The sequence below is a fragment of the Corallococcus terminator genome (assembly GCF_049194865.1).
Taxonomy (GTDB): Bacteria; Myxococcota; Myxococcia; order Myxococcales; family Myxococcaceae; genus Myxococcus; species Myxococcus terminator_A.
On sequence record NZ_JBLZWL010000071.1, the window covers coordinates 113920 to 171590 of the forward strand.

At 69.3% G+C, this 57671-nt stretch carries 45 protein-coding genes and 1 pseudogene (1 of these 46 running past the window's edge); 17 read left to right on the forward strand and 29 right to left on the reverse strand.

Going from position 1 to position 57671, the window contains the following annotated elements; translation table 11 throughout:
- Window positions 1-176: 176 nt before the first annotated feature.
- Entirely contained in the window at window positions 177-3032 is a 2856-nt protein-coding gene (locus ACN469_RS22305; protein WP_498770760.1) for an Ig-like domain-containing protein, read from the reverse strand.
- Window positions 3033-3385: 353 nt separating this feature from the next.
- On the reverse strand, window positions 3386-4345 hold the full coding sequence (locus tag ACN469_RS22310; RefSeq protein ID WP_498770761.1) for an ornithine cyclodeaminase family protein: 960 nt from the start codon (window positions 4343-4345) through the stop codon (window positions 3386-3388).
- A gap of 200 nt (window positions 4346-4545) precedes the next feature.
- On the opposite strand from ACN469_RS22310, the gene ACN469_RS22315 reads away from it, so the two are divergent.
- Window positions 4546-9567, forward strand: a complete 5022-nt coding sequence (locus tag ACN469_RS22315) for a tetratricopeptide repeat protein (RefSeq protein ID WP_498770762.1) — start codon at window positions 4546-4548, stop codon at window positions 9565-9567.
- A 7-nt stretch (window positions 9568-9574) separates the two neighbouring features.
- On the opposite strand, the gene ACN469_RS22320 is transcribed toward ACN469_RS22315, so the two are convergent.
- From ACN469_RS22320 to ACN469_RS22330, 3 genes are all read right to left on the reverse strand, one after another.
- Window positions 9575-9997: a DUF4326 domain-containing protein gene (locus ACN469_RS22320; RefSeq protein ID WP_498770953.1), complete on the reverse strand. Its 423-nt coding sequence runs from the start codon at window positions 9995-9997 to the stop codon at window positions 9575-9577.
- Between the two features lie 10 nt (window positions 9998-10007).
- On the reverse strand, window positions 10008-10292 hold the full coding sequence (locus ACN469_RS22325; protein WP_498770763.1) for a hypothetical protein: 285 nt from the start codon (window positions 10290-10292) through the stop codon (window positions 10008-10010).
- Window positions 10293-10418: 126 nt separating this feature from the next.
- Window positions 10419-11228, reverse strand: a complete 810-nt coding sequence (locus tag ACN469_RS22330) for a class I SAM-dependent methyltransferase (protein WP_498770764.1) — start codon at window positions 11226-11228, stop codon at window positions 10419-10421.
- A gap of 135 nt (window positions 11229-11363) precedes the next feature.
- Between ACN469_RS22330 and ACN469_RS22335 the strand changes: the two genes are divergently transcribed.
- Window positions 11364-11678, forward strand: a complete 315-nt coding sequence (locus ACN469_RS22335; protein ID WP_498770765.1) for a hypothetical protein — start codon at window positions 11364-11366, stop codon at window positions 11676-11678.
- Between the two features lie 21 nt (window positions 11679-11699).
- Here ACN469_RS22335 and ACN469_RS22340 read toward each other — a convergent pair whose 3' ends face one another.
- The 8 genes from ACN469_RS22340 to ACN469_RS22375 all read right to left on the reverse strand — a co-directional run bounded on the left by ACN469_RS22340 (window position 11700) and on the right by ACN469_RS22375 (window position 18487).
- Entirely contained in the window at window positions 11700-12476 is a 777-nt protein-coding gene (locus tag ACN469_RS22340) for an Imm49 family immunity protein (protein ID WP_498770766.1), read from the reverse strand.
- A 20-nt stretch (window positions 12477-12496) separates the two neighbouring features.
- Window positions 12497-13585 carry a hypothetical protein gene (locus tag ACN469_RS22345; RefSeq protein ID WP_498770767.1) on the reverse strand — a complete coding sequence of 363 codons (1089 nt, stop codon included), beginning with the start codon at window positions 13583-13585 and terminating at the stop codon, window positions 12497-12499.
- Between the two features lie 41 nt (window positions 13586-13626).
- On the reverse strand, window positions 13627-14982 hold the full coding sequence (locus ACN469_RS22350) for a TIGR02270 family protein (protein WP_498770768.1): 1356 nt from the start codon (window positions 14980-14982) through the stop codon (window positions 13627-13629).
- Between the two features lie 8 nt (window positions 14983-14990).
- Complete coding sequence (locus tag ACN469_RS22355; protein WP_498770769.1) at window positions 14991-15575, reverse strand: imm11 family protein; 585 nt, start codon at window positions 15573-15575, stop codon at window positions 14991-14993.
- 47 nt (window positions 15576-15622) lie between these two features.
- Complete coding sequence (locus ACN469_RS22360; RefSeq protein WP_498770770.1) at window positions 15623-16663, reverse strand: AHH domain-containing protein; 1041 nt, start codon at window positions 16661-16663, stop codon at window positions 15623-15625.
- A 70-nt stretch (window positions 16664-16733) separates the two neighbouring features.
- Entirely contained in the window at window positions 16734-17252 is a 519-nt protein-coding gene (locus ACN469_RS22365; protein WP_498770771.1) for a DUF6484 domain-containing protein, read from the reverse strand.
- 29 nt (window positions 17253-17281) lie between these two features.
- Window positions 17282-17749, reverse strand: a complete 468-nt coding sequence (locus ACN469_RS22370; protein ID WP_498770772.1) for a DUF4150 domain-containing protein — start codon at window positions 17747-17749, stop codon at window positions 17282-17284.
- A 174-nt stretch (window positions 17750-17923) separates the two neighbouring features.
- Window positions 17924-18487, reverse strand: coding sequence for a DJ-1/PfpI family protein (locus tag ACN469_RS22375; protein ID WP_498770773.1), 564 nt, complete (start codon window positions 18485-18487; stop codon window positions 17924-17926).
- Window positions 18488-18576: 89 nt separating this feature from the next.
- On the opposite strand from ACN469_RS22375, the gene ACN469_RS22380 reads away from it, so the two are divergent.
- The 6 genes from ACN469_RS22380 to ACN469_RS22405 all read left to right on the forward strand — a co-directional run bounded on the left by ACN469_RS22380 (window position 18577) and on the right by ACN469_RS22405 (window position 24846).
- Window positions 18577-19296, forward strand: coding sequence for a FadR/GntR family transcriptional regulator (locus tag ACN469_RS22380; RefSeq protein WP_498770774.1), 720 nt, complete (start codon window positions 18577-18579; stop codon window positions 19294-19296).
- Window positions 19297-19426: 130 nt separating this feature from the next.
- The gene (locus ACN469_RS22385) at window positions 19427-20803 is read left to right on the forward strand and encodes an FAD-binding oxidoreductase (protein ID WP_498770775.1); all 1377 of its coding nucleotides are present in this window, start codon (window positions 19427-19429) and stop codon (window positions 20801-20803) included.
- 199 nt (window positions 20804-21002) lie between these two features.
- Window positions 21003-21398, forward strand: coding sequence for a YciI family protein (locus ACN469_RS22390; RefSeq protein ID WP_498770776.1), 396 nt, complete (start codon window positions 21003-21005; stop codon window positions 21396-21398).
- A 2-nt stretch (window positions 21399-21400) separates the two neighbouring features.
- A complete protein-coding gene (locus tag ACN469_RS22395) occupies window positions 21401-22657 on the forward strand; it encodes an RNA polymerase sigma factor (RefSeq protein ID WP_498770777.1) in 1257 nt (418 codons plus the stop codon).
- Between the two features lie 131 nt (window positions 22658-22788).
- Window positions 22789-23433 (forward strand): peptidoglycan-binding domain-containing protein, encoded by a 645-nt coding sequence (locus tag ACN469_RS22400; RefSeq protein ID WP_498770778.1) that lies wholly within the window; start codon window positions 22789-22791, stop codon window positions 23431-23433.
- 3 nt (window positions 23434-23436) lie between these two features.
- The gene (locus ACN469_RS22405; RefSeq protein WP_498770779.1) at window positions 23437-24846 is read left to right on the forward strand and encodes a hypothetical protein; all 1410 of its coding nucleotides are present in this window, start codon (window positions 23437-23439) and stop codon (window positions 24844-24846) included.
- On the opposite strand, the gene ACN469_RS22410 is transcribed toward ACN469_RS22405, so the two are convergent.
- Both ACN469_RS22410 and ACN469_RS22415 read right to left on the reverse strand, forming a co-directional pair.
- Entirely contained in the window at window positions 24843-25667 is an 825-nt protein-coding gene (locus ACN469_RS22410; protein ID WP_498770780.1) for an alpha/beta hydrolase, read from the reverse strand. The genes ACN469_RS22405 and ACN469_RS22410 overlap by 4 nt on opposite strands.
- Window positions 25668-25814: 147 nt before the next feature.
- Window positions 25815-27392 carry a serine hydrolase gene (locus tag ACN469_RS22415; protein WP_498770781.1) on the reverse strand — a complete coding sequence of 526 codons (1578 nt, stop codon included), beginning with the start codon at window positions 27390-27392 and terminating at the stop codon, window positions 25815-25817.
- A 255-nt stretch (window positions 27393-27647) separates the two neighbouring features.
- On the opposite strand from ACN469_RS22415, the gene ACN469_RS22420 reads away from it, so the two are divergent.
- Complete coding sequence (locus ACN469_RS22420) at window positions 27648-29861, forward strand: phosphodiester glycosidase family protein (protein ID WP_498770782.1); 2214 nt, start codon at window positions 27648-27650, stop codon at window positions 29859-29861.
- Window positions 29862-29984: 123 nt separating this feature from the next.
- A complete protein-coding gene (locus ACN469_RS22425; protein WP_498770783.1) occupies window positions 29985-30608 on the forward strand; it encodes a hypothetical protein in 624 nt (207 codons plus the stop codon).
- Window positions 30609-30620: 12 nt separating this feature from the next.
- Here ACN469_RS22425 and ACN469_RS22430 read toward each other — a convergent pair whose 3' ends face one another.
- The 9 genes from ACN469_RS22430 to ACN469_RS22470 all read right to left on the reverse strand — a co-directional run bounded on the left by ACN469_RS22430 (window position 30621) and on the right by ACN469_RS22470 (window position 41643).
- Window positions 30621-32693 (reverse strand): serine/threonine-protein kinase, encoded by a 2073-nt coding sequence (locus tag ACN469_RS22430; RefSeq protein ID WP_498770784.1) that lies wholly within the window; start codon window positions 32691-32693, stop codon window positions 30621-30623.
- A gap of 219 nt (window positions 32694-32912) precedes the next feature.
- On the reverse strand, window positions 32913-33632 hold the full coding sequence (sitI6, locus tag ACN469_RS22435; protein WP_498770785.1) for a SitI6 family double-CXXCG motif immunity protein: 720 nt from the start codon (window positions 33630-33632) through the stop codon (window positions 32913-32915).
- A 6-nt stretch (window positions 33633-33638) separates the two neighbouring features.
- Window positions 33639-34310: a SitA6 family polymorphic toxin lipoprotein gene (gene sitA6 / locus ACN469_RS22440; protein ID WP_498770786.1), complete on the reverse strand. Its 672-nt coding sequence runs from the start codon at window positions 34308-34310 to the stop codon at window positions 33639-33641.
- Between the two features lie 119 nt (window positions 34311-34429).
- Entirely contained in the window at window positions 34430-36241 is a 1812-nt protein-coding gene (locus tag ACN469_RS22445) for a serine/threonine-protein kinase (protein ID WP_498770787.1), read from the reverse strand.
- A gap of 124 nt (window positions 36242-36365) precedes the next feature.
- Window positions 36366-37178 carry an exopolysaccharide biosynthesis glycosyltransferase EpsA gene (epsA, locus tag ACN469_RS22450; protein ID WP_498770788.1) on the reverse strand — a complete coding sequence of 271 codons (813 nt, stop codon included), beginning with the start codon at window positions 37176-37178 and terminating at the stop codon, window positions 36366-36368.
- Complete coding sequence (epsB, locus tag ACN469_RS22455; protein ID WP_498770789.1) at window positions 37175-39496, reverse strand: GH44 family glycoside hydrolase EpsB; 2322 nt, start codon at window positions 39494-39496, stop codon at window positions 37175-37177. The genes epsA and epsB overlap by 4 nt, the downstream gene beginning before the upstream one ends.
- A gap of 37 nt (window positions 39497-39533) precedes the next feature.
- A complete protein-coding gene (gene epsC, locus ACN469_RS22460; protein ID WP_498770954.1) occupies window positions 39534-40091 on the reverse strand; it encodes a serine O-acetyltransferase EpsC in 558 nt (185 codons plus the stop codon).
- A gap of 5 nt (window positions 40092-40096) precedes the next feature.
- Window positions 40097-41125, reverse strand: coding sequence for an exopolysaccharide biosynthesis glycosyltransferase EpsD (epsD, locus tag ACN469_RS22465; protein WP_498770790.1), 1029 nt, complete (start codon window positions 41123-41125; stop codon window positions 40097-40099).
- Window positions 41122-41643, reverse strand: a complete 522-nt coding sequence (locus ACN469_RS22470; RefSeq protein WP_498770791.1) for a hypothetical protein — start codon at window positions 41641-41643, stop codon at window positions 41122-41124. Before ACN469_RS22470 ends, epsD begins: the two co-directional genes overlap by 4 nt.
- A gap of 155 nt (window positions 41644-41798) precedes the next feature.
- Here ACN469_RS22470 and epsE point away from each other — a divergent pair, with 155 nt between their 5' ends.
- From epsE to mgtE, 5 genes and pseudogenes are all read left to right on the forward strand, one after another.
- Window positions 41799-43025, forward strand: a complete 1227-nt coding sequence (gene epsE, locus ACN469_RS22475; protein WP_498770792.1) for an exopolysaccharide biosynthesis GT4 family glycosyltransferase EpsE — start codon at window positions 41799-41801, stop codon at window positions 43023-43025.
- A gap of 354 nt (window positions 43026-43379) precedes the next feature.
- On the forward strand, window positions 43380-44942 hold the full coding sequence (epsF, locus tag ACN469_RS22480; protein WP_498770793.1) for a response regulator EpsF: 1563 nt from the start codon (window positions 43380-43382) through the stop codon (window positions 44940-44942).
- Between the two features lie 112 nt (window positions 44943-45054).
- A pseudogene (gene sitA5 / locus ACN469_RS22485) lies at window positions 45055-46026 on the forward strand (SitA5 family polymorphic toxin); the annotation flags it as partial.
- A gap of 260 nt (window positions 46027-46286) precedes the next feature.
- Window positions 46287-47354 carry a cation diffusion facilitator family transporter gene (locus ACN469_RS22490; RefSeq protein WP_498770794.1) on the forward strand — a complete coding sequence of 356 codons (1068 nt, stop codon included), beginning with the start codon at window positions 46287-46289 and terminating at the stop codon, window positions 47352-47354.
- Between the two features lie 163 nt (window positions 47355-47517).
- Window positions 47518-48837, forward strand: coding sequence for a magnesium transporter (gene mgtE / locus ACN469_RS22495; protein WP_498770795.1), 1320 nt, complete (start codon window positions 47518-47520; stop codon window positions 48835-48837).
- A gap of 8 nt (window positions 48838-48845) precedes the next feature.
- On the opposite strand, the gene wzy is transcribed toward mgtE, so the two are convergent.
- Complete coding sequence (gene wzy / locus ACN469_RS22500) at window positions 48846-50435, reverse strand: exopolysaccharide repeat unit polymerase (protein WP_498770955.1); 1590 nt, start codon at window positions 50433-50435, stop codon at window positions 48846-48848.
- 57 nt (window positions 50436-50492) lie between these two features.
- On the opposite strand from wzy, the gene epsH reads away from it, so the two are divergent.
- Window positions 50493-51800, forward strand: a complete 1308-nt coding sequence (epsH, locus tag ACN469_RS22505) for an exopolysaccharide biosynthesis glycosyltransferase EpsH (RefSeq protein WP_498770796.1) — start codon at window positions 50493-50495, stop codon at window positions 51798-51800.
- An 8-nt stretch (window positions 51801-51808) separates the two neighbouring features.
- On the opposite strand, the gene ACN469_RS22510 is transcribed toward epsH, so the two are convergent.
- From ACN469_RS22510 to ACN469_RS22520, 3 genes are all read right to left on the reverse strand, one after another.
- Entirely contained in the window at window positions 51809-52399 is a 591-nt protein-coding gene (locus ACN469_RS22510; RefSeq protein ID WP_498770797.1) for a nucleotidyl transferase AbiEii/AbiGii toxin family protein, read from the reverse strand.
- Window positions 52396-52980: a type IV toxin-antitoxin system AbiEi family antitoxin domain-containing protein gene (locus ACN469_RS22515; protein WP_498770798.1), complete on the reverse strand. Its 585-nt coding sequence runs from the start codon at window positions 52978-52980 to the stop codon at window positions 52396-52398. Before ACN469_RS22515 ends, ACN469_RS22510 begins: the two co-directional genes overlap by 4 nt.
- A gap of 188 nt (window positions 52981-53168) precedes the next feature.
- Window positions 53169-53813, reverse strand: coding sequence for a hypothetical protein (locus ACN469_RS22520; RefSeq protein WP_498770799.1), 645 nt, complete (start codon window positions 53811-53813; stop codon window positions 53169-53171).
- Between the two features lie 227 nt (window positions 53814-54040).
- On the opposite strand from ACN469_RS22520, the gene ACN469_RS22525 reads away from it, so the two are divergent.
- Window positions 54041-55735, forward strand: a complete 1695-nt coding sequence (locus ACN469_RS22525) for a DUF4091 domain-containing protein (protein ID WP_498770800.1) — start codon at window positions 54041-54043, stop codon at window positions 55733-55735.
- Here ACN469_RS22525 and ACN469_RS22530 read toward each other — a convergent pair whose 3' ends face one another.
- A protein-coding gene (locus ACN469_RS22530) for a YfbK domain-containing protein (RefSeq protein WP_498770801.1) crosses the window boundary here: on the reverse strand, window positions 55736-57671 show its 3' portion. It continues 272 nt past the right edge of the window; the window shows 1936 of its 2208 coding nt (coding positions 273-2208); the start codon falls outside the window, past its right edge; its stop codon occupies window positions 55736-55738.

Below are 57671 nucleotides of genomic sequence, written 5' to 3' on the forward strand. Positions count from 1 at the left end.
GGCGGGCGAGAGGGCGGCGGACCGGGCCCGCGGGCTCGCGGGCTCGCAGGCTCGCTAGGAGGGCCACACGGCGCTGGCCGAGCTGCCAGGCGGGGAGCTTGAAGTCCCGGGTGCGACGACCCCGTCGCCCGGGATGACCTCTGTCCTTCGAGGCCACCCCGAGCGCGGGGAGTGCATCAGTTGTCGACGAAGAAGTTGAAGCGCTGGACGGTGGAGTTACCCACGCCGTCGCTCATCCACACGTCGATGGTGTGCGCGCCGTCGAGCAGCTCCGTCGTGTCGAGCAGCGCCGTCCAGTTGCCGTCGGGCTGGAGCGTGCCCTGGCGGATGCCGGACATGTCGCGGCTGAAGCCGATGTTGGACACCGGGCCGAAGTTGTCGGTGACGCGGGCGCGCAGGGTGATGGTGCCGCCGACGGTGCTGCCCACGGCGGGCGCGAGCAGCGTGGCGACGGGGGCCTGCACGTCGTAGTTCACCCGACGGGTGAGGGTGGAGGAGACGCCCGTCTCGCTCAGGGTGACGATGGAGAGGTTGTTGACGCCCGGGGTGAGGGTGAGCGTCGTCTGCACCGCGCCGCCGCCGCGGTTCACCGCCATGGGCGCGCCGCCGTTGATGCGCACCGTCGTCGCCGACAGCGACTGGACGTTGACGGTGTACGTCAGCTGGTTGTTCGCCAGCGGGCCGTAGAGCTGGTTGTCCGCCGGGTTGGTGCTCACCACGGGCGAGCCCGGGTCCACCCAGATGAACACCAGCTTCTCCGTCACGTTGAAGGCGCTGTCCGTGGCGCGGACGAGGATGACCTGGTCGCCGTAGTTCATGGGCACCGTGTGCTCCACCGTGCCGTTGCCGAACTCCAGGAGCGACGTGGCCACCCACTGCGTCTCCACGCGCACCGGCGTCTGGTCCTGCACCGACGACGTCACCGTGACGTTGATTCCGTTGAGCGCCGCGCCGTTGAGGGGCGACTGGATGGTGAGGATGGGCGGCACGCGGTCCACCGTGAGGTTGACCTGCTTGGTGGTGACGCCACCGAAGCTGTCACGCGCGGTGAGCTGGATGATGTTGGGGCCTTCGGTCAGGGTGATGGTGGTGTAGATGAGGCCACCGTTGCCGGGCGTCAGGGGGATGACCGTGGCGCCATTGATGGTGAAGGCCGCGTAGGTGATGACGGCGCCGGGCGCGCGCGGCGTGGCATAGCCCCAGATGTCCAGCGTCGTCTCCCGCGTGAAGGCCGGCGGGTTGCCGATGGTGACGGACGGCGTGTTGTGGGGGAACGCGTCGATGATGACGGTGCGCGAGTCGGTGCTGCCCAGCAGGTTGACCTGGGGCGACGTCCGCTCCACGCCCGAGTACACCGCGCGGAAGTCCTGCGAGCCCGTCACCGTCCACGTGTCCGTGGGCGGCACCCAGTTGAAGGTGAAGAGGCCGTCTCCATCCAGGTCCGCGTCCGCGCCCACCGGCACGCCCGCGACGTAGAAGGTGACGACACCCTGGTTGATGGGGCCGACGACGGGCACGTTGTTCGCGTCACGCACGCGCGCGGACAGCACGTTGCCGGTGCCGATGGTGATGTGCGCGTTGACGGCGGGCGCCTGGATGGTGGTGACGGTGGCCAGGCCCGTGACGGGCGGCAGCGGCGGGGTGTACGCGTTGACGCGCGCGGAGCCGGACACGCCCGGCGCGCCACCCGAGGCGGCCACCAGGGTGAACTCCGACGTGAGCGCGGGAATCAGCCCCGGCGGCGCGTTGACGGTGACGGTGACGTTGCTGTCACCACCCGCGGGCAGGAAGAGGCTGATGGGGGTGGGGAACGAAACCCAGCCGGGCAGGCCGCCCGTGGTGCTCAGCGTATAGGTGTCCGCCTGGTAGCCGTGGTTCTTCACGTTGAAGGTGAAGGTGACCTGCTGCGCCTGCGAAGAGGCGATGGCCAGCTCCTTGCGGGCCGCGCCCACCACGGTGACGTGCACGCTGAAGTCGCCGTAGCAGGACAGGCCCAGCGACGCGAACGTGGTTGGGATGTCGAACGTCGCGGAGCCGGTGCGCCAGCTGCCGTCGGGGGACTGGCGCGTCTTCAGCCACTCGATGCTGCTGCGCACGCGCGGGTCCGTGGCGGGCTCGCGGCCGGCGAGGCACAGCGCGTAGATGGCGCTGCCGGTGGCCACGTCGTTGGCGGCGCCGTTGGGCAAGTCACCCCAGCCGGGGTTGCCGGGCGAGGCGCGGGTGAGCAGCCGGTTGGCCAGGGTGTCGATGGCGGTGAGGTTCGCGTTGCCGGGGCCGGGGCCCGCGGCCTTCAGGCCCACCACGGCCCAGGCGACCTGGAAGGTGTAGGGCATGCCGTTGCCGGTGGCGGACGTGTCGCCGTTGTCCAGGTTGGTCCGGATGTAGGCGGCGGCGCGGTCCAGCGCGGTCTGGTACGCGGCGGCGCGCGCGGGGTCCACGCGCTGCTTCGCCTGCGCGATGCCCGTCATGATGCGCGCGGTGGTGGGCAGGCTGCCGTGGTCCACCGGGAAGCTGGCGTGGTCAGACGCCCACCGGCCGCTGGCCTCCTGCGTGGCGAGCGCCCAGTTGGCGGCGGCCACCAGCGAGGAGCTGTACTGCGTGGAGACGTTCTGGTCATACCCGGCCAGGCCGAACGTGGCGTAGGACGTCTTCTCGTTGCGGAACGACACGCTCTCGTGAATCCACGAGCCGTTGGCGAGCTGCTCGTTCTTGATGCGCTGGCCGAGGAACTCCAGGTTGAACTGGTTGGTCCGGCCGTTGGAGGCGACGACGTTCATGTCGTAGCCGTTGGCGCGCGCCGCGGCGATGCCGAACGTGGTGGCGCCCACGCGGTGACAGGCCGCGCAGCCGTTGGCGGTGACCCAGTTGGACACGTCCGCGCTCAGGAAGTTGATGGCGCGCTGGGTGGCTTGGGAGTTGGTCTGCGTCTGCGCCGACGCGGGCGCGGACAGGAAGGCGACGACGAGCGTCAGCAGGCCGATGAGGGCCGGCCGCCGCGCGGTACGCCGCGACGAGGTAGCAAGGAGAGACATGGTGCTCCGAAGAGGTGGATGGCTGGCGCCAGTCGATTGGCACCCTGCGCGACACCTTTCGGGGCTCTGGGACGTGGCCGTGCCGTTCCCGAGCCGGAATCCCTCCCAGGTTTCCGGTCCGAACGGGTGTGTCCAAAGAGTGAGTGGCCCCCCCACAGGCAGCGCGTATTTGTGAAATACTCCACAAATGCTGAAACTGTCCAGTAGCCGAAATTCGGACAGGCTCAGTGATAACAGGGTTTTGAGTGACACCCACCCTCTTTGAGAGGGCGGCGTACCTGAGTGAGGTCCGGGAAGACCTGGAGGCCCGACTTCCGCGTCACGTGGGGTTCGAGGCGCCGCGCACCCGCCGTTCAGCCGCCGACGATGTCGAGTGTCTGGCCGACGCCCCGGGTGCGCGCGACGTCGTAGAGGGCGCGGGCGAGGGCGACGTCCTGGAGCGCGAGGCCGGTGGAGTCGAAGACGGTGACTTCGTCTCCGGTGCGGCCGGGCTTCTTGCCGGCGATGACCTCGCCGAGGGTGCCGGCGATCTGCTCGGCGCGCAGCAGGCCGTCGTGCAGGGGGACGTTGACCTCGCCGGAGTGGAGGGCCTGGTCGGTGTCGTCGATGAAGACGCGGCCCTCGGTGAGGATGCGCGCGTCCAGCTCCTGCTTGCCGGGGGCGTCCGCGCCCATGGCGTTGATGTGCGCGCCGGGCTTGAGCCACTCGCGCTTCACCACGGGGGTGCGCGAGGGCGTGGAGGTGCAGACGATGTCCGCGCCGGAGGCTTCCTGGAGGCTGACGACTCGGCCACCCTTCTCGGCCTGGAGGGCCTTGGCGGAGGCCTCCGAGACGTCGGCGAGGAGCAGCTCCAGCTCTCCGAAGATGGCGCGGTGCGCGTCGATGAGGACGCGGGCCTGCACACCACAGCCGACGAGGCCGAGCGTCCTGGGCTTGGGCTTCGCGAGGAACTTGGAGGCGACTCCGCCGGCGGCGCCGGTGCGCCAGGCGGTGAGCAGCGTGCCGTCGAGGATGGCGAGGGGGGACGCGGTGTCCGGGTCGCTGAGGATGTAGAGGGCGCGCACGGTGGGCAGGCCGTGCTTCTTGGGGTTCTGGGGATGGGCGTTGACCCACTTCACGCCCGCGGCGCCGTCGAGGAACGCGGGCATGGCCCGGAAGTCGCCGTCGTACTGCGGCAGGGAGAGGTACACCTTGGGCGGCATGAGCGACTCGCCACGACCGTGGGCTCGGAAGGCCCGCTCGACGGCTTCCAGGCCGAGCTCGACGGTGTAGAGGCCGCGCAGCTCTTTCGCGCTGAGGATGAGGGTGGACATGGCGGCGCTATATACTGGAGCGGCCGGGAAGGCGCCGCAGGCGCGGTGTCCGTGACGGCTCGGGAATGGGCTCCCCGTCATGGACTTGTTCACTTCGCCCCTGTTGGAGCGGCTCGCGTCGGCCCGTCACGTGCTCCTCGCGGTGTGACGGGCAGTAGGTCGCTGTCAGGCGCTCTTCCTCGTAGCGTCCTGGACCGCTGATGCGCCCTGATCCGACACCGTCCTCCGTGCTCTCTCCAGCCCCCCTGTTCCTGTCGACTTCGACCACCGGCTCGGTCACGCCCGAGCTGTATGCCCAGGTGCGGGGGCTCTATGACCAGGGCCTCTATCTCCAGGCGTACCGGCTGACCGAAGCGGGCGTGCCCCTGGAGCAGTGGACCGGGCCCGGGGCGCGGGTGCTGGCGGGGCGGATGCTGCAGCAGCTCGGCGGCTCGCGCGCGGCCCGTCTCCAGTGGGCCCGGGCCTTCCGCGAGTCCCCGCGTGACGCGGAGGCCCGCTACTACTTCACGGAGTTGCTCCAGCGTCGCAAGGGGCCGCTGGCCGTGCTGGACTTCCTGGAGGGCGCGGTCGACCTGGAGGCCGCGTCGTTGGAGCAGCGCGCGGACCTGCTGCTCGCGCGGGCCGAGGCGCTCGTCGTGCTGCGCGACTTCGAGGACGCCGAGCGCTGGGTGAAGGAGGCGCTCACCCTGGTCCCCGAGCACCCCTGGGTGCACGTGATTCGCGCGTCGCTGCTGGAGGAGCAGGACCGGCGCGAAGAGGCGCTCGACGCGGTGAAGTATTCGCTCTCGCTGCAGCCCCTCTACCGCCCGGCGGTGAACATGGCGGGGAGCCTGCTCACGCACCTGGGGCAGGACGCGGAGGCGCTGGAGCTGCTGTCCACCGCGTCGGCGCGGCTGGAGTGCTCGGCGGTGTCGGGACAGCTCGCGCGGCTCCAGGAGGAGCTGGGCCTTTACGACGACGCGTGGGCGAGCTGGGAGCGGGCGCTGCTCCTGGCGCCGAGGCTGGAGTCGAAGAACTTCGGCCTGCTGCTGTCGATGTGCTCCGACACGGCGTACCTGCGCGGGGACGTGGCGCGGTCCATCGAGCTGGCCGAGCTGAGCTGCTCGCCCTTCCAGATGCAGGTGGCGGCGCGGATGGCGGCGAGCACCCAGGGGCGTCGGCGCCTGTTGCCCGTGCGCTTCGTGCGCCAGCACCACAAGACGTGCGCGCCCGCGACGCTGGCCTCGGTGGCGGCGCTGTGGGACGTGCCGGTGGAGCACCTGCAGGTGGCGGAGTCCATCTGCTACGACGGGACGCCCGCATACCAGGAGCGCCACTGGGCGGCGACCACGGGCTGGCACGTGCGCGAGTTCCGCGTCACGTGGGACAGCGCCCGCGCGCTGCTGGACGAGGGCATCGCCTTCACGCTCACCACGCAGGAGCCGGGCCGCAGCCACCTCCAGGCGGTGGTGGGCTACGACGAGCGCCGGGGCACGCTGCTGGTGAGGGACCCGTCCACGCGCCACCTCGTGGAGTTCGACACGGAGAAGGCGCTGGAGCACTTCGCCTCGTGTGGCCCGCGCGGCATGGCGCTGGTGCCCGTGGCGCGGGCCGCGCGGCTGGACGCGGTGGAGCTGCCCGAGGCCTCGCTGTACGACGCGCTCCACCAGGTGGACGCGGCGCTGGTGGCCAATGACCGGGCCACCGCGACGGGCGCGCTGGAGTCGATGGAGCGCGACGCCCCCGGCCACCGGCTGACGTGTCAGGCGAAGCGCGCGCTGGCGGCCTATGACGACAGCACGCCGGACGCGCTGGCGGCGCTGGGCGCGCTGCGCGAGGCGTACCCCGACAACGTCAACTACCTGATGGCGTGGCTGGGCTGTCTGAACGAGCTGGGCCGCCGTGAGGAGCTGCTCGCCGTGCTGCGTGAGCGCGCCCGGGACAAGACGTCGCATCCGATGTTGTGGCACGCGCTGGCCTCCGAGCTGCTGACGGACGCGCGCGAGGAGGCCCAGGCGGAGCGACTGCTGGCGCGCACCCTGCGGATGCACCCCACCTTCGCGCCCGCATATCGCTCGCTGGCGCAGTTGCGGGACTCCCAGCTGCGTCGTGACGAGGCGCTGCGGCTGTACCGCGCGGCGGCGTGCCTGGAGTCGCTGAGCGAAAGCCATGCCTGGAACTACTTCCAGGCGGCGCAGTCGCGCGGCGAGACAGTACGCGCGCTGGCCTTCGTGAAGGACCGCTTCGAGCGCTTCGGGGCTCGCAACGCGGCGCCCGCGCGCACGCTGTGCCGCGCGCTGGAGGCGCTGAGCCGGCCCGAGGACGCGCTCGAGGTGCTGGAGCAGGCGTGCGCGCTGCGGCCCGAGGATGGCGAGCTGTCCCTCTTCGCCGCGGAGATGCACTCGCGCCTGGGCAACGCGGAGGCGGCGGCGCGCCACCTGGGCTCGGCGGAGGGCCGGGTGCGCGACGTGGCCTGGCACCGCGCCGCGGCCCTGCTGGCGTCCGCGCGGGGAGAGCACGAGGTGTCACTGGGGCACTGGGAGCAGGTGCTCGCCCGGGAGCCGCTGCCGGCGGATGCGCATGGGGAGCGGGTGCGGCTGCTCACGGACCTGGGCCGCGCGCCGGAGGCCCGCGCGCACCTGGATGCGGCGTGCACGCGCTTCCCGCACCACGAGGGACTGCTGCACCTGCGCGTCGACTGGACGCGGGAGCACGAGCCGTCCGCGGCCTTCGACGCGCTGGAGGCGCTGCTGGCCGCGCACCCGGGGGACGCGCGGGCCCGGCGTGAGCGCGCGAGCTTGCTGTCGGAGCAGGGCCGGCGCGAGGAGGCGCTGGAGGAGCTGGCGCGCGCGGAGGTGCTGGAGCCTCGCCACCCGGCGCTGCACTTCGGACGAGGACAGGTGCTGGAGGCGTGTGGACGCAACGCCGAGGCGGAGGTCGCCTATCGCGAGTGTCTGCGGCTCCACCCCTCGCGGGCGGGGCTGCGCGCGCTGATGGGACTGGCGACGACGCCCGAGGCGCGCCGTGCCTCGCTGGGCTTCGCGCGCGACGCGCTGGAGGGCATGGCCCTGCTCGATGACACGGTGCTGACCTTCGAGCAGGTGTCGCGCGACGTGCTGTCGACGGAGGAGCTGGGGGCCTGCCTGGAGGCCCTGCTCCAGCGTCACCCCGACTGTTGGGAGGCGTGGGTGGCGCGGCTGCGTCACCTGCTCCGCGCGCGAGAGCTGGACGACGCGCTGCGGGTCGCGGAGCAGGCCACCACGCGGTTCTCCCTGCTGGCCCCGGTGTGGGTGGAGCGCGCGCTGGTGCACCGGGCGCGCGAGGACGTCGCTGGAGAGCGCGCGGCGCTGGAGGCGGCGTGTCGGCACTCTCCGGGCTGGACGCGTCCGGCGTGCGAGCTGTCGGAGCTGCTGGAGCGCCTGGACGAGCCGGCGCGGGCGCGCGAGGTGCTGGAGCGGGTGTGCCGCGCGAATCCGCGCGACGGCCTGGCGCGGGGCTACCTGGCGGATTTGCTGTGGCGCTCGGAGGAGCATGACCTGGCGCTGGAGCGACTCTTCGAGGCGCTGCGGTTGGACCCCTCCTACGGGTGGGGCTGGGGGCGGCTGCAGGAGTGGGCGGAGGAGCGGGAGCGCAAGGCGGACGCGGTGGCCTTCGCGCGGGAACTCTGCGCACAGCCCTTGCCGGACTCCCTGGCGCGGCTGTCGCTCGTGGAGCTGCTGGAGTCGGAAGGAGAGCCCACGCGCGAGGAGCGGCTGGCGCTGCTGGACGGGGCGCTGGAGTCCTCGCCTCGCATGGATGACGCGCATGACGCCCGGGCGCGGACGCTGGTGGAGGCGGGGCGCTTCGACGAGGCGCTGGCGGCCTGCGCCCCCGAGGCCTATGGCGGCGCGCTCCCCATGTCGCTGCGCGGCCGGGCCGCGTGGGTGCTCTTCGAGAAGGGCGCGCAGCGCGACGCGGTGAAGGCGATGGAGGCCGTGCTCGAGGAGGAGCCTCTCTACGGCTGGGGCTGGCAGACGCTGGGCGAGTGGGCGGAGTCGCTCCAGGACGACGCGCTCCTCCGGCGGGCCCGTGAGGCCCTGGTGCGGGTGAGCCCCGAGGCCCCCTCGCCGCACGTGGAGCTGGCCGAGGTGCTCGCGAAGGCGGGAGACATGGAGGGCGCCATCGCCGGGTGGCGGCGTGCGCTGGAGCTGGCGCCGGACTACGCCTACGCGGCGACGCACCTCTTCGACGCGCTGCTGCGCCTGGGTCGACTGGACGAGGCGGCGCAGCCGCTGGAGGCGGCGCGGGGTCATGCCCCGGAAGCGCTGTTGGAGGCGAGAGCGGTACAGCTGGCCTGCGCCCGGGGCGACGCGGACGCGGCCCGCCGCCACGTGGAGCGCACGTTGGCGGTGCTGGGGAACAGCACCTGGTCGCTGGAGCGCTGCGTGGAGGCCATGCGCTCACGGGGTTGGGGCCTGGTGATGGAGCGCGCGGTGGACGCGGCGATGGCGGCACAGGGAGGCAAGGCGTCGGAGACGTTGGCGCGCGCCTGGGCGCACCAGCACGCCGAGCGGACGTGGACGTGGCGCGCCTGGGGACCGCTGCGCGCGCTGGCTTCCGAGAGCGCCGTGGGCGTCGAGGCCCTGGGAGAGTACGTGGAGCGGATGGGCGAGCTGGGGCGCACCGTCCTGCTGGCGCTGTTCCTCTCCCTGTACTCGGGCCTGTTGCGCACGCATGCGCGGGCCTGGGGCGCCATGGGTTATGCGCTGATGAAGCAGCAGCGCCGGGCACGGGCGTGGACTTGGCTGCGTGACTGGCGGGCGCGTCCCACCGAGGAGCTGCGCGCGTGGATGCTGATGAACGTGCTCGTGTGCGGCTACGAGCGGGGGCATCGCGAGGAGGCCGAGGCGGCCCTGGTCCTGGGGCTGACGCTGTCGGAAGAGAGCGCCCTGGCCGGGGACATGAGGGTGTGGCGAGCCTTCCTCACCGCGCTGCGGGACGATGCGGACGCGCCAGGCACGGCGTTGCTGGAGGTGAAGCACGCGCCCGAGGACGGCCTGTTGAAGCTCGTCCTGGGCCTCGCCAGGACGGTGCAGGCGGCGCGGACGTCGGGGGCCCGTGCGGCGCGCGAGGCGCTGGGCACGGCGGAGCAGGGCATGCCGGGCTTCCGCTCGCATCCGGTGGCGCGCAGGGCGCATCGCGACGCGGTGGCCCGGGTGCGCGCGGTGGTGGGCTGGCGCGCGTGGCTGCGCTCCGCCTTCTGACGGTCGGTCAGCGCCGCGAGTCGAGCCAGGCCATCAGCACGTCGGCATGACACGGGCCGGGCTTGCACCAGCAGCCCAGCCGCTTGCCTCGCAGGGCGAGCACGTCCTCGCGCCAGGCGGAGTCATGCCGGGTGCGCAGCTCCAGGTACCAGCGGAAGGACTCGAAGGCGTCCACGTCCGGGCCCATGCGACGCAGGGCCTCCGCGTGGACCTGCTGCTGCTCCGCCTCGGGGAGCGCGCCGAGCCAGGGGACGAAGTACTTCTTCCACATGGCGCCCGGAGTGCCGACGCCTCCGGGCTTGAAGGGGTTGCCGAAGCGACCGGGCACGGGGTTGGTGGGGCTCGGCTTCGCCCACGCGCGGAAGGCCCGGCCCACGTACACGTCACAGCCTTCGTGCACATGGACCGCAGTGGTGCGCGTCCCGGTCATCGGCGTCACGCTACTTCTTGCGCTTCTTGCCGGCCGCGGGGACGGCGGCGGCTTCGGCGGCCGCGGCGGCCTGCTCGGCGGCGACCTTCAGCTCGTCGCGCTCCTTGGTCGTGCTGGCGAGTTCGCCTTCCAGCTCACCGACCTTCGTCTTGAGGGCCTCGTTCTCCGCGCGCAGCGTCTCCGTGTCCTTGCGGAGCACGTTCGTCTCGGCCTTCGCGCGGTTCAGCTCACGCGAGCCGCCACATCCGACGAGGGGAACCACCGCCAGCATCGCCACGGCCATCCATGCCTTCATGTGAGTCTGCTCCTCTGTGCCCCGGGTTCGAGGTCCCGGGGACCTGATTCATCCGGTGGGAGCAAGGGCCCGGGGGACCGCGCCCGTCCCACCGGCATCCAGCCGGCGAGCCTAGGCATGGAGCCGTCACGAGCGGAAGCCACCGTTGAGTCGGATGCGCTGAGCCTCTCGAAACGCACCCTCGGGCTTCGGAGTGCCAGCCTCTCGGACTTCGTGAACCCACACGGACTCGACGCCCCAGGTGAAGAGGGCGCGGTGGTGGGAGAGGACGGTGAAGCCCTCGGTCTCCACGGGGCGGGTGACGGTGAGGACGCGGGTGCCGGGGCGGCAGGCGCGCAGGCGAGCGATGAGCCGGGCCCGGGTGTCCGGGGCGAAGGCGGTCCAGTTGACCAGGACGTGGGTGGCGTCGCCTGGCGACAGGTCCAACAGTGCGGCGTCCCCCTGACGCAGCACCGCGCCTGTGCCGCCGAGAGGGCCCGAGGCGAGGGCGACGTGCTGCTCCAGCAACTCGATGCCCAGCGCCTCCGCGCCCAGCCACCGCGCGGCGAGCAGGGCCCTCCCGCGTCCCGCGCCCAGGTCCACCAGTCGGGAGTGCTTCGTCACTCCGGCCTTCCGGAAGAGGGACAGCGCGGTGTGCACGGGCGTCTCGCCGTACATCAGCTCGTGGAAGTCCTGGCCGCTGGCGCGCAGGACGCGGATCAACTCGAAGGAGCGACGCGGGCGGTAGGGTGAGACGAGCACCTCGCGCAGCCACAGCCGCAGGTACGCGGGCAGGAGGTGGGGACGCAACGCGAGCACGAGCAAGTCCCACAGCCGGTTCACCGCATCCAGGCCCAGGCTCCAGACGCGGATGACGAGGAGTCGGGGGAGGGACAGCTGGAGGTCGTCGGACGACGAAGCTCGCCGCGCGGGCGGGGTGGGGGCGTCCTCGGCCATGGCTCGGGCTCGCGAGGATAGCGCATGTGGTCCGTGCGGCTCGCTCAGGGGGCCGCGCGACTTTCTTCGGGGCCCTGGGTTGGTACCTCCAGACAGCGTGAGCCGGTTCGACCGGCCCGCGAGAGGAGGAGTGCCATGAAGAAGAACCTGTGGGCCGTGGGGACGCTGGTGTTGGGATTGTTGGTGGCGCTGCCCGCGAGCGCGGCGAAGGCGGACCGGCGGCAGGTGAGCCAGCAGGCGCGCATCGTCCAGGGCGTGAAGAGCGGAGAGCTGACGGGCCGCGAGGCGGTGCGGCTCCAGGCTCAGCACCGGGAGCTCCAGAAGGACATCCGCCAGGCGCGCGCGGATGACGGCCGGCTCGATGCCCAGGAGCGCGCGGGCATCCAGCGCGAGCAGAACCAGCTCAACCGCCGCATCCAGCGCCAGAAGCACGACGGTCAGTCGCGGTAGACAACTTGGGCTGGAGACCCATCATCGGTCTTCCATCGGTCGGCTCCAGGCGTCCTCGGGAATCGAACCCGGGGGCCGTTCCCGGGAGATGGAGGTCACGTGGGGATACTCCACCTCGGTGGGGATGCCCTTGCGCTCGGCCAGGCGCACCAGGGCGAGCCCCTCCACCGAGAAGCTCCACTCGGTGGCGAGCAACTCGTCGGCGACGGTGCGGCTTTCGGACAACTCTTCCAGGCGGTCCCGGCGCTCGGACAGGAAACGTTCCAGGCACTCGTTGAAGGGCACTTCCTGGGAGTGCAGCAGCGCGCGGCACAGCTCCAGGCGGACGTCCTCCGCTCCCTGCAGGGACTTCTCGTACCGCTCAAGCAGGGCCTCGCCCTGGGCAGGGCCGGTGTCCAGGAAGAAGTGCTGCATGAGGAACTCGACGAAGAGGAAGTCCTCCTCGTACTCCACGTCCTGAGCCCACGTCCGGCGGGACCGGCGGGCAATCTCCGCCGCGCCGTCGAAGTCGCACGCGCTCAGGGCATCGAAGAACGGGAGGGCCTGGCTCGTGCGCAGCTCGTTCTCCGGTGCTTTCTGGAGGTAGTGGAGGAAGGCGCGCCCGCTGCGATGCAGGTGGCGGTGGAGCCCCTCGGACAAGCCGGTGAGGAACAGCGTCGCGATGCCCGCGATGCGGAAGTTGCCGCAGAAGGCGAGCATGCTCCGGAACGACAACTGCCCGGCCAGCACCCGGGGCAACACGTCGCGGTTCTCCTTCAAGGCATTGCGGATGTGGATGGGCAGGTGTTCGGGCGCCATGGTTTCACCAGGGAAATGGGTCAGGAAGACTTGAGGCGGAGCAGGACACAGCCGACATCTCCCCGCGCTGAACTGGAGGTGATGAGCGCCCGGCCGGTGGACGCATGCCCCCGTGTCAAGTCATGGACCGCGAGGCAGATGCCGAGGGCTCCGCTCGCGGCCCCCGTATCTCCCACCGCGGTCGCGGGGGAGTGGTCCGTGATGGCCTCCAGGGAGTCCTGAAGCCGGACGAGAGCATGGCCCCACTCACGGGCCTTCCACTCCTCTCCGTTCAGGTCCAGGTAGACATCTCCCTGGAAGCGCCTCCCGGCTGGCGCGGGTGGCAACACCTGACGGATGCAAGCCGTCAGTCCCACGCCCACGTTCGGCATCTTCGCTCCTGGACGTGCTTCCTCTTGGCCCACCGCGACGCCCGCGAGCAGGACGACGCCCTCGGCTCCCCGGCGCTGCGCGGCCGTTGGCGTCTCCACCAGCAGACATACCCCCGCCTCGCCTGGCATCAACCCCACCGGCCGGTCCGCGGTCTTGAGCCGGTTGCTGGCCGCCAGCACCTCCAGCGCGCTTGGATCCAACAACGAGTCCACCGCAATCACGAGCACCCGCTCCAACCCGCCCGCCAGCAGCCGCTGCGCTTGCAGCAAGGCCGCCGCCGTTCCCGCATGCCCCAGCGCCACCACGCACAGGGACTGGGCGGGGACGGGCAGACGCCACACTTGGAGCAGTGGCTGGAGGAAATGCTCGAGGCCGAGTGACTCGGCCTGCTCCACGGGAAGCTGGAGGGCGGCGCTGGGGTGGGGCGTCACCGCGAGGACCGCCGTCTGCTGCCAGAAGCGGAGTTCACCAGCCCCTGGCAGCCGAGCGCCCTCAAGCAGGTCCCCCAACGCCCCCCGCGCCAGCCGCATCCAGCGCCCCATCCCCATGAAACCTTCGGTGAAGCCGTGGATGGGATGCCCGGTGAGCGGAACGGCTGCCTGGGACTCCTCGTCCACCACCCGGAAGCAGGGCATTGGCCGGGGACGGGTGATGTTGGCGCGGATGGCCGCCGCCGCCGAGGGCGCACTCCGCCCCACCGACGTCACCGCACCCAGCCCCGTGATGATGGCCTCCATGGGGGACTCTCACTCTCGGGATGGAGCGGTGCGCTCATCCCTCAATGGGTGATGAAGGCGGAGAAGGAACGGGACACAGCCTTGGCGGCGAGGTGGTGCTGGGTGGCGAGCCCGCGGGCTTGCTGGTGGGCCCAGCCTCGAGTGTCGAGGTGGAATGCGCCACGGGTGCGGACCGCCAGCTCCCAGGCCAGCACGGCCCTGCGGTGCATGGGCTCGCTCACCAGTGCCTTGAGCGCGGCTTCGGGCGTCCAGGTCTTGCCACGGACATAGCGGCGCCCTGGCTCGAAGCGGGAGTGGGCCTTGCTCCACCAGTCTTCCACGGCGCCTGCCCGCCATTCCCCCGGAGCCAGGGTGGGAGGAGGAAAGGACCCTGTCCGTGCGGGTACTTCCAGGAGCATTGCGCTGTCTTCATCCTCCTCGGCGGGCAGCGGCGCCCCCACGTCCGGTGGCATGCCCGTGATGGCGGCGAAGGCCTCGGCGGCGAGCGCGCCGCCGCCATTCCTCAGCACCTCCAGCAGGGCCTCCGCGGCCACGCGCTGTCCGCTGAACCCCAGCGCCCACACCGCGGCGTTATGCCGCTCCGGCGAGGAACTCGCCCGGATGAGCACTGCCAGGTCGGCCGACTCCCCTCCCGTAGCGAGCGCCATGAGGGACAGACCGCCTTCTGGAGCGCCTTCCGCGGCGAGGTGTCGGCACCGGAGCCATGCGTCTCTCAGGCCCAGCACGAGCCCTGTGTGGAGTGCCGCATCGAGCACGGCGTCGGACTCCCGCAGCCCGCGCCGCACGAGCGGAAGGGCCACCGCGGGGTCCGTGAATCGGACGGTACGGAGGGTTGCCGCCAGCACCCTGGGCGACTCGTCCAGGCGGGAGCCCTTCGGCAACACGGGGACGGCGTGCCCGCGCGCCGCGAGGCAGTCGAGCGCGGCCGGCCACGACCCTGGCTTCAATTGGGGCAGCCTCCGGGCCAGCTCCTGGGCGATTCCCGACCGCTGGCTGAGCCGCGCGATTCGCAGCAGGGCCTCGACCGTCTCCTCCGGTCCCTTCTCCAGCAGCGCCCATAGGGCCCGGTCCGTCTCGGGGTCCCCCAGGTCCAGCAACACCTGGCCCGCGGCGCACAGGCGCCCATGCTCCTCGGACTGAAGCGCGGGCACCAGCAGGCGTGGGATGGCGGCAGGCGCCGCGAGCGCGAGCCCCTCCAGGTGAGCCCGCAGCCGCCACTCCTCGCCTCCGGCCACCTCCGCGAGCACGAAGTCGGGGGAGTCCAGCGCCAGCTCCCACTGCGTCCACAGGAAGGCAGCTTCGTCGAGGTGCTCGCCCACGACATCCCACCGGAGGTCCGGGCGGCGCGGCGAATGGCTGGACGCGGGAGGCGCCCAGGGCGCTTGAAGGAGGCCCATGTGCGCCGCTAGCTGCTGAAGGGCAGCTTCTCCCAACTCATGTTGGTCGGCTTCCGGTCGTAGATGGCCTTGGCCAAGTCCGTTCTCAACACGTACTCGCTCGGGTCGTGCTGGATGCGGAACAGCGGCGGCGCCTCCGCGACCTTGTCGCGCTGAAGGACATACTTGTTCACCGCGATGACGTTGGTGGGGTCGTTCTTGTCCCAGCAGATTTCACTGGCCTGGAGGTCCAGGCAGTCCAGCGAGCTGAGCGGGTTGATGAGGAAGTAGTCCCGCCCGCGCACGCGCTTGTGATGGTCGTAGATGACCAGGGGCAGGTACTCGATTTCCAGACCCTGGCAGTGCGCTTGGATGAGCTCCTTCAGCTCTTTGTCGACCAGCAGCATGCTCCGGGTATTGCCCAGCAGTGACCCCAGCTTGATGCCCGGGTTCTCCTTGTTCATGAGGAGCTTGGCGTTCTTCGGCCAGTCAGGTGCCAGGGGAACGCCCTCATGGACGCGCCAGGAGTACCGGTCGATTCCGTCCACGAAGTCGTCGAACACGGCCATCTCTTCATCCCCATCGCCCAGCGTATCCAGGTGATAGAAGTTCATGAGTCTGTGATTCCTTTGGTAGAACCTCTCACAGGAAGGACCGCGCGCTAGCCGGGCTTCGCAATCTTCTTCAAGAGCGACTCGAGGTCATCGAGAGAGCTATCCAGTCCTCGTGCCTTCATCACGAGCCCGGCCTCGATGATTTTGCCACGGAGACTCCTCGAGAGATTCTCGATGCCCTGCTTGCCCATTCCCGAGGGTGGCGTCCTGGCGCTGGCCTGGACCTTCGCGAGGGCTTCCTGCCGCTGGGCCTGGGCCGCCTCCTTCTGCGTCTTTGTCGCTTCCCACTGAGCCTGGGTCTGGTTCCGGCTGGTTGCTTCACGCTCCCTGTGCATCGCGGCCCGACCCTCCCAGCCCTTCTTCTCGTGGTCCTTCATCAAATGCTGCTGCCGGTTTGCCTCCGTATCGCTCCGCGTCGCCTCTTTCGCGCTCGACTTCGCTGCTTTGTCGCTCTCCTTGGCCTCCTCCTCGTGCTTGTCGACGTCCTTCTTCATGTGGCGGAAGAGCTTGTCGAGCCGCTGGCGCACGTAGTTGCTGTACCGGTAGTGGTTGGGCTGCTGGACGGTTACCTTGTGCTTGGGGAGCGCCAACGCGAAGGACTCATCCCGCTCCATGGGAAGGATGAGCATGTTGACCTTGTCGTTGAGGTTGTATTCCTCCTCCATCAATCCCTTGCGCACCAGGGTGACGATCTCCAGCTTCATTGGAGACGTCTTCCCCACGCTGTTGATGGCATTCATCAGCTCGTTGGTGGGGACCACATGATGGGCCTCGAACGAATAAGGGACGCTGGCGCTGTCCGTGAAGTTGGCCCCGTCCAGGTCCCAGCTCGTGCCATGGGGCGGCTGCCGCCGAGCGTCCGCTGGCCACTGATAGAGGTTCTGCTCTTTGCGCCCGAGTTCCTTCTTCATCAGGGTGAGGCCCATCGCCCGGGCGTGCCAGCGGTGACTGCACGCGTCCCCGACGCTGTACTTGCCGACATGCCGGTTGAGGCAGGACTTGCCACCCTGGGAGAAGTGGTACTTGCCGATGTCCAGGTCGTCCAGGTGCCGCTGTTCCGACCGGGACTTCTTCTTGGGCTCTGCCATGGGATCCTCTCGAGGGAGGGGCTGGTTCCGTGGGTCGTGGTGATGCCTGGGTAGACGGGCCGCCACGACGTCAGTTGATCTGCACCTTCCCGCCCTTGATTTTCTGCACCTGCTCCGCCTCCGTCCGCACATTCACCCCCCGCAGCACCACCTGGCCATCGCGGCGCAGCGTCAGGCTCGCCTTCCCACAGCGGAGGACCACCTCTTCCCGTCCCTCGATGACCACCCGCTTGCCATCCACCCGCGCCTCCACGGGGACGCGAGACAGGGAATCATCCAGCAGGCTGTCGATGAGCGGGGTGGTGGTGGGAGCCTTGAGTAGCCCCATCAACAGTGGGAGCGCCGGGTCTCCATTTTCGAAGAGCAGCACGGCCCCCTGGTGCTGACGGATGGCCTCGGCCGCCGCCTCTGTCCCTATCGCCACGGTGCCGCGCGCGGACAGGGGACCGAGCTTGTTGCCCGGAAAGTCCACCTGAAGGTTTCCCCACGCATCCTCTCCCACGACCCAACCCACGCGTGGCTCGGAGATGCGCTCTGCCTCCTCGGACGAGAAGGAGGGGGAGTCTCCCAAGGGCCGAGAGACTGTCATTGTCGTGCTCCTTTGCTGACGGGGGGGCGCTACTCGAGCGGGTGCTTGCAGAACCTGCACTGGGGCTTCTCCGGGCCTTCCTCCCTGGCCACGACAGGCCCCTGCATGACGGGGAACGGCGGCGTGTTCCTGTCGTTGTGGAGCATCAGGTCGAAGGCACGCACCACGTTCTTTCCCTCGAACTGGACATCGAAGGAGAAGTTGACGAACTCGGCCTTGCCCTTCGTTTTGCTGGAAGCCACGCCGCCGCCAGCGGTGCCCGCCTCGTCGCCGGTGCTCAGCTTGAAGTGGGAGTCCTTGACGCACACGGGGTTGCCGGCCACGGACACCTTCTTGGTGCCCTTGGCGGTGTCTGAGGACTGGGCGACGTTGGGGTATGGAATGGGGACGGGCCCCGCGGGGCTGGGTGTCTTGCACACATCCGGGAAGGCCGTGGTGACGCCGCCGCTGTCCTTGGTCACCACGGACAGCTTGTTGACACCGGTATTGACGGGCATGGCGTCCACCCCCCAAAGGGCGCCAGATTATTTCGCCAGCTTCCCGCGGCGCCATCCGTCCCCGGGGCAATGAGGGAGCGCTCCTCCCGGCAAACGAAAAGGCCTCCACGTGGGAGGCCTCCAGGTGCCAACAGATTGGCGGCGCCGCGTCGGTGACAACACCTGAACGGCGGCTCAGGCCACAGGAGCCTTGGTGCGCAGAATCTTCATGAACTCGCGCATCCAGGCCGGGTGGTCCGGCCAGGCGCGAGCGGAGACCATGTTCCCGTCGACGACGGCGGCGGAGTTGATGAACTCCGCGCCCGCGACCCGCACGTCGAGCTCCAGTGCGGGGTACGCGGCGCTCTTGCGGCCCTTGAGGACACCAATCGCGGTGAGCAGCAGCGGACCGTGGCAGATGTGGGCCACCGGTTGGTTCTTCTCGAAGAAGTGCCGGACGATGCGCTGACAGTCGGCGTCGTTGCGGAGGTACTCGGGAGCACGTCCGCCGGGGATGACGAGCGCGACATAGTCGTCCGGCTTCACCTCGGAGAAGGCCAGGTCGGCCTGCCACGTGTAGCCGGGCTTCTCCGTGTACGTGTCGAAGCCGTCCACGAAGTCATGCACCACGAACTGGAGTTTCTTCTTCGAGGGGGCCGCGAGGTGGACCTCGTAACCCTCCTCCAGCAGCCGCTGGTACGGGTACATCACCTCCAGGGACTCCGCCGCGTCGCCTGCAAGCATCAGGACCTTGGCCATGAATGTCGCCTCCGATTGGGGTCGCAACGAACGACCGGCGCATCGTCACCTCTGGTCTGACCATCAGTCAATCAGGTAGTCTGTCCATCATGGTTTCAGGACGGACGTTCCAGGCGGTGGTTCGTAACCCCTTGTATCTCCAGGTGGCGGAGCGGATTCGGGAGGCCATCCTGAGCGGAGGGATGCCGCCAGGGGACACGCTGCCGCCGGAGCGGGAGCTGGCGGAGCAGTTCGGGGTGAGCCGGGCCTCGGTGCGCGAAGCCCTCCGGGCGCTCCAGGCGCAGGGGTTGGTGGTGGGGAAGGGAAAGGGGCTGGTGGCCAGGGCGGCGAGCGGTCTTCTGAGCGAGGCGCTGACGCATGTGGTGCGGCTGCGGCTGGCGTCGCTGGAAGACCTGGTTGATCTGCGGTGCGTGCTGGAAGCAGCGGCGCTGGAGCGGGCGGCGCGGCGCGCGGACCGGACGCACCTGGACGCGGCGAGGGCCGCGTTGGAGGAGATGCGCCGGCCGGGTGTCACGGCGGAGTCATTCCACGAGGCGGACGTGCGCTTCCACGTGGAGCTGGTGGCGTCGTCGGGCAACCGGGCCATGCATCTGGTGATGCTCGCGCTGCGAGACGCGATGGCGAGGCACCTGCTCGGCGCGCTGGGGACGGAGGAACCGGGTGTGCTCCATCGGCTCGCGGATGAGCACGCGACGATGCTGGACGCGGTGGAGCGGGGTGACGCGGCGGGCGCCGCCGCGCTGCTGCGCGAGCACATCGTGGGCTTCTACCGCGCGTCCGTCTCCGTGCCGTCGGAGGCCGCGCGATGAGTGGTCTGGAGTCGTGCGCGCGAGGAGCGCGTCCGTGCACCTGCCGTCACACCCTGGTGCGGTCGGGGGACGCTTCACGAGAGCGCCCGCTCCCGCACGACAGCGCCGCCACGCGCCAGGAGGAAGCCCCATGACGACCAGCGCAACCCTACTGCGAGAGCTGGCGGCGGTGCTCCCCGCCGAGGCGCTCGTCACCGACGCGGACGTGCTCGATGCACACCGTCGAGACCAGGCCGAGTGGGCCCCCGCCGGAGTCCCCCAGGTCCTCGTGCGCGCGACGTGCACGGACGACGTGCGCGCGGTGATGCGCATCGCCTCGGCGCGTCGAGTCCCCGTGGTGCCGCGCGGCGCGGGCTCCGGACTGTCGGGCGGAGCGAACGCGCTCGATGGGTGCATCGTCCTGTCGCTGATGCGGATGAACCGTGTGCTGGAGGTCGACGCGAAGGGGATGCTCGTCGTCGTGCAGCCCGGCGTGCTGAACGCGGAGGTGAAGGCCGCCGCGGCAGCGCACGGACTCTGGTACGCGCCGGACCCGGCGAGCTGGGAGTTCTCCAGCCTGGGCGGCAACCTCGCCACCAACGCGGGCGGCCTGTGCTGCGTGAAGTACGGCGTGACAGGGGACGCGGTGCTCGGGCTCGAAGTGGTGCTCGCGGATGGCTCGGTGGTGCGCACGGGCGGGCGCACGGTGAAGAACGTCGCGGGCTATGACCTGACGCGCCTGTTCGTCGGCTCGGAAGGCACGCTGGGCGTCATCACCGAGGCGACGCTGAAGCTGCGCCCCAAGCCTCCGAAGGCGACAACCCTGGTGGCCACCTTCCCCACGCTCGCGGGCGCGGGCGCGGCCGTCACGGACATCATGGCGCGCACGAGGCCGTCGATGCTGGAGCTGATGGACCAGTCCACGTGCCGGGCCGTGGAGGCCTACAAGCCACTGGGACTGGACGTGGACGCGGCGGCGTTCCTCCTGGCGCGCTCGGACGCGGGCGGCGAGCAGGGCGTGGCGGAAATCGAGGCCATGGCGGCCTGCTGCGAGGCCACCGGGGCGACCTTCGTCACGCACTCCTCGGACGAAGCCGAGGGCGAGCTGCTCCTCACCGCGCGCCGACTCGCATACCCGGCGCTGGAGCGGCAGGGCGCCACGCTGCTGGACGACGTGGGCGTGCCGTTGTCGCGAATCCCGGAGCTGCTCGCCGCCGTCGAACGCATCGCCGCGGACCGAGGCGTCCTCGTCGGCACCTTCGGCCACGCGGGGGACGGGAACATGCACCCCACCGTCGTCTTCGACCGTCAGGACGCGGCGGCGTTGGAGCGGGCGCGCGGGGCGTTCGACGACATCCTCGGCGCCGCGCTGGACTTGGGCGGCACCATCACCGGAGAGCACGGAGTGGGCGCGCTGAAGCAGCCCTTCCTGGGCCGGCAGCTCGGGGAGGAGGGGATGCGCCTGCACCGTCGCCTCAAGGGCGCGATGGATCCGCTGGGCATCCTCAATCCGGGCAAGGTGCTCTGAACCTCCCAGCCCGACACGACGCGTTGGACTCCGACGCGCCGCGCATTTCTCGTGGAATCGCGCACGGTTGTTCCACCGACCCGCGAGGTCGGTCGAATATCTTCAGAACGGATGTCGAGACCTCGCTCCTGGCTCCGACATCTCGATGAACGCGCCCCAATCACGGGGCACGGGTGCCACGAGAAAGCGGGAGCCTCCCATGAAGTACATGCTCATGATGAACACGCCGACGGGCGGTGCGTACCAGGTCGCCACCTGGCCGCAGAAGGACCTCCAGGCGCACATCGGCTTCATGAAGAGCTTCGCGAAGAAGCTCAGCGCCTCGGGTGAGCTGGTGGGCGCCGAGGGACTCGCCGGACCTGACCAGGCCAAGAGCGTGCGCGCCGGGGAGGACGGCAAGCCCATCACCGACGGCGTGTTCCCGGAGTCGAAGGAGTTCCTCGCGGGCTACTGGATTGTCGAGGTCGACAGCACCGAGCGCGCCTATGCCATCGCCGCCGAGGCGTCCGCCGCCCCTGGGCCCGGCGGAAAGCCCCTCAACCTGTCGATTGAAGTGCGGCAGGTGATGAGCGGTCCTCCTCCCGACATGGTGTGAGCGTGGCCTTGGAGTCACGTCACCTGGAGCACCTGTTGCGCGAGCACGCGCCGCGGGTGCTCGGCGCGGTCATCCGGAAGTTTCGAGACTTCGGAGCCTCGGAGGACGCGGTCCAGGAAGCGCTGCTCGCGGCGGCCCTGCAGTGGCCGCGCGAGGGCGTGCCGGACGACCCGCGTGCCTGGTTGATTCAGGTCGCCTCGCGGCGAATCACCGACCACGTGCGCGCGGAGGCGGCCCGTCGCCATCGCGAGCTGCTGGTGGTCAGCCTGGTGCCACCGGAGCTCCAGCTCGTGCTGTCGTTGGACAGCGATGAGGTGACGGGACGCGACGACGCGCTCGTGCTGCTGTTCATGTGCTGTCACCCGGCGTTGTCGACGGCGTCGGCGATTGCGCTGACGCTGCGCGCGGTGGGCGGGTTGACGACGGCCGAAATCGCCAAGGCCTTCCTCGTCCCCGAGGCGACGATGGCGCAGCGAATCAGCCGCGCCAAGCAGAGCATCAAGAGCTCCGGGGTGCCGTTCCAGAAGCCCACGCCGGAGGAGAGCGCGCAGCGGCTGGGCGCGGTGCTGCATGTGCTCTACCTCATCTTCAACGAGGGCTACACGGCGACGTCGGGCCCTGAGTTGCACCGCACGGACCTGTCGGGCGAGGCGATTCGCCTGACGCGGCTGCTGCACACACTCCTGCCCGAGGACGGCGAGGTGGCGGGGCTGCTCGCGCTGATGCTGCTCACGGACGCGCGCCGCGAGGCGAGGACGGGGCCCGAGGGCGAGCTGATTCCGCTCGACGTGCAGGACCGGAGCCTGTGGGACGCGGGGATGATTGAGGAGGGCATCGCGCTCATCTCCGCGACGCTGTCGAAGGGCTCGCTGGGGATGTACCAGGTGCAGGCGGCCATCGCGGCCGTGCATGACGAGGCGGCGCGCGCGGAGGACACGGACTGGCCGCAGGTGCTGGCGCTCTACGGCGTGCTGATGCGCCTGTCCGACAACCCCATGGTGGCGCTCAACCACGCCATCGCGACGGCGATGGTGCGGGGGCCGGAGGTGGGGTTGGCGCTGTTGAAGGAGTTGGACGAGGAGAGGCGGTTGGAGGGGAGCCATCGGCTCGACGCGGTCCGCGCGCACCTGCTGGAGCGGGCGGGCAGGTACGAGGCAGCCGTGGTTCACTACCGGAAGGCGGCGGAGCGCACGACGAGCCTGCCGGAGCGCAATTATCTGCTGACGCAGGCGGCGCGGCTGAGCGACGCGAGGGCGTAGGCGGCGCGGACCCGGGTGTGTCGAGGGGAAGCCCCTATGCCCTGAGGTGCGAGCCGCGAAATGCGGAGCCTGGATTAGCGTTCCTGAGCGGTGGGGGAGTTGGGGCTCTCCCATCGACGAGGGGGAAGACCATGTCCACCACCCATGTCATCCGACGTGGCGAGTGCATGTTGTTGGTCGCGCGGCGCTACGGAATCCTGGACTACCGGCAGGTCTACGAGCATCCGGCCAATGCGGAGCTGCGTCGCAAGCGGCCCAATCCAAGCGTGCTCTATCCCGGGGACACCGTGGTGATTCCGGAGCCGCGTCCCAGTCGGATGCCGCTCTACACCGGGTTGCCGCGCGCCTTCACCGTCGATGCGACGAGTGCCCGATATCTGCGGGTCGAGCTGCGGGATGACCTGGGCGCGCCGTTGGCGAGCAAGCCCTATCTCTTGTTGTTCGGTCCTCGCGTGGTGGAGGGGGAGACGGACGGCAACGGCCTGTTGGTGCAGCGCGTGCCGCTCAGCGCGAGCCGCGCCGAGCTGGAGTGCGAGGACCAGTGGTGGGAGCTGGAGCTGGGCACGCTGCGCCCCATGAAGGACGTGCCGGATGACGGCGTCGCGGGGGCGGAGGCGCGGCTCATCAACCTGGGGTACGCGCTGGAGCCGACGGGGCGGATGACGCTGGAGCTGCGCAGCGCGCTCCGAGCCTTCCAGCACCGCGCGGGCCTGGCCGTCACGGGTCGGCTGGACGCGGAGACGTCGAGACAGCTCGAAGTGTTGCACGGGAGTTGAGTCATGACGGCGAAGGCGGCGAAGAGGCGAGGCATGCCGGAGCTGGGGGCGCCAAGGAGGGTGGCGGTGGCGACCGCGCCGGAGCGGGAGGCGCACCATGCGACGCTGCGCGAGGTGCAGTGCTCGGACTGCGCGGTGGGGCTGCTGCGTCAGTACGTGAGCGCGAGTCTGCGCAGACAGCGGAGGGTGGACCCGGAACACCGACGGTTCCACTTGAAGGGCGACGAGGAACTGGAGCTGTCACGGACGACGCCGCTGGCGCTCCAGCTCGTGGGCCTGCGTCGGGAGCGCGGCATCTCAGACGGGTACGAGGACCTGCTGTTCGCGCTCTATGACCCGGCGTTGCTCGTGGAGGCGGACCGGCCCGTGTTGGATGTGGAGGGACTGCGCGAGGAGAACGTGAGGGACGCGCAGGCGTACGTGGACGCGGTGCTGGCGGACGCGCCTCCGACGGACTGGCCATTTCCCGGAGGGGATGTCTCCTGTCCGAAGTGCAAGCACTGGCGCGTGGCGGTGTTCCCCATCACCACGGAGACGGTGTGCGAAGGGACGCACGCCCACGTGAGCGCGATAGCGCCCGGCATCTACAACGCGCACTTCCGCGTCGCGTCGCACCAGGAGGGCGCGGCGGCGTCGCCCGTGCTGCGACTCGCGGAGGACGCGATACCCGTGAGGCGGCGTCACCCCATCGCCGAGCTGCTCAAGCGCGCGCAGGCGGCGCATGACGAGGAGACGGACGAGGCGATTCTGGCGAGCTGGCTCGAGCCCGACGCGCGGGCGACTCCGTCGTGGAAGGAAGCGCTGGTGGACGAGCACCGGAAGCGGCGGGCCAGGGCCGTCCTCGAGGCGTTCCTGACGAGGCTCGAAGCCGAGGAGCGGTGCCTGCGCGTGGAGGACGTGAGTGGAACGGAGACGCAAGACTTCACGGCGCACGGGAACACGCTGTCCCACGTGGAGGTCATGGAGGACGACACGGCTCCGATGAAGGTGGGCCTGCGGTGCGTCTTCAAGGAACCACCGGTGTCTCCACCGAAGTCCCTGCGCCTGACGGCGGAGTCCGTGCTCGTCACGCTCGGCACGGCGAGCACCGCGACCTTCCTTCCACCCGGTGCCCGAGACACAGGCGCCGAGGCTCGTCAGGTGTTCCGCTCACCCGAGGACTTCGAGACCTTCCTTCGGATGGCGATGCTGTCGAAGCGAGCGCTCTGTCCCGCGCGCCAGATGAACCGCACCGTGGCGAGAGGCTGCCCGGTCCAAGCTCGAGGTTTGGAGCCCTGTGACTTCGGAGCGTGTGGCTTCAGGTTCGACTACGTGCAGGCCGAGACGTCGCGCGCGAACATGGAAGTGCTCATGGCCCGCCTGGGGGAGCCCGATGCTCCCCAGGTGCGCGACAGCGGGACACACGGACGCTAGTTGCGAACGGTGGCGTGCTCCTTGGCCCAGTTGAGGGCGAGGTCCGCGACGGCCTCCCAGCCGGGCTGTGCCACGGTGTAGTGCGAGCGGCCCTTGAGCTCCACGTACTCCGTCACCGCCTTCGACTTCGCGTAGCGCTTCACGTTCTCCCGCTGGATTTTCGCCGGGAGGATGATGTCCGAGTCACCCGAGAGGAACAGCAGCGGGGCGCGCTCATCGTTCTTCAGGTTCACGGTGACTTGCGAGTGCGGCGTCAGGTTGGCGAGGGCGCCCTGGAACAGCGCGCGACCCGAGCCCGGCACGTACTGCGTGCGGTACACCTCGTCCGACTCCTCCTGCGTCAGCGTGTTGGTGAAGGCGTAGTGGAACTGCTCGGGCGTCATCGGCGCGGGGCGGTTGACGTTGGCGGGGTTGAGCAGCGTGGACGCCGTCGACTTGATGGTGGTGAAGGGCAGCGTGTAGACGCCCTTCACGGGCGCCGAGTGGATGGCGACGCCGGCCGCGCCTACGCCCCTGTCGAGCAGCATCTGCACGAAGGCGCCACCGAAGGAGTGGCCCATGAGGATGGGCGGGGTGGGCAGCGCGCGGATGATGCGCTCGTAGTGGTCGACGATGGCCTTCACGCCCAGGTTCTCCAGCGGCCTCGGGTCCTTCTGGAGCGCCTCCACGCCGACCTCGAGGCCGGGCCAGGACGGGGCGATGACGCGGTAGCCGGCCTTCGTGAAGCGGTCAATCCACCCCTGCCAGCTGCGAGGCGTCATCCACATGCCGTGGACGAGGACGATGGTGTCGGGCTGGGTCTTCTGGACGGTGGCGCTCATGGTGTGCTCCCTCTTGGGTTCACCGCGTCTTGCGCGGTGTGCGTTGCTGACAAGAGGAACAGTAGAGACTTGGGCCTCCGCGAAAAATGGGGCGCGGGGCAGAGGACTGTTTCCACAACAGAAACAATCCTCCGCGCGGTGGGCCCGCTACTTCGAGGTCGCGCCCAGCTTCTCCAGCATCTTCACGGCGTTGTCGTTCTTGGGGTTGAGCTCGAGCGACTTCTTGTAGTGCCGGATGGCGTCGTCCTTCCGGCCGGCCTCGGCGTAGCCCTCGCCCAGGCTGTCGTGGGCGTTGCCGTCGGTGGGGTACAGCTCCACGTTGGCCTCGAACACCTTGAGCGCGTCGGGCACCTTGCCCGAGCGCATCAGGCCGTAGCCGAGCTCGTTGAGGACGCCAGGGGACACCTGGGTGTCCTCCTTCGTGGCGGTGCTCTTGCGCGTCTTGAACCAGGCGACGGCGGCGTCGGTGCCCTTGAGGCGCGCCAGCAGGTCCGTCGTCATGCCGACGCTGTCGGGGGTGGTGGTGTAGCCCTTCCAGCCGTACTCGGCCATGACGCTCGCGATGAGGCGGTCGAAGAGGCGCGAGCCGTCATCCGAGTTGGTCATGACGACCACGCCGCTGCCCGACTCGAAGGCCATGAGGAAGCAGCGATAGCCCTCGTTACCGCCGCCGTGACCGAACCAGTCCTGCTCGGGACGGCGCATGAAGCCGATGCCGAACGACTCCGACTGGCGCGTGAGCATCTGCTTCGCCATCGACTGGGACACCACGCGGCGGGACTGGCCCTTCGTCGCCTTGGACATCTCCAGCGCGACGCGCGCGAGGTCCGACGGCGTGGTCCACAGGCCGGCGGGGGCCATCTCCGGGTAGGTGTGCCAGCGGCCCTCGATGCTCTTGCCACCGGAGGAGGTGCCGCTGGCGGCGAGGGGCTCCAGGTCCTTGGGCAGCGGCTGCTCGAAGGTGCTGTGCTTCATGCCGAGCGGCCCGAGCACGGTCTCCTTCATGATTTGGGGGAAGGGCTTCTTGAGCTGGTCCACGAGCATCTGCTGGACGATGGTGGTGCCGCCGCCGCTGTAGCGCGTCAGCGTGCCGGGCACGGTGTTCACGCGCACGGCGGGCGAGTTCGCGGGCTTCTCTCCATCCAGAACCTGGAGGGTGGTGGGCACGGGCTCGTTGCTGGCGTAGCCGAGGAAGCCGCTCGCCGTCGTGCCCGCGCTGTGGGAGAGCAGCCGGCGCAGCGTCACCTTCTGCTCCGTGGTGAACTCGTTGTCCGGCACCTTCCAGGAGACGAGCGTGTCGTTGATGTTCGCGTCGAGCGACCACTTGCGCTTCTCCGCGTGGTGCATCGCCGCCATCGCCGTCACCGGCTTGCTGATGGACGCGGCCTGGAAGAGCGTGTCGAGCGTGACGGCGTCGGTGCCGCCCGCATGCTTCACGCCATACCCCTTGGCCCACACGAGCGCGCCCTTGTCGAACACGGCGATGCTCACGCCGGGCACGCCATACAGCTCCATCCACTGCGTGAGCGACAGCTGACGCGGCTCCTCGCCGGGAACGGTGATGGGGGAGAGGCCCTGCTCGACGCGAGCGATGCGGGCGGCCTCGGTGGGGCGAGCCAGCCACTGCGTCGTGGGCTTGCGGGTGTCGGCGGCGGTGAGGAGGCCCAGGGCCACGAGGCCCGAGAGGGCCACGGAGACAAGGCGTGAAGAAGGGGGTCGGTGCATGGAGGGGTTCCCGGGTGTGACTCGTGCGGAGTGCCGCGTCACAGGAGCCCTACGAGTTTCCCCCGGGTCGCTTGCACTCGCTACGTCTTGCGTCGTCACGACCTCGTGGAAACCCCCGAGCGCTCATGCCCTCGTGTGCCAGCCCGTGTCGGCCTGGGAACAGACGCGGCGGGTCCGGCGCGCGCGGCGAACCTGGGAACTCCCCGAATCGAGAATGAAATGACGGTCTCGATTTCCCAAAAGGGAGAGTGACGCATGGGGGGCACGACAGCGCTTCGAGGTGGCTCGTCGACGACTTCTTCATCGGGTACCTCGCAGGCGGATGGGGCCCGGCGCGCGGAGGAGGCGCGACGTCGCGCGGAGGCCGCGAGGAAGGCGGCGGAGGCCGCGCGTCGAGCAGCCGAGGAGGCGCGAAGAGCAGCGGAGGCCGCGCGTCGCGCGCAGCAGAAGGCGCAAGCGGACTCGGCGAAGGCGAAGTCGCGAGCCGAGGCACCGGGACAGACTCCGAGAGAGGCCAAGGCCTCCAGGAAGGAGGCGGTGGAGGCGCAGCGCGCGGAGAAGCTCGCCGCGCAGCGAGCGGCGGGGGCCGATGAAGCGCGGCGGGACGCGGAGGAGAAGTCCGCGCGCTCCGCGCAGCGTGCGCAAGGTGCGATGCAGGAGGCGAACACGCGGGCCGGCGTACAGGGCCTGACGCCTCCGTATGACGAGCAGCGCCTCAAGGGCGCCTCGTCCACTCCGGTGCGGGGTGCGTCGACGTCGAGCTTCGAGGACGCTTCGCGCAACGTGCTGCGCGACAAGCTGTTGGGCAACGTGGCTGCGCCGCCGGAGGCGTCATCGCTGCTCACGGAGGACGCGAAGGACGGCAAGGTCAACTGCCTGGACACGGCGGCGGACTGGGTGGACAAGGCGTCGCCGGAGCTGCTCGCGCGCTCGGAGATGGTCTTCCTGAAGGACCAGCGACCTGGGACGGAAGGACAGACGGGTCACGTGGTGGTGCGCCAGGGCGAGCAGGTGTTGGACCCGACGAACAACACGTCGTACGAGTCCCTGGACGCGTACAAGAAGGCGCAGCCGCAGTACACGGAAGCGGGCACGGTGTCGGCGACGGAGGCGAAGCGCATCTTCGACACGCCGCCCGGCTCACCCGAGCGCGCCGCGGCGCTGGACAAGGCGAAGCTGTCGCCCGAGCTCCAGTCGATGATGGTCGCGGACGCGAGCACGCCGGAGAAGGAGGCGTGGGGCCGCTACGACGCGCACGTGAAGAAGGGCCTGGACCTGAAGGACGTCCCGGGAGGACTGCGCCAGGAGTACCGCGACGACTACAACGCGACGACGCAGCGACTGAAGGACGAGGCGAACAAGGCCTCCGTCGACCGTCTGCGACAGGAACTGGGCGCCACGCCGGAGGGCCAGAAGGCGCTCGCGGACCTGGATGCGCGCGGGGTCGAAGTGAAGGTGGTGGACGACGCGTCCTATGCGGAGCTTCCGGGCGAGAAGACGGAGGGCTACGCGTTGCCGGGTAACGGGGACATCACGCTGCGCCGCTCGGCGGCCACGTCGGACGTCTTGCTGGGGAAGGCCCAGGAGTCGGAGCGGACGCAGGAGCTGAAGCTGCCGACGACGGAGGCGGAGGGGAAGCGGCTGTCCGAGGCGGTGGCGGAGCGCATCAAGGCGACACCGAATCAGCCCGTGGAGTTCGAGGACGGTGGCATCCACATGGTGGCGATGAAGGGGGCCCAGCCCTCCGTCGTCGAGCATGGAGGCAGCTTCGTCGACAACGTGTTGGGGGGCTGGTCGAGGCCGGAGGCGGAGAAGCCCTTCTCCCAGTTGGCGCAGGAAGAGGGGCGCAAGCCCGGGAGCGACACCATCATCAACACCAGCTTCTATGACCTGGCGTTCAACGGCGACAAACCGGTGGGGCAGGTGATTGAGAACGGGAAGGTGATGGGGGGTGAGTCGTCACCGGACCGGTTCTACGCGGCGTGGACGTCGAGTGGCCTGAAGTTCGGGCAGGGAGACCCGCCGGCGGATTCGAAGGTGGCGTTTGGTGGCGCGGTGCCGGTCATCATCAACAACACGCCGTATGGCGTGGGCAATCAGTACAAGCCGGGGACACCCTCCGACGCGCCGCTCACGGGAGACCCCGGGGCGTATGCGTCCCAGTTGACGCAGAGGAACAACGAGAGCTTCAAGGCGCAGGACGCGCGGGGTGACGAGGTCGGGAAGGTCATCGTCGGTTACGACCGGGACACGGGCACGACATATGTCGTCGCGCAGGACGACGGGGCGAAGCCGGGCAAGACGCTCTCGGAGATTCGCGACGCGCTGGTGAAGCTGGGGGTGGATGACGCGGTGTCGTTCGATGGCTCGGACTCGGCCACGCTGGTGCGAGATGACCAGGTGAAGGTGGACCCTGGGGCCATGAAGGACCGGACCATTCCCTACGGGCTCAAGCTGAGCCTGCCGTGAGGTGAGGGGTGGGGGGGCCCGGGTGGGTGCCGGGTCCCCGAAAAATAATCCCCGATGTAACCGTGTGGGCGCTTCTGGCGAAGAAGGGGTGTCTGTCCCTCATCGCTTTCGGAGGAAGTGCCCATGAATTCGCTGACCAAGGTGGATGGCCGTTCGACGATTCGCCAGCCGGGCCCGAAGACCAGTGACGCGCAGCGCGCGGACGAGGCCCGCAAGCAGGCGGAGGCGGCGATCAAGGCCGCGACGGCGGCGCGGGAAGCGGCGAAGACGGCGCGTCTGCAGGCCGGGGCCGCGAAGAGGGCGGAGGCGCAGGCCTCGCGGGCGCGGGAGGAGGCGGAGAAGAAGGCCAAGGCTCCGAAGCAGACGCCGGAGCAGAAGGAAGCGTCGAAGAAGGCGCTCGCGGAGGCGCAGGCGGCGGAGAAGGTCGCCGAGGCGAAGCTGGCCCAGGCGACGGAGAAGTACCAGGCCGCCTCGGCGAAGGAAATTGAGACCGCCCGTCGCGCGGAGCGGGCCAAGCAGAAGGCGAATGAGGCGGCTGGCGAGGCGGGGCAGAAGCCGCCGTATGGCAACAATCCGGAGGTCGGGCCCAACGGGAAGTCGCAGTCGTCCTACGAGAGTGGGCCACGCCAGTCAGCGGACATGGAGAGGATGATGGGCCGGACGCAGTCCGCGAGCACGATGCAGTCCGCGTACTCGGACATGCCGATGATGAAGCCCTCGGAGATGATGCAGGCCGTGAGCGTCTGAGCGCGGCTCCGCTCACTTCGGCGTGGTGTGGTCCAGGACTTCCTTCCAGGCATCGAGTGCACGGTGCACATCCATGCGCTCCGCGGCGGTCTCCGCTTTCAGCGCGAGGATGTGGATGCGGACCAGCGACTCCTCGATGGTCAGGGGGAACTCATGTCTGGCCGCGCGTTCGATGTACATGGCCTTGAATTGGGTGAAGCGGCGCGCCAGCTTGTCATCGCTGGGCGTCATGTCGGGGGTCGTGAGCATCACCAGCACACGCGGCCCCGGCGCACGAAGGGTCACCACGGGCGGTGGCGTGGGCGCGGAAATCGAGTCCTTTGGCGCGGCGGTTTCCGGCGCGGGCTTGGAGTCGTGGAGCGTGCTCAGCTTTCGGGCCAGCGTGGAGATGGACGCGCTCACCCGTGAGCTCTCGGCTTTCGTTCCCGCCTGGAGTGCGCGTGCGTGGACGCGCTTGAGCCCTAGCTCGAACTCGGCGGATGGGGCGCGACCCGAGGTCTGCTTCAGGTAGCGCTCCTCGAGGTTGTAGATGCGCTGGACCAGCTTGAGGTCCCACGCCGTCGTGCTGCGAGGGAGAAAGGCGGCGGGGTGTCTCGGCGTGGCGGGCCGCTCGTTGGTGGCGGGTGCTGTGGAGAACGGGGTGGGGGCGTGCCCAGCGGAGACCGTGGGTGTGGCTGGCGCCTTGAGCACCGTCGGGGCGTTCTCCTCGGAGCCAGCAGACGTGGCCGGGGCCTTGCGCGCCAGCGAGGTCGAGGGTTGTGCGCTCCCCTCGGCGACAGCGGGCGTGGGTGGAGTCGCGCTTCGCGAGTCGGGACGCGCGGCGTTGGCGGTGGGAGGTTGCGCGGAGGTGGGCGTGCCGTCGGTGCCTGGAGTGGTGTCCGCCGAGGCCTTGAGCGTGGGAGGCGGCGGAGCAGGAACGGGCGCTTTCTCCGGAGCCATCTGACGAGGCGCATCCGCCCTGTTGGCGGTGGCCGCGACAGGCGGGGTCTCCGAGATGGAGGTGCCTCCGGGCTTCCAAGGCGAGAGGAGGAGCGTTGCCACCGCGCCGGTGGTGAGGAGCGCGCCGCCGACCGCCATCCAGACGCGTCCGCGTCGTGCCTTGGCACGGGCGAATTTCCCCCGGGACCAGGTGGAACTCGTATCGCCTTCACGAGTGACGGGTTGGAGACCCCCGGTCGGTTCGTTGCCGAGCGGAGGGCGGACGGTGGGCGGAACGCGTCTCAAGGCCTCGCGCACGGCCTCGGCGGATTCCGGGCGCATGGCGGGGTCCTTGGCGAGCAGGTGCAGGACCAGTGTGTCGAGCTCGGGAGGGAGGCCGGGCACCCGCGAGGAGGGGAGCGGCGGGGGCTGCTCGACATGGGCGAAGAGGACCTGGACCTGTTCGCCCTTGAAGGGGCGCTCACCGGTCAGCATGTGGAAGGCCATGATGCCGACGGCGTAGAGGTCGGTCGCGAAGGAGACGGTGGTTCCGCGAATCTGCTCGGGGGCCATGTACTCGGGGGTTCCGAGGATGGTGCCGTCGACGGTGGTGGGGCCGTCGTGGCTCCGCACCAGCTTGGCGATGCCGAAGTCGACGAGCCTGACGACGCTCGAGCCGTCGAGGGCCTCCGCGAGGAACACGTTGCCGGGCTTCATGTCCCGGTGCACCACGCCCGCCTTGTGAGCGGCTCCGAGCGCCGAGAGAATCTGGTCGAGAATCCAGACAGTGGTGTTGGGGTCCAGACGCCCGAGTTGCTTGAGGGCCTCCGAGAGGGACTGGCCGCGCAGCAGCTCCATGATGATGTAGGGCCGCGAGTCGGGCAGGCGTCCGAACCCAAAGATGTCGATGATGCCCGGGTGGCGGATGGAATTGACGGCGCGCGCCTCGATGAGCAGCCGTTCCACCTGCTGCTGGGAGACGTGTTCGGCGCGGAGCACCTTGATGGCGACTTGTTTGCCAATCAAGGGATGGACGGCGCGATAGACGACGCCCATGCCTCCTTCACCGATGCGCTCCTCGATGATGAAGTCATTGACCTGCGTCGAAATCAGCGAGTCCTTGACCCGTGGACCTCGTTCCCTCCGCGTCGTCTGGCTCGTGTCCATCTGTCTGGATGGAGAGCCTAGTGCCGACGTGTAAGGCTCTACAATCTAAACGAGGCGAGAGGGGGCGCTGCCAGTGTTAGACTTTGACCACCCTGGATTGTGCGAGGCCTCTCCTGTTGCAAAAGAGGCCCCGCAGGTTGCCACAATCTGGCGGGGCTACCGCTCAAGATGCTCCTGCGAGTGAAGGGGACCGCCAGCCGAAGGCGGGAACCCTCCACCTCACCGAGTGGGCAGCTCGCGGAACGTGAGGCCCGTCAGTGAGAGGTTGTGGACCGCCTCCACGAAGCGCTCGGTGCCGATGACCATGGTCGCGAAGTTTCCCACGCGGAACAGGTCGATGTCGGTCGGAAGCGAGGCCCCATCGAGGATGGGAGCTTGTGGCCGAGAGAGGGCGAATCGGCCGCAGGTCTGACATGGAGGGGGGACGTCGGAGGGGATGCAGTCTGGATGCAGCCGGCCATGAGGCTCCAACTGGAGCTCCAGCAACTCGGGAGGGTTCTTCTTCCGCCAGCGCAGCTCCGTACGACAGCCCCTCAGTCCGAGTGGATGCAGGGCCTGGAGTCGTTCCAGCGCGTCACGGTGCATGAGCAGCACGTCGATGAGCCACGCGAAGTCAGCCAGGTTGCCGGAGGCGGTGCCTACCAGCGGGCCGAATCTCGTACCGGGCGGGAGCGGGGCGTGCGCGGGTGCGAGAGAGCGTACCTGTTCACGCAGGCGTGCGAACTCGATGAAGGGCTCGGGCCGGGCTCGTTCGTAGGCCTGCTGCTCGGGAAGCGCTGAGAGGTCGACGCAGGGGTACGTGTGCCCTGCTCCGCTCCAGGTGATGCCGCACGTGTGGCACTTCGCCCCAGGCAGCTTCCACTTGTGCGCGCCGTGGACTTCGCCTCCGTGCTGCTCGGCGACATCGTCGTCCTCACGTACCCAGAAGAACCGGCTCATCCGTGCTCACGCTCCTGGGCGGGAATAGTAGTTCTGGATGGGGCCGCCCAAGAGCTGGAAGCGGTAGATGAGCTCTCCTGCGTGCTTGAAGATCTGCTCGGGACTGGCGTTGGGTTCATCTCGTTTGAAGTCCCGCCACGCCTGGTTCCATTGCCCTCCGCGTGGGCCCACCTTGTGAATCCGGTGATGGAGGTCTCGGGGGATGGGCATGGTGTAGTGGTGGATTCTGACGCCTTGTCCCTCGAACCACTCTTTCAGTTCCTGCTGCTGGGGAAAGATGTGGTGTCGCTCCCATTGTCCCGGTGAGAGCTGGCGGGAAGGTGGAACGAGTCGCTCGGGAGCGCCGTTCCAGTTGGGGAACACCATGAGGGCTCCGCGAGGGAGTCGCTGTCCTCCACCCCAGTTTCGTCGAGGCCCCATGCCTGGAGCAGCCGCGGCTGCGGGTGGTCGCGAGGGGGGAAATCGCGCCAGCTCGATTTCGCTGGGGGTGTCCTCACAGCGGTAGAAGCCGCAGAAGTCACCCAGGCAGAGCAAGGTGATGCACTGGTCCTGACCGGGGTTGTGGCACTCCTCTGCGGCCTCGGCCCATTTCTGTTGCAGGGGGGCGCGGGAGACATTGGCGCAGCCTATCCAGGCAGACGTGAGGAGTAGGAGCAGCGCGATGGGGTGCGAGCTCATGAACATGAGGGCTTAAGCAAGGGTTGACTGTATAGGCCGGTACGGCGATGCGCCTGCGGAGCCAGCAGCTCTATGTCTGACGGAATGCTCCGGCGCCCGCTTTCGTGGAGGTCTCTCGTTCAATGTTCCCGAAGAGAGGTTCCGGTCGCTGGCCCCAGTCGAGAATGCTTCCAGTGGGAAAGGTCCTGCTTGAGCACGTCACAGTCCTCCACGGTGAGCGCGGCCCCGATGCGCTGCCGGATCGCGTGCAGTTCATTGAGTGCGGGAGAGCCATTTGCGACCGCTCCCACCTTCGCGCGCAGAACCTGCTCCGCCTGGAAGCTCTCGGCGGTGAGTCTGACCTGCAGCGGCCTCACGGCTTCGTTGACCTTTGGTGGGATGGGCGAGGCGGCGCTCGGAAGCGAGGGTGAGGCCTTCTTGGATGCGGGAACCTGAGTGCTTGGCTCCGGTCTGGTGAGGATGACCTGGGAGGTCTTCGGCTCCTTCACCACGGGCTTCATGTCCGGTTCTGTCCGAGTGTCCCCATTGGGCAGGGGTGTCGTCGCGAGCCCGCTTGGAGTGACCTTGCGGGGTGCTTTCTGCTTCTGTGCCACAGGCTGGGCGTCCGTCTCCGTTCGAGTGTCCTCATTGAGCAGGGACGTCGTCGCAAGCTTGCCTGAGGCGAGCTCGCCCTGCTCCTGGCCCGGGAGGTCGGTACGACTGGCGGAGGAAGTGGCTTCAGGCGCGAGGGGGCTGGACACGGTTGCGATGGACGGCGGTGTTTGGGGCACCACCACCCTGTCCTGCTCCGGTGCGGCCTGCCTCTCCGGCACCCAGGTACTTCCCCTGCCCAGGAGGAACGCCCCGCCCGCAACGCCCGTGACCAGAAGCGCGGCCACGGGCCATGCGCGAAACCATCGGCGCCTTACGGCAGGAGGGACGATGGCCGAGCGGGTCGTTCCAGAAACCGTTTCGAGATGGGTGGAGGAAGTCGCTGGTTCCTGGAGAGGAAGGAGTTGTGCGGCTTCGGCCTTGGGAATCCGCTGCAAAGCCTGTCGCACGGCCTCGGCGGACTCCGGGCGCATGGCGGGGTCCTTGGCGAGCAGATGCAGCACCAGCGTGTCGAACTCAGGAGGGAGGCCGGGCACTCGCGAGGAGGGAAGCGGTGGTGGCTGCTCGACATGCGCGAAGAGGACCTGGACCTGCTCGCCCTTGAAGGGACGCTCACCGGTCAGCATCTGGAAGGCCATGATGCCGACGGCGTAGAGGTCGGTCGCGGACGAGACGGTGGTTCCGCGAATCTGCTCGGGGGCCATGTACTCGGGGGTTCCGAGGATGGTGCCGTCGACGGTGGTGGGGCCGTCGTGGTCCCGCACCAGCTTGGCGATGCCAAAGTCGACGAGCCTGACGACGCTCGAGCCGTCGAGGGACTCCGCGAGGAACACGTTGCCGGGCTTCATGTCCCGATGCACCACGCCCGCCTTGTGTGCGGCCCCGAGCGCCGAGAGAATCTGGTCGAGAATCCAGACGGTGGTGTTGGGGTCCAAGCGTCCGCGCTGCTTGAGTGCCTCCGAGAGGGACTGGCCGCGCAGCAGCTCCATGATGATGTAAGGCCGCGAGTCGGGCAGGCGTCCGAACCCGAAGATGTCGATGATGCCCGGGTGGCGGATGGAATTGACGGCGCGTGCTTCGATAATCAGCCGTTCTACCTGCTGCTGGGAGACGTACTCGGCACGGAGCACCTTGATGGCGACTTGTTTGCCAATCAAGGGATGGACGGCGCGATAGACGACGCCCATGCCTCCTTCGCCGATGCGCTCCTCGACAAGGAAGTCATTGACCTGTTTCGAGATCAGCGAGTCATTGACCCGTGGACCTCGTTCCCCCCGCGTCGTCTCTCTCATATCGGCCTGGGCGGACCCTAGTGTCGACGTGTGAGGCGCTTCAATCAAAACGAGGCGAGAGGTGTTGGCACCAGAAATGTCAGACTTCGACCACCCGGGGATATGCGAGGACTCTCCTGGAGCAAAAGAGACCCCGCATATGTCGCCCCGGACTGGCGTGGTACCCGGGTGGCTACTCCGCCTTCCCACCCGTCCGCTGCCAGAACTCACGCACCAGAATGGTCGCGAAGCGCGAGTCATTCAGGATGTACCGGCGCCACAGGCGCTTGGGTTCATTCACCAGGCGGTACAGCCACTCGAAGCCCGCGTTGGCAATCCACTGCGGCGCGCGCTTGGCCGTGCCGGCGATGAAGTCGAACCCCGCCCCGATTCCAATCGCCACGGTGGGCCCCAGCTTCCCGGCCACCTGCGAAATCCACACCTCCTGCTTCGGGCTCCCCAACGCCACGAAGAGCAGGTGCGGGTCCTTCTCCCGAATCTTCGCCACAATCGGGTCGTTCTGCGCGTCACCCGCGTCCGTCTTCACCATCGGCGAGTCCCACCCCACCACCTCCACGCCGTACTGCTCGCCCACCTGCTTCGCCACCTTCTCCGCCACCCCAGGGCCCGCGCCGAGCAGGAACACCCGCCACTTGCGCTCCGCCCCCAGCTTCATCAGCGGGAGAATCAAGTCCGAGCCAGCGATGCGCTCGGGCAGCGTCACGTCCATCGCCTTCGATGCCCAGACAATCGGCATCCCATCCACCACCGAAATCGTGGCGCGCGAGTACGCCTCGCGGAACTGCGCGTTGTCCTCGGCCAGCACCACGTGGTCCACGTTGGCCGTGAACACGTAGCCGCCCTGGTGCAAATCAACCAGGCGCCCAATCTGCTGCACGGCGTCCTCGAACGTCAGCTGGTCGATGGCCAGCTGGCCAATGTGCAGGCGCGGGCGGCCCGTGGTGAACGGCGTCGGCTTCGGAGTCTCGGAGGTCGCGGCACTCATGGCTTCTTCACCGTCAAATCAAGCACTGTCATCGAGTAGGGCGGCAGCCGCTGCGTCAGCGTCCCCGCCGTCTTGCTTCCAGCCGGCTGCTCCAGGAATCCACCCGGCGCGCCCGAATACCCCAGCACGCGCGCACCCTCGAGCGTCCCACAACCCTTCAACTCCACGCGCGCCTGCGCGGCCTGGTCCGGGTCGAAATTCAACACCACCGCCACCACCTTCGTCCCCGACTCGTCCCGCGAGGCGAACACGCTGGTGCCCTCCTCCGCCTTCGCCGGCACCCAGTAGTCCTGGAAGTGCCCACCGCGCCCGTCGAAGTCCCTGAACGCTCGAAACGCCCAGAACACCGGGCTGCCCTTCGTCGGGTACTGCCAGAAGTAGGCGGAGTAGATGTTCTCCTGCGCGAAGCGGCCCAGCGCCTCGGCCTGCGCCAGTCCGCCGCTCATGTGGCCGAACGCGCCGAAGTTGTACTCGCCGATGGAGATGCTCCGGCCCGGGTAGTTCTGCGCAATCCACTCCTTGAGGCGCGGCAAGAGACGCACGGGCTCGGCAATCCAGGACTCGTCCTTGTACGTCGGGTCCCACAGGCCCCGAGTCGACCGGATGCGCCGCGCGTTCGTCTCCGGGTCCGTGTTGCCTTCCAGCCCCACGCCGACGTTCGTCTGCGGGTAGAAGTGCACGTCCACCACGTCGAGGATGCGCACGCCCGTCTTCTTCTCGTGCTCGCGCAGCTGCCGCAGGTACCACGGCAGCAGCGGCACATCCCCGTGCGCGCGGCGGTCCGAGTGCGGCGCCTTGCCCGGCGCGAAGTCCGCCGCCGACCAGAGGTAGTTCGTCCAGCCCCACTCGGCTGGGCCCGCGATGAGCGCGTCCGGGTCCGCCTTCCTCACCGCGGTGCCGTACGCAATCGTCCGGGACAACAGCCCGTCGTACGTGAGCGGCTCCGGGAAGACATCCCGGTGCGTCGAGTTCCAGAGCATCGGCTCGTTGTCCAGGATGTACATCCGGACGTTGCGCTCGCCCCCGCGCGATATGTCCCGCTCGCGGATGGCGCGGACCCACTCGGCGACGAACTCAGGCGACGCCTCGGTGCTCGTCTGGGAGGGCGCGCCCGGCTTCAACGGTGTGCCGTCGCGCGTGACGCCGTTGCCGGAGCCGTTGTCCTCGCCGCGCTGCGGGCCGAACTTCGACACCGGGAAGCCCACGGACTTCGTGTCCTTGGCCACCCAGCCGAGCAGCGGCACCGTGACGGCGGACATCATGCCGTGCTTCCGGTTGGAGTCGATGAAGTCCTGGTAGCTCAGGCCGATGTCCACGTTCTGGAAGAACCAGTCGTTGGCCGTGTTCCACGCGCCGCCGAGCTTCCAGTTGTAGCGGGACGTGGGGTTGCCACCCCAGCGGCGCGTCGTCGCGCCCATCTGGTACTGGTGCTGGTCCTTCTTCTCGCGCAGGCCATCCATGGCGATGCCGTAGATGAGCGGGCTGATGCGGTGGCCCGGCGCGGTGCAGTCGATGGTCAGCTTCGTCTCTCGCCCGGTGCCCTTGCCGGTGCGGCCGCCGCCCGCGGCGAGCGCGGCGGCGACCTCCGGCGGCAGCGGCACCAAGGACACCTTGTCGAAGAGCACCCAGTCGCGCCCCACGTCCTTGGAGGCGCGCAGCACCACGCGGTCGAACGCCTCGCCGCGCGGGTTGAGCAGCTCCATGGGGATGAGGATTTCAGACCACTCGCCGTCCTTGCGGACCTGGAGCTCGGACGTAATCGGGATGCGCGGGAAGGAGGTGTTGCCCTGCGCGTCCAGCCGCACCTCCAGGAACTCGCCGTAGGACTCGGGAGCGCTGAGGCGCAGGGACAGCGCGCCGAACGAGCCCTCCAGCTTCGGGCGGTACAGAATCCACCCGCCGTAGTTGAACAGGCGCATGCGCGCCGGAGCGCCCCGAGGCAGCTCGCGCGGCGCCCAGCCGATGTCCTTCCACCCGGTGCCCAGGCCCCCGTCGTAGAGCGCCTCCAGCGTGGCGGCCTTCTCCGTCGGAGCCGCACCGGCCGAGGGCTTCGCGTCGCCAGCCGTCTTCTGTGCCGAGGGCTTCGCGTCGCCAGCCGTCTTCTGTGCCGCGGGCTTCGCGTCGCCAGTCGTCTTCTGTGCCGCGGGCATCGTGTCGCCAGTCGTCTTCTGTGCCGCGGGCTCCGCGCCGGAGCCACCCGTACCGTCGGCTTGAGCCTGGAGTCCCCGCGCCACCGCCACCGTGCCACCGGCCACGAGGGCGCACGTCAACACGGCCGCGCCCGCCTTCTTCCGCGCACCCTTCACACCGTCCACCATGAGCTTCATCTCCCCCGGGCCCGCAGTGAAGCGGACCTCACAGCACCACGTCGTCGGTGTCCTTGCGCGGGAAGACGCGGGCGGGAATGCCCACGGCCACGCTGTCCGGCGGGACGTCCTGGAGCACCACGGCGTTCGCGCCAATCCGCGAGCGCGCGCCAATGCGCACCGGCCCGAGGATGCGAGCCCCGGCCCCAATCCACACATCGTCCTCGATGGTCGGGTAGCCGTTGTCCTTGGCGGTGCCCACGGTGTTGTTGCCGTAGAAGCGCACCCTGTCGCCGATGCGCGCGTCGCCGCCAATCACGATGCCCAGGCTGTGCACGAAGTACACGCCCTTGCCGAGCGTGACTTCCTTGCCAATCTCAATCCCCAGCACCGCCGTCTGCGCCACGCGCAGCACGTGGTTGACCAGGGGGATGTGGTAGTCGAGCGCGGCCTCGCGGGCGCGGTTGAGCGCCGTGATTCGGTACGAGTCGCTGGTGAGCACCACCTGCGCGATGGACTTCGCGCCGGTGTCTCCGTTGTTCGCGGCCTTCGCCAGCTCCAGCGCATCGGAGACCAGCGCGCCGAGCATCGAGCGCTTCGACTTCATGATGTTCATCGACTCCCTCCGCCCTGAAGATAGCGAGCGACCTCGCGGGCGATGCCAGTCCATCCACCGGCCTCGTTGCGAGCGCCGCGCAGGTACTCCATGCCGTACACCACCGACGTGCCAGCGAACGCGGCCTTCTCCAACCCCAGCTTGTCCGCCGCCTTCGCCGCGCGCATCACCGCGCCCGTCAACAGCCGCGTGGCCTCGGGAGCGACGACGGTCGCCGCGAGCAGAGGGCGGGCCAGCGGGTTCGTCTCGAACAGGAGCCGCCACGGATTCAAGCCGCGCACGTCCGGGTGCTTGCGCGCCACCTGCGTGTCGAACATGCCGTAGCGGTGCGCGCGCTTGAGCCAGCGCTCGAAGGACACGTGGTCGCTGCCGTGCAGCACGTACGCGGAGCTGGCGAAGACGAAGGAGCAGCCGGCCTTCTCCAGGCGCACGCCCAGCTCCACGTCCTCGGACTGGCCCAGGGACTTGTCGAAGCCGCCCACGCCCACGTAGTCCTCGCGGTGGAAGGACACGTTGCCGGTGTACAGGTGGTTGCCGTGCGCGCGCGCTCCGGGGACGGAGAGCTCCTCCGCCATGCGGTGGTTGAGGTACGCGTACCAGCGCTCGAACAGCGGCATGTCGCCGATGGACGGGTCGGGCCGGATCCGTCCGAGCACCACGTGGCGCGAGCCCTCCGGGTGGTGATCCAGGTGCCGTTCCAGGAAGTCGTTCGCCACCTGCATGTCGTCGTCCGTGACGAGGACGACCTCCCCGCGCGCGGCCAGCACGCCCCGGTGCCGGGCGGCGGCGGCGCCCGCGTTGGCTTGCACCTCCACGCGCAGGGCGTAGGGCAGCTTCGCGGCGAGGGCGACGAGCGGCTCCTTCACCGGCTCCTTGGAGCCGTCATCCACCACCACGACTTCGAACCGCTCGGGAGGGAGCGTCTGGGTGGCGAACTGCTCCAGCAGTCGGGAGATGAGGGGGAGCCGGTTGTAGGTGGCGACGACGACGCTGAGACGGGGTGACGGGGCGTCAGAAGACGTCATGGCTTCTTCTTCCTGGACGACGAGGCCCGGCCCTTCTTCTTCGGCCGAGGGAAGGTGACGCTGCCCACGAAGCGGTCCGCGCCGATGAAGTCCATCGTCTTGCGAGCCGAGCCGAAGTCCGTCTCCCCCAGGGTGACGCACAGGAGGACGCCGTCGGAGGCGAGCGCCAGGGGGAGGCTGGCGGGGCGGGTGAGGATGGAGTCGATGACGGCCACGACGCGCTCACCCCGGGCGACGCGCTCGCGCAGCTCCAGCACGCGGCGAGGCGCGTCCGCGGGGGAGATGCGGGTGGCGTCTTCCAGGTGGATCTTCTGCGTGGCCGCGTATGGGGCGCCGGCCTCCAGGATGGCGGTGGCGGCCTCCATCGCGGGGGCGCCCGGGTGGGCGGGGACCACGGTGAGATAGGCCCAGCCGGTGCGCTCCAGGGCGAACCACAGCCGTTGCAGCGCCGGGGAAGGCACGGTGCTGTCGGGAACCTCGGCGTCCGAGGGAGTGGAGGGTGCGCTGGAATCGGCCATGGAGCGCCGCCCGGTATAGCGCAACGCATGGCGTCGGCCCAACGACCTGCCCGGGCGGGCAGGGGAGCGGGTGTCTATCGACCTGCCCCCGGTGATTCCCGGGGCTCGCCGCCCAGGCCGTGGGGGTGTGGGAGCGGGCGTGTTATGGAAAGTTCGTGCAGAAGATTGGTTATCTCATCCCTGAGTTTCCCGGACAGACCCACATCTTTTTCTGGCGAGAGTTGCAGGCGCTGCCGGGCAAGGGTGTGACACCGGAGTTGGTATCCACCCGTCCCCCGCCCGCGCGCATCATTTCGCACAGTTGGGCGCGTGAGGCGATGGCTCGCACGGAGTACCTGTCGCCCCCGGGGCCCCTGGGCGTGGCCAGGGCGGCGGCGGAGGTGGCTCGCGCCATGCCTGGCGGGTGGGCCCGCTGCCTGGCGTCCATCGCCCGCTCCGAGGGCCTGGACGCGAAGGGCCGGGCGCAGCTCCTGGCCTTCGTCGTCATGGGTGGGCGGCTGGCGTCGCTGGCGCGGGAGCGTGGGTGGACGCACGTGCACGTGCACTCGTGCGCCAACGCCGCGCACGTGGCCATGTTCGCCAACCTCCTGTCGGGGCTGCCGTACAGCATCACCCTGCACGGGCCGCTGGACGACTACGGGCCGAACCAGAAGGAGAAGTGGCGGCACGCGAAGTTCGCCTTCGTCATCACGAAGAAGCTCTTGGGGGAAGTGAACGAGGAGCTGGCGGGACACCTGCCGCCGCGAATCGAGCTGGCGCCCATGGGCGTGGAGCTGAGCAAGTTCAACCGCTCGGTGCCGTACTCGGCGTGGACGGGCGAGGGCCCGCTGCGCATCTTCTCGTGTGGCCGCCTCAACCCCTGCAAGGGGCACGCGGACCTCATCGACGCGGTGGGGATGCTGCGCGCGAAGGGCCTCGACGCGCACCTCGCGATTGCCGGTGAGGACGAGGCCGGTGGCACCACGTACCGCAAGGTGCTGGAGGCGAAAATCGCGGAGACGAAGCTGGGCGACGCGGTGACGCTGCTGGGCGCGGTGGGCGAGGACAAGGTGCGGGGCGAAATCGAGAGCTCGCACATCTTCGCGCTGGCGAGCCTCCAGGAGCCGCTGGGCGTGGCCATCATGGAGGCCATGGCCATGCGCACGCCGGTGGTGGTGACGGGCGCGGGCGGCGTGAAGGAGCTGGTGGACGACGGCGTGGACGGGCTGCTCGTGCCGCCGCAGGAGCCTCGGATTCTCGCGGAGAAGCTGGCGCAGGTGGCCAGGGACCCGAAGGAAGCCGAGCGGCTGGGCGAGGCCGGCCGCCGCAAGGTGGAGACGCAGTTCAGCAGCGAGCGCAGCGCGGACATGCTCGCGCTGATGCTCCAGCGCGCGGTGGTGTAGTCAGCGTCGCTCGGAGGCTGCTGGAAGCGGGGTGCTCGGAGGGAGGGGCGGCATGCAGGCGCCCCCCCGGAGCCGCGCCGGGAAGCTCGCGAGTCATCGCCGCCTGGTGGGCTGGGCCCTGGCCACGCGCTCGTCGATAACTCGGACAGGAGGGCGTGCCGACGCGTCCCTGGCTCCATACCCTTGAGGCTGAACCGTTCGACTCCTCGTGCTCCGCCGTGAGCAGGGCAACCGGGCGACCGGGGCCTGCGTCGTCGGGGACTGGGCGGGCCGAGGCGGCGTGGGGGGCTGCTCATCGGGGGCTCGCTGATTAGCGATGAAGACCTCGGGAGAGAAGAGAAGGGAGGACCGGCCTTGGAAGGCACCGAGCAGCTCACCCCTCGCGCTCCCGTCCAGGTGGAGCCACACAGCACCAGCATCCTCCTCGTGGATGACCATGCCGCCAACCTGTTGGCGTTGGAGGCCATCCTCGAGCCGATGGGCCAGCGCCTGGTGAAGGCGGCGTCGGGGAGGGAGGCCCTGCGGTGGCTCTTGCGCGAGGACTTCGCGCTCATCCTCCTCGACGTGCAGATGCCGAACATGGATGGGTTCGAGACGGCGCGCATCATCCGGCTGCGGGAGCGCACCCGCTATACGCCCATCATCTTCCTCACCGCGCACGGGCGTGACGAGGCGAACCTGGTGCATGGCTATGCGGCGGGCGCGGCGGACTACGTCGTGAAGCCGTTCCATCCGGACGTGCTGCGCTGGAAGGCGGAGGCGTTCGTCGCGCTCCACCTGCGGCAGCGGGCCTTGCAACAGCAGGAGACCGCGCTGTGGGAGCGTGAGCGGAAGGTGCTGGAGCGACAGGGGGAGGAGCGGTTCCGCCGCCTGGTGGACTCGATGCCCCAGTTCGTCTGGGCGCTGCTGGCGGACGGCACCATCAGCTACGCCAACCGGGGCTGGCTGGACTACGCGGGGCTGTCTCCGGCGCAGGGCCGCCAGCGCGAGGAGAACCTGCGCTGCTTCCATCCGGAGGACGTGGAGCGCGTGCAGCTCACCTGGGACTCCCTGCGGCGTTCGGGGCGGCCGAAGGAGCAGGAGTACCGGCTGCGCCGCGCGACGGACGGAGAGTTCCGGTGGTTCCTCTGTCGCACGCTGCCGGAGCGGGATGACGTGGGGCGGCTCGTCGGGTGGATATCGACGGCGACGGACATCGACGACGCGCGGCGCGCGGTGGAGTCCCTGCGGGCGACGAGCGAGGCGAAGGACATGTTCCTCACCATGGCGGCGCATGAGCTGCGCACGCCGCTCCAGGCCGCGCGGAGCTTCGCGGACCTGGCCAAGGTGAAGGCGGCGGCGGAGCTGACGCCACACGTGGACCGGGCGCTGGAGGGCATCCATCGCAGCGTGAGCCGCATGGCGCGACTGGTGGAGAACCTGCTGGACGTGGGGCGCCTGCAGCGCGGGGAGCTGCGCCTGGACGCGAATGACGTGGACGTGGGTGGGCTCATGCGCGACGTGGCGAAGCACTTCGAGCCCCTGCCAGAAGGGTGGAGCATCGAGGCGTCGGCACCGGAGGGCCTGTCGCTGCGGGCGGATGGGGAGCGGTTGGACCAGGTGTTCAGCAACCTGGTGTCGAATGCGCTGCGCTACTCGCCGGACGGAGGGGCCATCCAGCTGGTCGCGAGCGCGGAGCCCGGGTGGGTGCACGTCGAGGTGACGGACCATGGGCTGGGGATTCCCTTGGATCGGCTGGAGAGCATCTTCGAGCGCTTCGGTCGCGCGCATGGCGTGGCCTACGGCGGGTTGGGCCTGGGGCTGGCCATCGCTCGAGGCATCGTCGAGCGCCACGGAGGGCGCATCTGGGCGGAGTCCGCGGGGTGCGCGGGCGAGGGCAGCACCTTCCACGTCCTGCTGCCGAGGTCCTTGAGTTGATGACCCCGCGGTGACGCGGCCGTGTCAGTCGTGTCCTGCCCGAAATGTCGGAGCGCATTGGTATGGGTGATGACCACTCAGGTGGTTCGGTGCCCCGTTCCGGAGGGCTGCGATGGGTCGTGGTTGGGTATTGGTGGTGTGTCTGTTGTTGCTCGGGGTGACGGGCTGTTCGACGACCCGGGTGGTCCGTCTGGATACGGGCACGGGTTCGCCCGTCCTCCACACTCCGGTCGAGGACGCGAGTCCGGTGGAGCTGGAGGAGGACGAATTCGAGGAGGCGGTGGCGAAGCTCGCGCGAGACGTGAGGCCCTTCGCGCATCCCTTGAGAGAGGCGCGACAGCGCTTCGGCGTTCCCGAGCGGGGCGGCGTGTATCTGTATGAGGGCCGCAGGCTCATCCCGGTGGGGGACGAGGAGGCTTCATCGCCCCAGTTGTTGGAGTCGTACGCGGACGAGGTGCTGACGCGGGACTACGGACGCTGGTGTGAGCGGGAGCACCAGGGGGGCGACTGTCTGCGTTTGTTGGAGGAGGGGCCGCTGTTGGGGAGTGATGGCAGGTACGCGCTCGCGCTGGCCATCGCGATGGAGGGGGTCTGGGAGGAGACGGGCGAGGCGCTGGAGGGCGTGGCGGATCCCCTGGCGGTTCGCGCGACGCTGACGGCGTCGGTGGCGATGTACCTGCTCTTGTGGTCGCTGCCGGAGCCGCTGTCGAAGGGGCTGGCGGCGTTGCTGACGGCGACGGCGATTGCGTACCTGGGCGTGGACACCGTGTGGCGGGTGCTGGATGCGTGGGTGGTGATGGTGCGGCGGGTGGATGCGGCGCGCACGTTCGAGGAGCTGAGCGCGGCGGGTGAGGCGTACGGAGAGGTGCTGGGAGAGAACGCGGCGCGAGTCTTCGTGATGCTGGCGACCGCGGCGGTGGGGAGCACGGCGGGGCTGGCGGCGAAGGGCGCGGGCTTGCCGGGCTCGGCGCGGGCCTCGCTGGCGGTCGAGGGGCAGGCGGGCTTCGCCTTCACGGCGCTGAGGAGCGTGGAGTCGGTGGCGCTGACGGCGGAGGGCTTCACCGTGGTGCTGGCGCCGACCGCTCGACGGTGAGGGCAGGGCGCTTCGACCGGCGGCTCGGTGAGGCGACTTCCATCTGCCCGGATGGATGATGCGGGCTCATGGGCCTGTAGCCCACGATTTGGGGCCTTTTCCATGTGTTCGCGAGGATGAGGTGCCAGGGCTCGCCTGCCCTCGCGGCTCCGTTTTTTCGCTCCCCGACCAGGGGCAGGGGGCAGCCCCGTCCGAGGAGCGCGACGGGAGGGCATGGTAGGTTGCGTCCCCCCTCAGTCCCGTCAGGAACCATGGCCGCCCCCGCTTCGTCCGTCACCGCAGTCCTCGTCGCGTTGAGCGGAAACCTGCTCGTCACCATCGTGAAGTTCGCCGCGTTCCTGCTGTCCGGCTCGGGGGCGATGTTGTCGGAGGCCATCCACTCGGCGGCGGACACGGGCAACCAGGTGCTGCTGTTCCTGGGCCTCAAGCGCGCCGCGAAAGACCGCGACCAGGACTTCCACTACGGCTACGGCGGAGAGCGCTTCATCTTCGGCATCCTCTCCGCGTCCGGCATCTTCTTCGTCGGCTGCGGCGTCACCGTCTACCACGGCCTCCAGTCCCTCCTGCACCCGCACCCGGCGGAGCTTGGCCCCGTTGTCTTCGGGGTGCTCGGCCTGTCCTTCCTCATCGAGGGCGGGGTGCTCCTCTTCGCCGTGCGCGGCATGCTGAAGGCCGCGGCCGGAATGCCCTTCGGACGCTACGTGCGAGAGCGGGCCGACCCGGCCGCCGTGGCCATCCTCCTGGAGGACGGCGCCGCGGTGCTCGGTCTGGTGCTGGCCACGGGTGGAATCGTGCTCGCGTACGTCACGGGCAACCCCATCTGGGACGCGCTGGCCTCGCTCACCGTGGGCATCCTGCTGGGCCTCATCGCCGTGTACCTCATGGTGGCGAACCGCTCCCTGCTGCTGGGGCGCGCGGTGCCGGAAGAGGTCGAGCGCCGCTTCGTGGAGATCGTCCGTGCGCGCGGCAGCGTCGCGGACATCCATGACGTGAAGACGCGCCAGCTCACCCCGGAGACCTTCACCTTCAAGGCGGAGGTGCGCTTCAGCGAGTCCTTCGTCGCCACGCGGCTGGCCGAGGCCATTCCCTCCAACATGCCCATCGCCGGAGAGCAGCGCTCCCTGGCGCTCCAGAGCGTCGCCGCCCACCTGATTCGCTCGCTCAGCGAGGAGGTCGACGCCATCGAGGCCGACATCCGTCAGGCCATCCCCGAGGCGAAGCACATCGACCTGGAGCTGGAGCACCTCGTCGCGGCCCCCAGCACGTCGGCCCAGGCGGCCTCCGGGGTCAGCGGAGTGGTGGCCGTCCGAGGAGCCTGAGGCACCGCCGTCACGTGGACACCGCCCGTGCGCGGAGGCTCACACTCGGGCTCGCGGCTGTCCGCCATCGAGCGTTTGAGGTGTCCCCACCTCGGGCGGCGTGCTTGAACGCGTCCCTGGTGCGAGGCCGGCTCTCCGGTCCGCGCGGGAAGGGAGGCGAGCCGTGGCCCCCGAGTCGGACCCCATCCACCAGGACGAGCTGCGCGACGCGTGGCCCGTGCTCGCGCCGCGTGACAGGGTGGAGGGCTTCCGGCTCCTGCCCCCGTCGAGCGCCGACGACTTCTTCCTCGCGCTCTCCTCGAATGACCAGGCCGGGCTCCTCCAGGCCCTCGCTCCGAGCGAGCGGCGCCACTGGATGCGCATGCTGCCTCCGGACGACGCCGCGGACGTCCTCCAGCGCCTCCCCGCCGAAGAGCACGCGGCCTGCCTCGCCCTGCTGGACGACACCGCCCGCCGCGAGGTGCTGGTGCTCCTGGCCTACGCCGAGGACGCCGCCGGTGGCTTGATGAACCCGCGCTTCGTGCGCGTGCGGCCGGAGCTGGGCATCGACGAGGCGCTCGGCTACCTGCGCCGGCAGGCCCGCGAGCAGGTGGAGACCATCTACTCCGCCTACGTCCTGGACTCCGAGCAGCACCTGCTGGGCGTGGTCTCCCTGCGCCAGCTCTTCCAGGCCGCGCCCGGGAAGACGGTGCGCGACATCATGCGCACCGAGCCCGTCACCGTGAAGGAGGACGCCCACCAGGAAGGCGTGAGCCGCCTGTTCGCGGAGCACGGCCTGTCGGCCATCCCCGTGGTGGACGCGCAGGGCCGGATGAAGGGCATCGTCACCGTGGACGACATCGTCAGCGTCGTCCAGGAGGAGGCCACCAAGGACATCCAGAAGGTCGGCGGCATGGAGGCGCTGGACGCGCCCTACTTCGAGGTGGGCTTCTTCGCCATGGTGCGCAAGCGCGCTGGCTGGCTGCTGGTGCTCTTCGTGTCGGAGATGCTCACCGCCACCGCCATGTCGAAGTACCAGGACGAAATCGCGCGCGCCGTGGTGCTCAGCCTCTTCGTGCCGCTCATCATCTCCTCGGGCGGCAACTCGGGCAGTCAGGCCACCACGCTCATCATCCGCTCACTCGCGCTGACGGAGGTGCGGCTGCGAGACTGGTGGCGCGTGCTGCGCCGGGAGCTGCTGTCGGGCGCGGTGCTGGGCGCGGTGCTCGGCACGGTGGGCTTCGCTCGCATCCTGCTGTGGCAGCACCTGTTCCACAGCTACGGCGAGCACGCGTCGCGGGTGGCGCTGACGGTGGGCCTGTCCGTGCTGGGCGTGGTGACGTGGGGGACCTTGTCCGGGGCCATGCTGCCGTTCGTCTTGCGTCGGCTCGGCTTCGACCCGGCGAGCGCCTCCGCGCCCTTCGTCGCCACGCTGGTGGACGTCAGCGGCCTGGTCATCTACTTCACCACCGCGGAGCTGCTCCTGCGCGGCACGCTGCTGTAGCTGTCGTCTCAGCTGCGCTTCGCCAGCGCGGGCGCCGCCGCGTCGTCCGGGTTCTCGTAGACGATGACGCCTGGAGGCGGCTCGGGGAGGGCGGGCGTGGTGGGCACCAGCGCGCTGCTCGGCATGGGCCACGCGCCGGTGGCCACGGCGAGCTTCCCGGACGTCACCACGCATATCGAGGTGAGGAACGTGCAGATGTACGAGATGATGCCCATGTCCCCGAACACCTGGTTGATGTAGCAGACGAGGGCGCCGACGATGACCATGGCGGCGGTGCGGTGCTCGGCGACGTTCGAGCGATGGTAGGACCGCACCGCGAGGTAGATGGTGACCACCAGGTACATCCACACGCCCGTGTAGCCGACCATTCCCCCGAAGGCGAACAACCCCAGGAGGGAGTTGTGCGGGTGGTAGCGGTACTGCGGAAACACGAAGGCGATGTTGGGCAGCGGAATCGGCTCCAGGAACTCATGGCCGTAGCCGGTGCCGAGCAGCGGGAACTGGGTCCACGTCGCGATGACGTCCAGGTTCTCGATATCGCGATAGTCCAGGTTGCCTTCGCCGCCCTCGCCGTCGATGAGCGAGCGGACCTTGTGCACGGGCGCGAAGGCGCCGCCGCGCGCGTTCCACCCCACCGCGAAGTAGACGAGCAGCAGCGGGGCCAGCAGCACCATGCCGCGGGTGAAGACGCGCTTGATGGGGGGCCACGGGGTGATGAGGTAGCCGGCCATGAGGCAGCCCACGAAGCTGACGTAGGCGAGCCGCCGGTCGTTGTAGACCATGCCCATGAAGATGCAGAACATGAGGAGCAGCCCGCGCAGCGCGTGAGCGCCCTTGGGCTTCTCCAGGAAGCGCATCGTCGCCACCAGCAGGGCGAAGTTGAACGTCATCGAGTCCGAGTGACACGTGGTGTACTCGACGAAGACGCCCATGGAGGGCACGACGATGGCGCCGAAGTAGACGCTGATGGCGGCCTTGGTCAGCCCCGCGGCGATGACGGCGCGCGCGAAGATTGGCCAGTCCTCCGGCCCGCGCATCGCATAGTGATACATGGCGACGATGAACGGCATCATCGCGGCCTGGTGCCACTGCCACAGCGAGTTCTTGAAGTCCCCGCCGCGCATCACCCCGCGCACCTCCATGAAGAGGATGGCGATGAGGGACAGCGTCACCACGGCGATGAGCGGCCGGGGCATGGGCAGCGCGGGCGGGTCGATTTTCGACTTCGTCACCCGCCGGTACATGGCCAGCAGCAGCAGGCCGACGATGAGCACGTCGACCAGGGGGAAGCGCAGGGCGCCAATCTTGGTGATGTAGCTGAGCTGGGCGAAGAGCAGCTCACCCAGGGGGTGGAGCGGTGAGGGCCAGAAGCCGGACTGGGGGCGCTCGGGGACGTAGTCCACGGCGAGGACCAGGTAGGTGACAATCAGGACCGGGTAGCGGACCGGGACCTTGAGAATCAGCCAGACGACGCCCACCAGCAGGGCTGGGGCCAAAGCGACCACAGGGTGAAGGAGGGCCCCTCCCACGGTGGCGAGGACCAGGGAGCCGAGCAGCGCCACGAAGCGCGGGTAGGAGGGGCGGTCCGGGGCGTACATCACGACGCGGTGGAGGCTACATCTGGCGGGCCGGTTGGGATAGATGAAGCCTCACGTATGCCTGCTCCCAGACCACGCGTCCTTCTGATTGCCGAGCTGTGCAACCCCGACTGGGTGAGTGTCCCGCTGGAAGGCTGGTCGCTCTACCGCGCGCTGACGGAGGTGGCGGACGTCCACCTCGTCACGCACGTGCGCAACCGGGAGAACATCCTGAAGCAGGGGGTGCAGGAGGGCTCTGGGTTCACCGCGCTGGACTCCACGCCGGTGGAGAAGCCGCTGGACAAGGTGGGACAGCTCTTGCGGGGCACGGCGGGGGTGGGCTGGACGACGGCGACGGCGTTGAGCGTGCTGCCGTACTACTACTTCGAGGAGGTGCTGTGGCAGCGCTTCGGCGCGCGCATCAAGGCGAAGGAGTTCGACCTGGTGCACCGCTACACGCCCATCAGCCCCACGACGCCGAGCACCCTGGCGCGGCGCTGCAAGGCGGCGGGGGTGCCCTTCGTGATGGGGCCGCTCAACGGCGGGTTGCCGTGGCCCAAGGGGTTTGGTGGGGCGCGCCGGCGGGAGAAGGAGTGGCTGAGCTACGTGCGGGACGCGTACAAGCTGATGCCCTTCTACAAGTCCACGCGGGAGAACGCGGCGGCCATCATCACCGGCTCGCGGGCGACGCGGGGGCAGGTGGCGGACACGTGGCAGGACAAGACGGTGTACGTGCCGGAGAACGCCATCGACACGAAGCGCTTCGGCACGTCGAAGTCGGAGGGGCCGGTGGAGCTGCCGTTGAGGGTGGCCTTCGTGGGGCGCTTCGTGCCGTACAAGGGCATGGCCATGCTGATGGAGGCGGCGGCGCCGCTCATCCGTGAGGGCAAGGTGGTGCTGGAGTACATCGGCGACGGGCAGGAGATGCCGAACCTCAAGGCGCAGGCGGCGCGGGAGGGCATCGAGGCCGGGGTGACGTTCGCCGGGTGGGTGAAGCACCAGGAGCTGCAGGGGCGGCTGTCGAAGAACCACGTGTTTGGCTTCCCGAGCGTGCGCGAGTTCGGCGGCGCGGTGGTGTGCGAGGCGATGGCGCTGGGGTTGGTGCCCATCGTCATGGACTACGGCGGCCCGGGGGAGATTGTGAGTCCGGCCACGGGGTTCGCGGTGCCCATCGGCACGCCGGAGGAAATCGTGGTGCGGGTGCGCGAGGTGCTGACGAAGCTGGTGGCGGACCCGTCCGTCATCCGCCCCATGGGTGAGCGGGCGCGGGAGCGCATCTTCAAGTACTTCACCTGGAAGGCGAAGGCGGAGCAGGTGGTGGAGGTGTACCGCTGGGTGACGGGGGAGCGCGAGAAGCCGGACTGGGGCATGCCGCTGGCGGACTGAGGCGTGTGTCACTTCCGGTGCCTCCAGGCCCAGGCCTGGGGGCTCCACGTGGCGTCGTGGTCCTCCAGGAGGACAGGGTCGAGGAAGCCGCGCACCGCCTCGCCGAGTCCGTCCTCCGCATCGAGGACATCGGGCTCTCCGAGCAGCGGGTCCCCGAAGGCGACGTCGACGCCGAAGGGCTGGCTGAACAGCTCACGCTCGATGCGACACGCGGCTCGGAAGCGCCGTCCGTCATACCGCAGGCCCTCGGTCTGGATTTCGGGATGACTGGTGTCGAGCCGAAGCTCGAAGCGCATGAAGTCGCCGAGGTCGAGCTGCCCTGCTTGCTGGAGGCGTTCGAGCAGGTCCCTCGGGCTTCCCGTGAGCCGCAAGTCCACGTCGCGCGTCGTGCGTGCCCGTTCGAGTCGCAGCTCCAGCACCAGCCCTCCCTTCAGTGTGACGGCATCTCCGAAGGTCTGAGCGGCGCGCGCGAGAAAGCGATGGAAGACAAGGAGCTGGCGCCGACGGCTGAAGTCGTCCCCATGTTTCGAGGCCTTCCTCAGTCGTTGCTCGAGAGCATTCTTGAAGGCGCCGCCCGTCAGGTAGCGGCGGGTGCTCATCTCTTCCGGCGTCCCGACGGTGCGGTGGCCGCCTGGATTCGCGCGACGTCGGTCTTGCGGATGAGCCCCCGGTCGAGGGACTGGGAGATGGCTTGATGCAGCAGCTCCGGTGAGAGCTGCGCGCTGGCGCAGTCCTGCAACGTGCGGAGCGGCGATGTCACCGGAACCGCGGCGGGCCGGGAGCGCTCGGCCTTGGCGACATCGGCGTGGTGGAGCACGACGCCTGGCGGAACTCGGAACCGGCGGTGTTTCCAGTCCGCGGGCAAGGTCAGGTGGATTCGATTGGGTAGCACGTCCGAGAGCTGATGCAGGGAGAGTGCCGTCTCGTGGGAGAAGACACCCTGCTGCTCCGACCAGAGCCAGACGGTGACGAGCGCTTCATCCTGGGCGAGCGGGTAGTGCACCAGCCGGTACACCCCTCTCCGGATTCGGACGACCTTGCCGATGCGCACGTAGTGCAAGAGGAGCTGCGGCGAATAGCCCGCCTCCGCCGCTTGCTTCGTCGTGAACAGGCCCGCCTGTCCCAGGGCGAAGTCGAAGAGCCGATTCCAATCCGGCGCCCGGGCGCGCTTGCGAACCATGCACGAAACTAAAACCTGATTTGAGTTTCGTGCAAGGTCGGCCACGAGCCCGCACGAAACTAAAATGCCCTTTGAGTTTCGTGTGGAGCACCCCGGGCCCACGGGCAGCATGGGCAGGCGATAACGTCCCTGCTCGCCCGGCTCGTCACTGCATCACGGTTTCCGCAGGACTCCCGGCGCGCTTCGTCTCAACGCTTCGTGATGCTCGTCATCGACGTCCGTGAGGCCTGCTCTTCCAGGAGGTCTAGGAGGAGCTGCTCTGGCGTCCCAGGTGCCAGCTCCGCCAGCGACTGAAAGCCCCGAGGCGAACCCTCGAACTCCAGGGCCCGGTGAGTCGCGCTCCAGCTCCAGGTGGACGCGTCGGACTCCGGGCCCAGCATTACCTCCGACGCGGGCGCCCACGACGTGCGCAGGCTGATGAGCGGCGCGTTGCGCAGGCTCATCACGTCGACGAACTCCGGGACGTCGTTGATCCGCTCCGCCGTCTCCGTGCCCATGCGGATGGGCACCACCGTGCCCACCGTCGCGATGCGCTGGAGGAACTCCCGGTCCACCTGGACTCCCGTCGTCATCGAGCCCACGTCGACCGTCGGCCCGAGGCTCCCCACCTCCAGCGTCTCGATGGGCCCGGTGGCCCGCGCCGCATCGAGCGCCACCACGGGGCGGCTCGGGCTCCTCGTCACCGTGGGTTGGGTGCTCGCTTCACCCGCCCTCAGCGCCACGTCCGTGACGGGCCCCTGCTTCAAGGGGACACGGACGTCCTCGGCTTGAGCCCAGGCGGCCGGCGCCACCCACACGAGTCCACACAGCACTCCACGAAGGACGGACTTCACGTGGTCAACCTCGAAGCATCGAGAGGACACCCTCATCCGGAAGCTCCCCACGATGATCCCCCCGAGAGCCCTCCGACTTCATCATGGTTCGGTCATGGTTGCCGACCCGGCAGCGCGGATCCGCGCCAGCAAGGCCCGGCCCGTGCCCCCGCGCCACCGTGTGAAAGCCGACCTTCCGCGCGGACCGCGTCCAACCAGGTGACTGGGACTCACTAGCCTCCCCTCCCATGCGCTTGTCCATCCTGGCTTCCCTCCTGTCGCTGCTGTTGTCCGGGATCTCCGCCGCCCATCCCCGCCCCGGCCCGGTCTGGGCCGAGAGCGCCATGGTGAAGATACGGCCCCAGACGCCGCCTCGGGTCGAACGCGAGGTGGAGCTGGTCGGCGCCCGGAACGAATACCTCTCCTTTCAGGTGGGCCTGCACGGCGGCGCCTCGGGCCTCAAGGGCGTCCGCGTCCGGTTGCCGGCGCTGTGGAACGGCCTGCGACGCATCGACGGAGCGAACATCCTCCTCTACCGCGAGGCCCTCCTGGACATCACCCGGCCCACCCCGCCCGACGCGCCGGGGCGCTGGCCGGACGGGCTGATTCCCGACGTGGACGAGGTCGTCGGCGAGCAGCGCTCGGCCTTCCCGTTCGACGTCCCCGCCCAGGAGGCTCGGGCCGTCTGGGTGGACGTGCGCGTGCCAGAGGGCGCACGCCCCGGGCGCTACCTGGGCCTCGTCGAGGTGACGGGCCACGGCTTCCGCGAGTACCTGAAGGTCCGCCTCACCGTGGTGGACGCCACGCTGGCCAGCACGTCCCCCCTGCGCACGGCCTTCCTGCTGTGGCCGCCCCACGTCTGCCGCGCCTTCACCGGCAACCCGAGCTGCCCCGTGGACACCCAGGTAAATCTATTGACGCAGTTCCACCGGCTCGCGCTGTCCCACCGGTTCACCCTGGCGAGCGCGTTCCCCCGCCTCCCCGAGCAGCCCACGTGGGACCTGCCGGACTACGACACCTTCGACGCGCGCTGGGGGCCGTTCCTCGACGGCTCGGCGCCGAACCCGCTGCCGGGTGCGCGCATGACGAGCCTCCAGTACCTCGGGCCCGCCACCGCGCCGGACCTCGCGGACTTCCAGGACGAGGCCCGCGCCCGAGGTTGGCTGCGTCGCTCGTTCGACTACGTGGGCGACGAGCCGCCCTATGGAACGACGTGGGAGGCCGTCGCCGAGCGGGCCCGACTCGCGCGCTCAGCGGCGCCGGACCTGCGCACGTTCCTCACCGCCACCGTGACGGAGACGGAGGCGCATGGACTCATCGAGGACATCGACATCCTCAGCGTCCTGGTGAACTTCATCGACGGGACGCAGCCTCCGTACGAGGGCAACCAGCGGCCGAAGTACGACGCCTTCCTGGCCCGACCGGACCGCGAGCTGTGGCTGTACCAGAGTTGCATGAGCCACGGCTGTGTGGAAGGCGAGCCACCGCCCCCGGAGAACCAGCCAGGGCAGGGGTGGCCCTCGTACATGGTGGACCGCTCGGCGGCGAAGGCGCGGGGCATGCAGTGGCTGACCTTCCGCATGGGCGCCACCGGCGAGCTGTACTACCAGACGGTGGGGCTGCTCTCCACGGCGTGGACCACGCAGTTCCGCTTCAACGGCAACGGGGACGGCACGCTCTTCTATCCAGGGCTCACGTCCATCATCGGAGGCACCACGGACGTGCCTCTACCGTCCATCCGGCTGAAGCTCATCCGCCAGGGTCTCCAGGACTACGAGTGGCTCCAGCGGGTGAGCGACGCGGGAGACCCCGCGTTCGCGAGGCAGGTCGCCGAGCAGCTCATCCCCCACGCCTGGGCCATCCCCGACGACGGGGCGCTGTTCGAGCGCGCCCGCCTCAAGCTCATCCGCCGCTACCTGGAGCTGCGCGCACGGGAGCGCTAGCTAGAGCACCGAGGGCGCCTGGTCGTAGTCCATGCTCTTCAAGGGGGCGAGTGACTCGAAGCGGTCCTGCCGCTGGTCGAGCACCGCCGCCTTGCGGATGAGGTCCCCCAACTCGCTCACGTCCTGCCGCTCCTTCAGGGACACGCCCACGCCCCGCCACAGCTCCAGCAGCGAGGCGTACGTCAGCGGACGCGTCCAGTAGGAGCCTCGCAGCTTCTCCGCGAAGGCCGCCGCCACATAGGCCAGCCGCGTCGTCGACTCGGCCTTCGCGAAGGAGGGCCGCAGCGCGCTGACAGGCAGCTTCGTCTCCAGCTCCTTCGAGTCCCCGCCCTCCGGCGCCTTGTAGCGGATGCGCAGCGTGCCCACCTGTGTCGCGCCCTCGCGAAGCTTCACCTCGTAGAGCGCGGTGACGGAGTGGCCCGCGCCCACTTCGCCCGCGTCCACGCGGTCATCGCGGAACGCCTGCTTCGTGAGCATCCGGTTCTCGTAGCCGAGCAGCCGGTAGAGGGACACGTCCTTCGCGTCGAACTCCACCTGGAGCTTCACGTCCTTGGCCACCACCTGGAGCGTGCCGGTGAGGTTCTGCACGAAGATGCGATGCGCCTCCTTCAGTCCATCCACGTAGGCGTAGTGGCCCTCGCCCACCTGGGACAGGCGCTCCATCAGCGCGTCATTGTAGTTGCCCATGCCGAAGCCCACCGTGGACAGGGTGATGCCCTGCGCGGCGAAGTCCTTCACCTTCGCCCAGAGGCCGTCCGCGTCGGAGACGCCGACGTTGGCCACGCCGTCCGAGCAGAGGATGACGCGGTTGATGCCTCCCTTCATGCGGTGCTCCGAGGCGATTCGATAGCCCAGCTCCAGCCCCTCCTGGGCGTTGGTGGAGCCCTCGCTGTAGAGCCCGTCGATGGCCGCGAACAGTCGGGCCTGCTGAAGCGCGCTCGTGGGCGCGAGCACCTGACGCGCCTGGGAGCCGTAGACGACGATGGACACGAAGTCCCGCTCATCCAGCTCCTCCACCAGCATCCGCAGCGCGCGCTTCACCAGCCCGAGCCGGTTCTCCAGGTTCATCGAGCCGGAGACGTCGATGACGAAGACGAGGTGGCTCGGCTTGCGTTGCGCGTCGCTCACCTCGCGCGCCTTCACGCCGATGCGCACCACCTGGTAGCCCTGGCGCACGGGGGAGGGGAAGCCCTCCACGTGGATGCCGAACGGCGCGTCCTTCGCGTCCGCGTAGCCGTAGTCGAACGTGTTGACGAACTCCTCCACGCGCACGCCCTGCTCGTCCGGCAGGGCCTGTCGCTCCAGGTACGCGCGCGTCAGCGTGTACGAGGCCGTGTCGGTGTCCACGGAGAAGGTGGAGAAGCGCTCCTCCTCCGTGTTCACCGTGGGGTTCACCCCGTGGCCCTTGAAGTACATGTCGAGGAACCGGGCGCCGTTCGGAGGGACGAGTGGCGCGGGAGGCTCGACGGGCGGACTCGCTGGCGCGGGAAGGGCGACGGGCGCTGCGGGAGGAGGTGTGGGGACGGAGGCGTGGCTGACGGACCTGCCCGGCGGTGGACCGTTGACGCCGTAGGCGCGGCGGGACTCGACGAGGCCCGCGGGGCCGATGCCGTAGCCGGTGTTCGGGATGTTGGGGGAGATGGGGCCGGGGTTGGCGACGGGGACGCCGTACTCCTCGTTGCTCGTGCCCGCGAGGGATGCATGGGAGCGAGAGGGGCCGCCCCGTGCTCCGGGCCGGGCGACAGCGATGCGCTTGATGAACTCCTGGTCCACGTTGGCGCCCGCCATCGTGCTGCTCACGTCGATGATTTGCCGCGTGCCGGGAGGTGGCGTGCTGACGACCTCCACGCCCTCGCCGCGAGAGTCCTCGGGAACCAGGCTGGCGTCGGCACGCTGGATTCGCCCTGCCTTGACGTGAATCTGGTGACGGATGCCG

Excerpts from the sequence above, each read along its gene's own strand:
- ACN469_RS22305 (WP_498770760.1), bottom strand. The coding sequence starts at position 3,032 with ATGTCTCTCCTTGCTACCTCGTCGCGGCGTACCGCGCGGCGGCCGGCC.
- ACN469_RS22310 (WP_498770761.1), bottom strand. The coding sequence starts at position 4,345 with ATGTCCACCCTCATCCTCAGCGCGAAAGAGCTGCGCGGCCTCTACACC.
- ACN469_RS22315 (WP_498770762.1), top strand. The coding sequence starts at position 4,546 with ATGCGCCCTGATCCGACACCGTCCTCCGTGCTCTCTCCAGCCCCCCTG.
- ACN469_RS22320 (WP_498770953.1), bottom strand. The coding sequence starts at position 9,997 with ATGACCGGGACGCGCACCACTGCGGTCCATGTGCACGAAGGCTGTGAC.
- ACN469_RS22325 (WP_498770763.1), bottom strand. The coding sequence starts at position 10,292 with ATGAAGGCATGGATGGCCGTGGCGATGCTGGCGGTGGTTCCCCTCGTC.
- ACN469_RS22330 (WP_498770764.1), bottom strand. The coding sequence starts at position 11,228 with ATGGCCGAGGACGCCCCCACCCCGCCCGCGCGGCGAGCTTCGTCGTCC.
- ACN469_RS22335 (WP_498770765.1), top strand. The coding sequence starts at position 11,364 with ATGAAGAAGAACCTGTGGGCCGTGGGGACGCTGGTGTTGGGATTGTTG.
- ACN469_RS22340 (WP_498770766.1), bottom strand. The coding sequence starts at position 12,476 with ATGGCGCCCGAACACCTGCCCATCCACATCCGCAATGCCTTGAAGGAG.
- ACN469_RS22345 (WP_498770767.1), bottom strand. The coding sequence starts at position 13,585 with ATGGAGGCCATCATCACGGGGCTGGGTGCGGTGACGTCGGTGGGGCGG.
- ACN469_RS22350 (WP_498770768.1), bottom strand. The coding sequence starts at position 14,982 with ATGGGCCTCCTTCAAGCGCCCTGGGCGCCTCCCGCGTCCAGCCATTCG.
- ACN469_RS22355 (WP_498770769.1), bottom strand. The coding sequence starts at position 15,575 with ATGAACTTCTATCACCTGGATACGCTGGGCGATGGGGATGAAGAGATG.
- ACN469_RS22360 (WP_498770770.1), bottom strand. The coding sequence starts at position 16,663 with ATGGCAGAGCCCAAGAAGAAGTCCCGGTCGGAACAGCGGCACCTGGAC.
- ACN469_RS22365 (WP_498770771.1), bottom strand. The coding sequence starts at position 17,252 with ATGACAGTCTCTCGGCCCTTGGGAGACTCCCCCTCCTTCTCGTCCGAG.
- ACN469_RS22370 (WP_498770772.1), bottom strand. The coding sequence starts at position 17,749 with ATGCCCGTCAATACCGGTGTCAACAAGCTGTCCGTGGTGACCAAGGAC.
- ACN469_RS22375 (WP_498770773.1), bottom strand. The coding sequence starts at position 18,487 with ATGGCCAAGGTCCTGATGCTTGCAGGCGACGCGGCGGAGTCCCTGGAG.
- ACN469_RS22380 (WP_498770774.1), top strand. The coding sequence starts at position 18,577 with ATGGTTTCAGGACGGACGTTCCAGGCGGTGGTTCGTAACCCCTTGTAT.
- ACN469_RS22385 (WP_498770775.1), top strand. The coding sequence starts at position 19,427 with ATGACGACCAGCGCAACCCTACTGCGAGAGCTGGCGGCGGTGCTCCCC.
- ACN469_RS22390 (WP_498770776.1), top strand. The coding sequence starts at position 21,003 with ATGAAGTACATGCTCATGATGAACACGCCGACGGGCGGTGCGTACCAG.
- ACN469_RS22400 (WP_498770778.1), top strand. The coding sequence starts at position 22,789 with ATGTCCACCACCCATGTCATCCGACGTGGCGAGTGCATGTTGTTGGTC.
- ACN469_RS22405 (WP_498770779.1), top strand. The coding sequence starts at position 23,437 with ATGACGGCGAAGGCGGCGAAGAGGCGAGGCATGCCGGAGCTGGGGGCG.
- ACN469_RS22410 (WP_498770780.1), bottom strand. The coding sequence starts at position 25,667 with ATGAGCGCCACCGTCCAGAAGACCCAGCCCGACACCATCGTCCTCGTC.
- ACN469_RS22415 (WP_498770781.1), bottom strand. The coding sequence starts at position 27,392 with ATGCACCGACCCCCTTCTTCACGCCTTGTCTCCGTGGCCCTCTCGGGC.
- ACN469_RS22420 (WP_498770782.1), top strand. The coding sequence starts at position 27,648 with ATGGGGGGCACGACAGCGCTTCGAGGTGGCTCGTCGACGACTTCTTCA.
- ACN469_RS22425 (WP_498770783.1), top strand. The coding sequence starts at position 29,985 with ATGAATTCGCTGACCAAGGTGGATGGCCGTTCGACGATTCGCCAGCCG.
- ACN469_RS22430 (WP_498770784.1), bottom strand. The coding sequence starts at position 32,693 with ATGGACACGAGCCAGACGACGCGGAGGGAACGAGGTCCACGGGTCAAG.
- sitI6 (WP_498770785.1), bottom strand. The coding sequence starts at position 33,632 with ATGAGCCGGTTCTTCTGGGTACGTGAGGACGACGATGTCGCCGAGCAG.
- sitA6 (WP_498770786.1), bottom strand. The coding sequence starts at position 34,310 with ATGAGCTCGCACCCCATCGCGCTGCTCCTACTCCTCACGTCTGCCTGG.
- epsA (WP_498770788.1), bottom strand. The coding sequence starts at position 37,178 with ATGAGTGCCGCGACCTCCGAGACTCCGAAGCCGACGCCGTTCACCACG.
- epsB (WP_498770789.1), bottom strand. The coding sequence starts at position 39,496 with ATGGTGGACGGTGTGAAGGGTGCGCGGAAGAAGGCGGGCGCGGCCGTG.
- epsC (WP_498770954.1), bottom strand. The coding sequence starts at position 40,091 with ATGAAGTCGAAGCGCTCGATGCTCGGCGCGCTGGTCTCCGATGCGCTG.
- epsD (WP_498770790.1), bottom strand. The coding sequence starts at position 41,125 with ATGACGTCTTCTGACGCCCCGTCACCCCGTCTCAGCGTCGTCGTCGCC.
- ACN469_RS22470 (WP_498770791.1), bottom strand. The coding sequence starts at position 41,643 with ATGGCCGATTCCAGCGCACCCTCCACTCCCTCGGACGCCGAGGTTCCC.
- ACN469_RS22490 (WP_498770794.1), top strand. The coding sequence starts at position 46,287 with ATGGCCGCCCCCGCTTCGTCCGTCACCGCAGTCCTCGTCGCGTTGAGC.
- wzy (WP_498770955.1), bottom strand. The coding sequence starts at position 50,435 with ATGTACGCCCCGGACCGCCCCTCCTACCCGCGCTTCGTGGCGCTGCTC.
- epsH (WP_498770796.1), top strand. The coding sequence starts at position 50,493 with ATGCCTGCTCCCAGACCACGCGTCCTTCTGATTGCCGAGCTGTGCAAC.
- ACN469_RS22510 (WP_498770797.1), bottom strand. The coding sequence starts at position 52,399 with ATGAGCACCCGCCGCTACCTGACGGGCGGCGCCTTCAAGAATGCTCTC.
- ACN469_RS22515 (WP_498770798.1), bottom strand. The coding sequence starts at position 52,980 with ATGGTTCGCAAGCGCGCCCGGGCGCCGGATTGGAATCGGCTCTTCGAC.
- ACN469_RS22525 (WP_498770800.1), top strand. The coding sequence starts at position 54,041 with ATGCGCTTGTCCATCCTGGCTTCCCTCCTGTCGCTGCTGTTGTCCGGG.